Below are 55,941 nucleotides of genomic sequence, written 5' to 3' on the forward strand. Positions count from 1 at the left end.
CGCAGCTGGGAGGATCCGGGCGTCAGCAACACGATGCTGATCAGTGTGATCCTGCTGGTCTCGTTGGTGGTGATCGTGATGCGGTTCCTGTGGGTGGCCGCGATGCTGCGCATCACCAAGGACCAGCACACGGGCAAGCGCCGCCGGATGACGGCCGGCCGGTGGCGTTCCGCCGCGGTGATGACCTTCGGCGGGCCGAAGGGCACGATCACCCTGTCGCTGATGCTGACGATCCCGTTCTTCACCGCATCCGGCGCGTTGTTCCCGATGCGCGACGAGCTGATCTTCATCGCCTCCGGCGTCATCATCGTCACGCTGCTGCTGGCGAACTTCCTGCTGCCGTTGATCGCCCCGAACCATGGAACGGACGAGTCGCAGGAGATCACCGAGATCACGATCGACGTGCTGCGTCGCACGGTGGAGGAGCTGACGCAACGCATCACCACGGAGAACCGCCGTGCGGTGCTGATGGTCATCGACTCGTACACCAAGCGCATCACCAGGCTCAAGCAGCGCATCGGCGGCGTGGATCCGCACGGGTTCGAGCAGCTGCAGATCGACGCCCTGTACTGGGAGAAAGACTTCATCAAGGAGCGGCTGGCCTCGCTTCGCCAGTCGGACGCCGCCGACGCCCATGACCGGGATCTGAACATCGAGGCCTGCGAGCGCATGCTCGACCAGATCATGGACACCTTGCGCCATGCGGCGGACCATGATTCCTCGGGGCACGCCGTCTCCCAGATTCGCGGCCGGGTCCGCGCCATGCAGCGGCGTACAGAGGCGCTGACGCGGCGTGTGGTCAGCAAGATCCGGCGCACCACCCCGCTGCTGAACGAGGATGAGGTGTTGGAGCGGGTGCGGGCGCTGCAGGTCGAGGCCATCGAGCATGTCATCAACCGCCTGTATGACGAGATCCGCGGCACCCGGTACAGCACCGAGCACTGCTCGCTGCTGCTGCTCGACTACCGACGGGCCGAGGCCACGTTGCGCGCACGCCCCAGTGTGGGGGCCGGTACGGCCGCGTTCACGATGGCCGACGACGTCAAGCGCGAAAGCTACGGCATCGAGCTGGGCATCATCCAGGACATGTTCGAGTCCGGCGACATCACGCGTGCGCAGGCCCGCGCATTGCGACGCAACGTGTATGTGATGAGCGTGGACGCCGACGCAAGCATCTGAGCGACCGGCGCGCGCCGCTGGGCCGCGGCCCGCATCGGCGCCCGGCAAGCAGGCGCGATCCGGCCCGGCCTTACATCATGCCGGAGGCGATGTCGTGCGTGACGAGCCACTGGCGGATGTCGGCAAGCTCCTGCAGGTTGACCGCATGGTCCAGGTCCCAGTAACACTGGGACGTCAACCAGGTGTGTTCCTCCAGCCACGCCTCGGTGGCGTGCAGTTCACTGCGCGGGATGATGCCGTCACGGTCGCCGTACCCGTAGAACATCGGTGTCTCCCGCTCGGCGAGACGGTCATCCGCGGGCGCGGTACCGGGAACGGTTCCGGGCGCGAGGAATCCGGACAGGCTGATGGCGGCGCGGTATCGTTCGGGATGCACCCGCAGCAGATGGATGGCCAGCAAACCGCCCTGCGAGAAGCCGATCGGCACCACATCGCGGTCGTCGGCGATGTTTTCCGCCACCCACGCGTCGATCGCCCGCGCGGCGGCGTATGCGTCGTAATCGAGATCGTCGCCCGAGGGCACGCAGTCATGGAACCATGAGTACGCGCCGGCGCCGAATCCGAACTCCCCCATGGTGAATCCGGGAAGCTTCAGCGGCGCGCGCAGCGAGGCGAAGTCGTTGTATGGGGCGATGTGCCGCATCAGGTCGGCCAGGTCCTCCTCGTTGGAACCCCAGCCGTGCAGGCACAGGAACATCGGACGGCGTGGGGCCGCATTGCCTCCGCCTCGGGACCAGGCCACGTCGGTCACCGTCAGTGGCTCGCCGAACCTGCCCGGCACCACGGTGGATTCACGTCCGATCAACGACTGCTGCTCGAATTCGCTCATATCCACACTATATCCCGACCTCGTTTCGGGCACCCCTCCGGGCTCGGTTACGGATGGTCGGACAAGAAAGAACCCCGGTGGGGTTGACCACCGGGGCGAGAAAGGAGAGAGAAGAAGAAAGGGTTCAATTGTCGGGAACTGCTGCGGCTCCTGGCCAGCTGTTGTGCTGACAGTTATTATGAAACCACCCGATTCTGGGCACATGTCTGAGGTTTTCTGATAAGTTCCTGAAAAACCTGAACAATAGATGAATGCACCGGGCATGCCCGGAGTTTCGACGGCCATGCAACTCCGCCTGCGCGTGCGGCGCTAGACTGGTGAGCAGAGAGTGTGATATCCGACCGCGCGACCGGATGGGTGCGCGGCAACGCAAAGGAGACCCGATGCTGCTGTCCGACCGCGACATCCTCGCCGCCCAGGCCGACGGCCATATCTCGTTGGAGCCCTGGACCCCCGAGATGGTCCAGCCCGCTTCGATCGATGTGCGGCTCGACCGTTTCTTCCGGCTGTTCAACAACCACGCCTACACCTACGTGGACCCCGCCGAGAACCAGGGCGCGCTGACCGAGCAGTTCGAGGTGGCGTCGGACGAGCCGTGGATCCTGCATCCCGGCGAGTTCGCGCTGGGCTCCACATGGGAGTACGTCAAGCTGGACAACACGATCGCCGCACGGCTGGAAGGCAAGAGCTCGCTGGGCCGCCTCGGCATCCTGACCCATTCGACGGCCGGATTCATCGATCCGGGCTTCGAGGGGCACATCACGTTGGAGCTGTCGAACGTGAGCACGCTGCCGGTGAAGCTGTGGCCGGGCATGAAAATCGGCCAGATGTGCTTCTTCCAGCTGTCGTCGCCGGCCGAGCACCCGTACGGCTCCAAGGAGACCGGCTCGCACTACCAGGGCCAGCGCGGCCCGACCCCGAGCCGTTCCTACGTGAACTTCTACAAGGCCGCAATCACCGACTGAGTACAGCGGCGATCGCGGCCCTCATCGGGCTTGACGGCTGCTGCCGTATGGCGTGCCGAAGCACGCCGATAGGACCAAAAGTCGCAGCAGCCCCATGCCACTGCATCAAAAGGACCAGTTGCCCGGCGCCGAGTGACCCTTTTGGCGCAGTAGCACTGGTCAACTGCGTCAGAAGAGCCAGGGCAGTGTCGCCAACTGCACCTTTTGACGCATAAACGCCGTAAGGCTGCGGCGAAGGACCAGCCAGTCGTGCACGCATATAGCAAGGCGCCCGTCCTCAACGCGATGAGGACGGGCGCCTTGGTTTCTCGGCTCAGGCCAGAGCCATCAAGCCGTCAGACCGGTCAACGCCGGGCTCAGCGGCTCGACTCCTTGCCATGCGCCTTGTCGATGGCGCGCATGATGGCCTTGTAGATCTCGGACGCGATGAGCACGAACGCGGCCAGGCAGATGCACTCGACCCAGGCCAGCGGGCTCAGCGGCGTGGTGCCGAACGGGCCGTTGAGGAACGGCACGTAGATCACCAGCAGCTGCAGCACGATGGACAGGGCGATCGCGCCCCACAGCCACTTGTTCGAGAACAGGCCGACGAACGCGGACTGGCGCGACGAGCGCGAGGCGAGCGCATTGAACAGCTGGGCGAACACGAGGATCGTGAAGCCCATCGTGCGGGCCTCGGTCAGCTGGGCCTCATGGCCGAGTGCGTCCACGGAGCGGTCGGTGAACAGACCGCCGGCCAGGTGCATATCCATGCCGATCAGCGTGACGGCGGCCATGATGATGCCGATGAACGCAATGTCGATCCACATATCGCGGTCGATCACATGGTCGGTGAGCTTGCGCGGCTTGCGGTTCATGACGTCCTCGGTCTGCGGGTCGACGCCCATGGCCAGGGCCGGGGCGGCGTCGGTCAGCAGGTTGATCCACAGCAGCTGCGTGGCGAGCAGCGGCAGGGTCACGCCGGTGGACTCGGGCTGGGTGATGCCCAGCACGCCGGCCAGCATGACGCCGCCGAACACGGTGAACACCTCACCGACGTTGGAGCTCAGCAGGTAACGCAGGAACTTGCGGATGTTGTCGAAGATGCCGCGGCCTTCGCGCACGGCGGCCACGATGGTGGAGAAGTTGTCGTCCGCCAGGATCATCTTGGCGGATTCCTTCGTGACCTCGGTGCCGGTGATGCCCATGGCCACGCCGATGTCGGCGGTCTTGACGGCCGGGGCGTCGTTGACGCCGTCGCCGGTCATGGCGGCGATGTTGCCCTGACGCTGCAGCGAGGACACGATCTTGAGCTTGTGCTCCGGAGCCACACGCGCGTAGACGGAGACCTCGGAGGTGGCCTTGTCGAACTCCTCGTCGGTGGTCAGCGCGTCGAGCTGGTCGCCGGTCAGCGCCTTGCCGTCCTTGGCGATGATGCCGAGGTCGGAGGCGATGCGGGCGGCGGTCAGCGGGTGGTCGCCGGTGATCATGACGGTGCGGATGCCGGCGCGACGGGCCTCGGCCACGGAGTCGCGCACCTCGGTGCGCGGCGGGTCGATGATGCCGACCATGCCGGTCCAGATCAGGTCGTTCTCGATGACGTCGCTCTGCTCGGCGATGTCGGAGACCTCGCCGGCGGCGTTGGCGCGGATGCCCGGCACGGCGGCCAGCGACGCGGTCTCAAGCGGGCGGTAGGCCTCGCCGAGGGTACGGTAGGCCTCGCCGGACAGGCGCTCGACGTCGGCCAGGATGTCCTGGCGGTCGCCGTCGGTGAGCGGGCGGACCTGGTTGCCGACCGCGATGCGCGAGCAGAAGCTCAGCAGCACGTCCGGGGCGCCCTTGGCGAACACGGTCAGGTTGCCGCCCTCGGTGTTGTCCTTGGCGATGATCGACATGCGCTTGCGCTCGGAGGTGAACGGCACCTCCGCCACGCGGGTGAAGCGTTCGGTGGCCTTGTCGGCCTTGGTCTTGCGGGCCGCGACGATCAGCGACACCTCGGTCGGGTCGCCAACGATCTCCCACTTGCCGTTGTTCTCACGCAGGTCGCCGTCATTCGCGAGCGTGCCGGCGACGAGCGTCGACAGCACCTCGGCGCGCACAGCCTCGTTGACGTCAGAGCCGTCCACGCCGACCATCTGGCCGACCGGCGCGTAGCCGGTGCCGGTGATCGAGACCTCGCCGGACGGGGTGACGACGCGTTCGACGGTCATCTCGTTACGGGTCAGCGTACCGGTCTTGTCGGAGCAGATCACGGAGGCGGAGCCCAGCGTCTCCACGGAGCTGAGCTTCTTGACGATGGCGTGGTGCTTGGCCATGCGCTGCACGCCGAGCGCGAGCACGACGGTCATGATGGCGGCCAGGCCCTCGGGCACGGCGGCCACGGCCAGCGAGACGGCCAGCAGCAGCGAGTCGATGACGTCCTCGATGCCGGTGAAGCCTTCGGTGATGAACAGAGCCACGATCACCAGCGCGGCGATGATGCACACGGCGATACCGAGGATCTTCGAGACGTGCGCGAGCTCCTTCTGCAGCGGGGTGGCCTCGTCTTCGGTCTGGGAGAGCATGTCGGCGATCTTGCCGACCTGCGTGTTCATGCCGGTGCCGGTCACGACGGCACGGCCGGTGCCCTGGGTCACGGACGTGCCGTTGAACACCATGTTGGCGCGGTCGCCGAGGGCCTTGGCACTTTCCAGCGTCTCCGGCTTCTTGCCGACCGGCACGGATTCGCCGGTCAGGCTCGCCTCTGCGATGCGCAGCGAGGCGGCGGTCAGCAGTCGGCCGTCGGCGGAGACGGTGTCGCCCTCGCCGAGCACGACGATATCGCCGGGGACGACCTCGGAGGTGTTCACGCGCACGACCTGACCGTCACGCAGCACGGAGGTCTGCGGGGCGGTCATCTGGGCGAGCGCGGCCACGGCCTGTTCGGCGCGGGCCTCCTGAATATAGCCGAGCACGGCGTTGACGATCAGGATCAGCACGATCACGATCGAATCGAACGGCAGCGGTTCGCCGCCTTCGGATCCGGGGGCCGCGTTCATGCGCTCGACGAACCACGCGATCGTGGAGATCACGGTGGCGGCCAACAGCAGATAGACCAGCGGGTCCTCGAACTGGGCCAGGAACTTCTTCCACTTCGGCACCGGCGGCGCGCTGGCCAGCTCGTTCGGGCCGAACTTCTCAAGACGGCGCTTGGCTTCGTCGGAGCTCAGGCCGGTGGCCGGGTCGACGTTCAGCGCCTTGGCTACATCATTGGCATCGGTCAGCGACGGGTCAACGTCATGCAGCAGGGCCTCCTGCGCCTTCGTCGCCTCCGACACATCGGTTTGATCATTGCGATCAACCATGGTTGTTGTTCTCCTCAATAAGCCGCGGAGTATTCAGTCCTCCCGACGCGGGCGGCGTGCGCACACGGCCGAGTCACGACTGCGCGGATATGGGCGCCGGGGCTTTTGCCGCCGACGCATACCCAGCCATTATAAGCAAAACCCTCTACCCGGCGCGAGCCACGGAAACCGGTCATATCAGCGGTTTCTGCCCCGTTCCGGTCAGGGCCCACGCCACCCCGACGCCCGCCTCTGCGAGATAGCTCACACCCGTACGCAGGGCGGATGCGGCCGCGGCGTGCCACACTGGAATCATGAACGTACAACCCCCATCGCCCACCACACCCTCCACCCGGCCCGTGGACCCGCTGTTCCCCGGGCGCACCTTCGTGAGCACCGTGCTCGACGCGCTGGACAGCAAGAAGACGATGACCGGCGAGCTGACGAGCAAGTACCTGCAGCGGGCCATCATGGCCGGCCTGTTCGTGGGCATCTTCTTCACGACGTACTTCGCGATCGTCGCGGCGTTCTCGACGGCCGGAGCCCCGGCCTGGGCGCCGGCGGCGGGCCGCGTGCTCGGCGCGGTCACCTTCGGCTGGGCGCTGGTACTCATCTTCTACACGAACTCGGAACTGCTCACCTCGAACATGATGATCGTGTCGATCGGCGCCTACCATCACCGCATCGGGTGGGCGCGGTCCCTGCGGATTCTGGCGCTGTGCTTCGCGGGCAATCTGATTGGCAGGCTGGTCGTGGCGGCGCTACTGCGCTGCTCGACCGTGACCGACGGCATGGTGCTCGAACAGATGGTCGCCGCCGTGCAGCTGAAGACCGGATACCTCCAGGCCGGGGCGGCCGGCGTGGCCGATCTGTTCGTGCGGGCGATCCTGTGCAACTTCTGCATCAACGTCGGCATGCTGATGGTCTACAACGGCAAGCTCACCAACGACTTCACCAAATGCGTGATCATGGTGACGGTGGTCTTCGTATTCGCGTTCCTCGGATTCGAGCATTCGGTGGCCGACTCGGTGCTGTTCCTCATCGTGGGGTTGCACGGCGTGGGCGATCCGCTGCTTGAGGTCGCGGCGGTCGGCGTGATCCTGCTGGGCAACTTCGTGGGCGGCGGCGTGCTGATCGGCCTGAACTTCGCCGTCATGAACGCCGAACCGCACCGCGCAGGTTGAGGGGTGCTGGGAGAATGGTGCGCATGGCTATGAAGAAAGGACCGACCAAGGGGTCGGGCGGCAAGCACCGCAACAAGCTGAAGGGCAAGGGCCCCACGCCCAAGGCCGAGGATCGCGTCTATCACAAGGCATACCGGGCCAAGAAGGCGGCCGATCGCCGCAAGATGGCCGATCCACGGCTGGCGGCCCGACGCCGCGCGGCCAAGTTCACCTCCGATTCGGACGATCTGGTGATCGGCCGCAACGCCGTGCTGGAGGCGCTGCGCGTGGGCGTGCCCTCGTCCACGCTGTATGTGGCCACCCGCATCGAGCATGACGACCGCACGCGCGACATCGTGCGCCTGGCCGGCCAGCGGGGGCTCAACCTGCTGGAGGCGGACCGCCTGGAGATGGACCGCATCGCCCGTTCGAGCAACCACCAGGGTGTGGTGCTCAAGGTGCAGCCGTTCGAGTATTCCTCGCTGCACGATCTGGTGGAGCGCGCCGACAAGAAGGCCAAGGCGATGGAGGCCGCGAACTCCGCCTCCGCGCGCATGGCCGCGCGTCCGCTGTTCATCGCGCTCGACGGCGTGACCGACCCGCAGAACCTCGGTGCCGTGATCCGTTCGGCCGCCGCGTTTGGCGCGAACGGTGTGATCCTGCCCGAACGTCGTTCCGCTTCGGTGACGGCCGCGGCGTGGAAGGTGTCGGCCGGTGCCGCCGCGCATATGCCGGTGGCCCGCGTGGTGAACCTGACCAAGGCCATCGAGAGCATGAAGGAGCGCGGCTATTACGCCGTGGCGCTGGACGGCGGCGGCGACAAGCTCGTCGGCGAGACCGGGTTCGAGACCGATCCGCTGATCGTGGTGCTCGGTTCGGAAGGCAAGGGCGTCAGCCGTCTGGTCCGCGAGGCCTGTGACGCGGTCGCCGGCATCCCGATCTCCGACATGGTCGAGTCGCTCAACGCCTCGGTGGCCGCGGGCATCAGTCTGTACGCCGTGGCGCGGGCCCGCCGCGAGGCCGCCGCGAACTGACGGTCAAGACGAAAAAGGGGAGGGCTCGCGATGGCCGGCCCTCCCCGGAAGTCCCGCGCGCGATACCGCTAGCGCGCGGGATGACTCAGCACGCCGGAGCGTGAGACGTTGCCCAGCCACTCCAGCGAGGGGCGGGGGTGCCGTTCGAACGTGTCCTTGTCCCAGCCGATGAGGCCGAAGGTGGGCCGGAACGATCCCCACTCGTAGTTGTCCAACAGCGACCAGTGCAGGTAACCGAGCACGTCGATGCCGTCGGACATCGCGTCATGCAGGCCAGCGAGTGCATCGTAGGTGTAGTCGATGCGGCGTGCGTCGTTCGCGGTGGCGATGCCGTTCTCGGTCACGAAGATCGGCGTGTGCCCGCCGACCTCCCAGGTGTGCCGTACGGCGATGCCCAGCGCCGGCGGGAAGTACTCCCATCCGGTCAGCGTGCGTTCGGCGTTCGGGTCGGTCGGCACCGGGCCGTCCTTGCCGATGAAAGTGCGCAGGTAGGCCTGCACGCCGATGAAGTCGTCGCCGGCGGCCGCTTCGGTGAAGTAGTCCTCGCGCGGATACTGGTACGCCTCCATCTCGGCCTCGCATCCGGGTACGGCGTGGAAGGCCTGGCAGGCGATCGTCCAGCCGGATTTGATGGTCGGAATGGTCGAAAGCACCTCGCGGGCGCTACGGTGCGCGGCGACGAGATTCTCCGAGATCTCCGGATCCGGATAGGGCAGCGACGCGGCGATGAAGTCGGAGCCCTCCGTGCCGCCACGCGTCAATGCCACCATATTCGGTTCATTGAGCGTACACACCCAGGTCACGTCGTGCAGGATCGGCAGCACGTACTCGACGTACCGTCGGAACCGCTCCACCGCGTCCGCCCGGCGCCATCCGCCCTGCTCGGCGAACCACAGCGGCAGCGTCATGTGGTACAGCGTCACCATCGGCTCCACACCGTACTGGCGGCAGGTGTCGATCATGCGGCGGTAGTGCAGCAGCTGCGCCTTGGAGAAGCAGCCGCATTCCGGTTCGATGCGCGCCCATTCGATGCTGAACCGGTACATCCGCAGCCCGGAGGCCGCCAACAGGCGGATGTCCTCCTCGAAGCGGTTGTAGCTGTCGCAGGCGTCGTTGGACGCTTCGCTCAGGTCGGTGTTGGGCGAATGCTCGCGCGCCCACCAGTCGCTGGACACGTTGTTCCCCTCGATCTGGTGCGCCGCGGTGGCGGCACCCCAGATGAAATCGTTCGGGAACGTGTAGGAAGGTGCTGTCATGACAACCTTGCCTTTCTTGGTTACTTGATGCCCGTCATCGCCACGCCCTGGATGAAGTAGCGCTGCAGGAAGACGAACAGGAGCAGGATCGGGGTGATGATCAGCACCGCGCCGGCGAGCAGCACGCTGTAGTTCGTGGCGTTCTGGCCGGTGGAGTACAGCGAGAGCGCGACCGGCAGCGTGTACATGTCGTCGGTCTGCGCGGCGACCAATGGCCATAGGAAGTTGTTCCAGCTGGACAGGAACGTCAGGATCGCCAATGTGGCCATCGCCGGCCCGCACTGCGGCAGGATGATCTGGAAGAAGATGCGCAGTTCGCCCGCGCCGTCGATGCGCGCGGCCTCCATCAGGGCATCGGGGATGCCCGCGATGAACTGACGCATGAGGAACACGCCGATCGGCTGGGTCAGGAACGGGAAGATCCACACCACGCCGATCACCGCCAGCAGGCAGTAAACGGGGCCACGGGCCTTGAGGAACCTGTTCCACAGCGAGGGGCGGTTCTCCGGCACGTCGACGGGTTGCGTCATTGCGGTCATGTGCGTTCCCCTTTCACTCATCGGATCCGAGGATGCGGAACTGCAGCACGCTCACCACCGCGATGATGACGAACAGCACCCAGCTGGCGGCCGAGGCGATGCCGTAGCGTCCGAATCCGAACTGCTGGTAGACGTAGTAGGCGGCCGACAGCGTCGAGTCGAGCGGCCCGCCCTGGGTCATGACGAACGATTCCTCGAAGAACTGCAGGTAGGCCACCGAGATGAGCACGGCGCCCAGCAGGATCGTGGGCTTCATCAGCGGCAGGGTGATGCTGGTGAAGGTGCGCCACTTGCCGGCGCCGTCCACCGCCGCGGCCTCCTTGAGTTCGGTGGGGATGGCCTGCAGGCCGGCCAGGAAGATGATCATCAGGGTGCCCATGTTGCGCCAGATCGTCATGATCATCAGCGCCGGCAGGGCGAACCTGGTGTCGTGCAGCCAGTCGGGGCCGTCGATGCCGAAGACGGCCAGCAACGAGTTCAGCAGGCCGTCGTCCTGCAGGATGTACCGCCAAACCACCGAGACCGCGACGACGCTGGCGACGACCGGCGCATAGAACACGGCACGGAAGAAGGCGTTGAGGTGCTTGAGTCCCTTGTTCAGGGCCACGGCGAACGCCATGGCGATGGCGATGGTGATCGGCAGACCGACGATGACGAAGATCGCGGTGGTCAGCAGCGCCTTGTGGAACCGGGGATCGGTGAGCAGCGTGATGTAGTTGTCGAACCCGACGATGTTCACGTTGAACGGCGTGCGCAGGTCCCGCGAGGTGATGTCGGTGAACGACATGCCCATCGAGGAGAGCAGCGGCACCAGCATGAACACGCCGAAGACCAGCACGAAGGGAAGGCAGAACCCCCAGGCGATCAGCGCCTGGCGGCGGCTGAGGGCGCCGTTGCGGCCGCCCTCAGCCCCACGACGAGCACGCTTGCCCATCGTCACTCACCGGTTCCGATCGACTCGGCCTCGGCCTGCAGGTTCCTCAACCCCTCATCGACCGTGAGCTGGCCCTTGTAGATCTGCTCCATGATGCGGTCTCCCGCGGCGGACACCTGCGCCCAGGTCGGCACGGCCGGCGGGGCCTGCGTGCTCTTGAGCTGCTCGCCGTAGGCGGCCAGCTTCTCGTCGCCGGCGAGGACCTCGTCCTCCCAGGCCGACTGCGATGACGGCAGCACAGTGGCGGTCTTGTACCATTCGACCTGCGTCTCCGGCTGGGTCATCCACTGGATGAACTTCCAGCCGGCGTCCGGGTTGGCGGCCTCGTCCATCACCACGAAGTCGGCGCCGCCGACGAAGGAGGTGGAACTCACGCCCTTCGGGATGACTGCGGTGGCGTACGTATCGGGGTCGCCGCCCTGATCGGCGATCTGACTGATGGTGGTCGGGCCGCCGGTCATGATCGGGGTCTGGCCGTTGATGAACTGGGTGATGGATACACCCGGCGTGACGTCCAGGTTGGTGCCGATGATGCCGTTCTTGAAGAAGCCGTCGATGTACTCGGTGGCCTCGTGCATCTCCGGGGTGTCCAGGGTCCAGTTGCCTTCGTCGTCCATCAGCGAGACGCCGGACGAGAAGAACGCCCACAGGGTGCCCTGCCAGGAGTCGGCGCCGGACGGGGAGATGTACATGCCGTTCTCCACGCCGTCCACCTGCTTGACGTCCTCGGCCATCTGCCTGAGTTCGTCAAGTGTCTCCGGGGCGTGATCCCACCCGGCCCGCGCGGCGATGTCGGTGCGGTAGTACAGGACGTGGCTGTCCACGTACCACGGCACGCCCAGCTGCTCGCCGTCGACCTGGCCGGCCTCCAGCGGACCGGCCGAGAAGTCGCTCAGATCGAAGTTCTCAGGCACCGGCGCGAAGGCATCGGCGAAGTCGGCCATCCAGGTGGTGCCCATCTGGATGACGTCCGGCACGGTGCCGGCGGCGATGGCGGTCTGGATCTTGTCATGCGCGGAGGCCCACGGGATGGCGGTCACGGTGATGTTGACGTCGGGGTTTTCCTCCTTGAACCCGTCGACGAAGTCACCCAGCAGGTCGCCCTCGTTACCCATCGCCCAGACCGTCAGATCGCCGGTGGCGGGCTCGGAGTCGATGCTGGTGACGGCGCCGGCGGATGCGCCGGTTGACGCGCCCTCGCTACGCCCGCATGCGCCCAGTCCGAGCAGCAGCGACGTTCCGGCCACTACCGCCACAGCGGTTTTCCACGGTGTGTGTTTCATTGCTCCTCCTTGAACCATTCTCGTAATCTAACCGCGTAGATTACGCTTTAATTTAAGCGCGTAGATTGATATTTGTCAAACCGCATAGATTCTCGACACGCCGGATATCGGGACAGAGGAGAATCGGGGCATCACGCCCGCATCAAGCCGCACATCCCCCTGTACGGCGGACACCGGTCACGCGCAGCCGCAGCTGTTGCCCAGCACCATCTTCACCGGCATCCGGTGCACGCACGGCTCGTCCCAAGGCATGCCGTCGCACTCGGCCAGCAGCTTCGCCGCCAGACGCCCCATCGCGCCCAACGGCTGACGCACCGTCGTCAACGTCACGGGCGCAAGCGCCGACGCCAGGATGCCGTCGAAGCCTGTCACGATCACATCCTGCGGCACCCGCACCCCCGCGTCGTGCAGCAGGTCGATCACCGACAGGGCCGTCTGGTCATTGCCGCACACCAGGGCGCGCGGCAGCTGTTCGGCATCGATGGCCTCGCACAGGTTGACCAGCCATTCCCGGGAGAACGAGGTCGAATCATCCAACAGCGGACGCCCCATGGCGATGCCGCGCTCCGCGGCCCTCGACTGGAACGCCTCGAACCGTCGATGCATGTCGTAGGTCGCCAGCTCGCCGATGAACGACATCTCCGTGACGCCGTGCACGTCGACCAGGTGGTCGACCAACGCCGCGATGCCGCCTTCGTTGTCGCAGATCACATCGGCCGACGGCAGCTCGCCGTCGGTCTCGCCGATGCGCACCACCGGGATGCTGCGGCACAGCCGCGCCAACGGCAGGTCGTCCGTGCCGCGGTTCGGGAACAGCGCCAGACCGTCCACCCGGCCGGCGATATCGGTGATCGAGCCATTGTCCCGCTTCGAGACCGCCGTGCCCAGCAGCACGGTCTGGCCACGGTGCCAGCACTCCACCTCGAAGCCGCGTTGCACCTCGTCGGCGTACAACGGGTAGACCAGCACATCCGGACGCTCGAAGATGTCCTCGGTGGCGAAATCCTCCAGATCGCTGCCCTGAGGCCGTTCGATAAGCATGTCGAAGGAATACAGACCCAGCGCGCCGGTCTTGCCGCGGGCCAGGCCGCGGGCGTTGGCCGAAGGGACGTAGTCGAGCTCGCGCGCGGCCTTGAGCACCCGCTCGCGGGTGGCGGGCTTCACCTTGTCCGGACGGCGGAAGGTGAATGATACCGTGGCGGTGGACACCCCCGCGCGTTCCGCCACATCGTAGACCGTTGTCTTGCGCATACCCTCTACTTTAACCGCTTAACCAAGCATTCCTCGACACCATGTCACGCCGATTGCCCGATGTAATCAGCGGCGGTGGTCACAGCGAACCCGTTGGCTTGCAACCCCACGTCACCGCGGTACACAACCATACGGCCGCCAGCTGGAACGCCCAGCATATCGCCAACGTCCACAAGCGTTTTACCGTACCTGCCGTGATGGGTTTGCGAGGACTTGATCTCAATCGCGAGCCTATTGTTGGGGTCGGTAAAGTCCAAGAGATCAATCTCCCGCTTGCTGTCATCACGGTAGAAATACAGCTCCGGATTTTTCCCCCGATTCAGATACCGCTTTGCGGTCTCAGAAACAATCAGATTCTCAAACACCGCGCCCAGCATGGGGTGCGTCAGCAGTTGCGGTACCGTACGGATGCCAAGCAGATGGCACAGCAAACCCGTATCGTAGAAATACAACTTCGGCGTTTTCGTCAGTCTTTTCCCCAGATTGCTATGCCATGGCTCCAATGGGAAAACAATATAGCTGGATTCCAGAATCGACATCCACGACTTCACCGTCCGGAAACCGACGTCCGCATCCCGCGCAAGGTTGGAATAATTGATGAGATTCCCCGCATTGGATGCACATAGCCTCAACACCGTCCGGAATGCAGCTGCATCGCGCACATCAAGGTACCCGGCAACATCACGCTCCACATACGTGCTGATATAGGCCTCAAAAAAGATGTCAGCATCCATATCAACGTCATATAGACGTGGATAGCCACCACGAATCATGAACTCGTCCACGCCGGAGGAGATCCCACCGCCAAGCAGTTCCGTGTATGACAACGGCAATAGTTTCAGCAACCCCACACGGCCGGCCAATGACTGCGTGATGCTCTTCAACAGCAAGAAGTTCTGCGAGCCCGACAGGATATATTGCCCTGGAGTCCCGTTCTCATCAGACACCACCTGAATCATCGAGAACAAGTCGGGAACATACTGCGCCTCGTCAACGACCAGATGCGGCGACCGATTCCTGATGAATCCCACCGGGTCCTCGGCGGCAACAGCCCTCAGGTTGGGATCTTCCAGATTGACGTACTCATAGTCCGGAAACACCTCACGCACCAGTGTCGATTTGCCGCTCTGCCGGGGGCCTGTGACCGACACCACAGGGAACCAACCGGCCATTCGCGACGCTAACTGCGCCATCGCCCGAGGAATGATCATTCTTCCCCCAAGATGCAAACTCCATAATCCTGCTATAGCAGATTACCATAATTCTGCTGTAGAAAGTACCATAATTATGCAGTAGAGGTTACCATAATTATGCTGTAGGCAACGCCACGATTCTGCCATAGCGAGCGGGGCATGGCGTCGGAGTCATGGAGGGCACATACGGCGAGGGCCGCGACGCCATGCCATGCGTCGCGGCCCTCGCCGACCGGTTTCGGTCCGGGACGGGTCAGTGGCTCCAGACGGCGGCGTCGGGGTCGTCGTCCGGGTTGTAATCGTCGTCATCGTCGACCCGCAGGTGCGCGGGGCGACCATCCGCGTCGAAGACGCCGTTGCCGTACGTGTTGCTCCCGAACGTGCTCTCGTCGTCGATCACGCCGGAATCGGCGTCGGCGTTGATCGCATCCATCATCGAGGCGTCCAGCTTGTACTTCGGCAGCACGCTGGCGATGTAGCTCTCCACGGCCTCCGCCATCGGCACATCGTGCCCGGCCTGCTCGGCCAGGAACCAGCGGTGGGTGAGCACCTCGTGGAAGAACTGCGCGGGTTCGATCTGCGAGCGGTATTCGCCCGGGATCATGCGCACGGTCGGTTCGAAGACCTCGCGCATCCAGTCGGTGGCCACAATCTCCAGGTCCTCGCCCTGACGCCATGTGGAGGCGCGGTAGGCGTCCAGATCGTTGAGCAGGCGCTTGGCCTGGTTCTCCTGAACGTCCAGGCCGGTCAGGCGTAGCAGCTTGCGCGAGGCGTAGCCGGCGTCCACCACGCGCGGGCGCACCAGCACGCGGTTGCCGTCCGGGGTGGTGTTCATCTCCAGCTCGTCCACGTCGAAGCCCAGGTCGTTGAGCTTGTTGACGCGCTTCTCGATCTTCCACATCTCGTCGGGGCTGAAGCTGTCGACGTCGGTCAGCGCGCTCCACAGCGAATGGTAGCGCTCGACCAGACGGTTGCCGACCTCGACCTCATCGACCTCGCTCGGCAGCAGCGCGCCGGAGCTCAGATCCATCAGTTCGCCGATGATGTTCGTGCGGGCCAGATCGATGTCGTACTCGCGCTGGCCCTCGGTCAGGCGGACGTGCAGGTCGCCGGTCTCGGCATCGACCAGGAACGCGGAGAACGCGTCGGCGTCGCGCAGGAACAGGACGTTCGACAGAGAGACATCGCCCCAGTAGAAGCCGGCCAGATGCAGACGCACCATCAGCACGGCCAGCGCGTCGATCAGGCGCTCGGCGGTGTCCGGACGCAGGTTGCGCGCGAACAGCGCGCGGTACGGCAGCGAGAACTTCAGATGCCGCGTGACGAGGATGGCCTCCAGCGGCTCGCCGTCACGGGTATGGCGGCCGGTGACCACGGCGATCGGCTCGACGGTCGGCAGCTCGAGCTTCTCCAGGCGGCGCAGCAGCTCGTACTCGCGTTCGGCGACGTTGCGGGTGATCTCCTTCAAGGCGTACACGGAGTTGCCGACGTGCACGAAACGCACGACGTGGCGGGAGATGCCTCGCGGCAGATTGGCGAGCAGCTCGTCCGGCCAGGTCGACAGGGGCTTCTCCCACGGCAGGGTGAACATCTTGGGGTTCGAGCTCGCAGCCGTGATTTTCAACGCCTGCGGCTCCGCCGTCGGCGGCGCGGTCGGATCGGACTTCACGGACGTGGCCTTCAGCACACGCGGGTCCATCTGAGGCAGATCACTCAATTCCATGATTTCTAATGTAACCGGCACAGGTGCCAAACCCACCGGTGGGCCTTCCCCGAAAGGGCGCTTCTTACGTAAACCACACATTCACGGAAACAAGAAAAGCCCCGCAGCTATGCGGGGCTTTTCCCAACGAGGCAAAGAGAGGAAGAGAATGCCTCGTTTAATGGTTGACCAGGTCAGGCGACCCGATCAAGCATTAGTTCAGACGCAGCTCGGTCGACGGAGCGAACAGGTGCATCTTGGTCGGGTCGATCTTGATCTTGACGGTGTCGCCGATCTTCGGGAGCTTACGCGGGTTCACGCGAACCGTGGTGAGCTTGTTCTGATCGGACATCATCGTGGAGGCCTCGCCAGCGCCATCGGCGGTAACGATGTTGCCGTAGATGTAGCCGTCGGAGCCCAGATCCTCGACGTTGACAACCTTCAGCGAGAAGGCGTTGGGATCATCAGCAGCGGCGAGATCGGCGTCTTCCGGACGGAAGCCGACGATGATCTGACCATTGTCCTCGGCGGTCAGCTTGGCGACAGCCTCGCGCGGCAGATCGACGGTGTCCTCGCCGATCTTGGCCTGACCATTGATCACCGGGTGGGTGTTGATGTTCATCGACGGGGAGCCGATGAAGCCAGCCACGAAGACGTTCGCCGGGCGATCGTACAGCTCGGTCGGGGCGCCGACCTGCTGCAGGATACCGAGCTTGATGACGGCGATGCGATCGCCCATCGTCAGGGCCTCGGTCTGATCGTGGGTCACGTACAGGGTGGTGACACCCAGCTGACGCTGGAGGGCGGCGATCTGAGTACGGGTCTGCACACGGAGCTTGGCGTCGAGGTTCGACAGCGGCTCATCCATGAGGAAGACCTTCGGCTCACGCACGATGGCGCGGCCCATGGCGACACGCTGACGCTGACCACCGGACAGAGCCTTCGGCTTGCGGTCGAGGTACTCGGTCAGGTCGAGAATCTCGGCGGCCTTCTCGACGCGCTTGCGGATCTCGTCCTTCGGGGTGCCGGCGATCTTCAGGGCGAAGCCCATGTTGTCGGCGACGGTCATGTGCGGGTACAGAGCGTAGTTCTGGAACACCATGGCGATGTCGCGGTCCTTCGGCTGCATCGTGGTGACATCCTTGCCACCGATGAGGATGCGGCCCTTGTTGACCTCTTCCAGGCCGGCGAGCATACGCAGGGTGGTGGACTTGCCGCAGCCAGAGGGGCCGACCAGGACGAGGAACTCGCCGTCCTTGATATCCAGATTCAGATCATCCACCGAAGGCTTGTCGTTGCCCGGGTAGATACGAGTGACATGGTCAAATACGACTTCTGCCATGATATGTTCATCCTTTCAGAGGCAGGTACGTGCCTCACGATCCGTTGTGGAAGGTGGTTGGTGCGTCCGCCTACAGCGCCCGACAGCGGAAACCGTAGACTTCGGCGTTTACTTATCCGGTCCATTGAAGGTTCTCTTCATTGAGCCACGGTCCACTATACACCAGTCCCCGGCATTATCAAGCGGCGTGTTCCCGACGATGCCAACGTTTGCACAATCCTCACGTACCCCGTCCGGGGCATGCACGTCCACACCCGGCCCGCCGCTTTCGCGGGGTGACGCGTGGATGCCGGCGCGAGGCGGGGCATGCACGCCCACGATTGACCCGCCGCGCCGACCTAAATCCCGGAAACCCCGTCCGGACGGGCGCGACGACGCCCTCCCGCTTTAAGGCCTGGGACTCCCCCGTCCACCTCTGCTCGACACCTGCCCGGATGCGGAGACATCGGCCGACAAAATCCCGCAAAATCAATGATGTAACGTTTTAGCAACACGCCGAGCGAGGCGTTGTGATCATTGGCTTCCGCGCACACCCCTTCCGGCCCCATTTATCATGGAAATACGCGGACGACACGCCCGCCAGGCTGTATTGCTAACCGATCGAAGATGACACGGCGGCAGCCGCCGAGCGTCGGAGCCGACCTTATTGCTCCGGGCTCACTGGCCGTTTGGGAACGGCCGTTCAGAAGGAAGGAATCCATCATGACCAAGCTCATTCTCGATTTGGACACCGGCGTCGACGACGCCCTCGCCATCGCCTATGCACTGGGAAGCCCCGAAGTCGAGCTCATCGGCATCACCGGCACGTATGGCAACGTGCTGCTGGAGCAGGGTGTGCGCAACGCGCTGGCCATCACCGACCTGCTCGGACATCCCGAGGTCAAGGTATATAAGGGCATTCCCCATTCGAGCACCACGGACGGATTCGAGGTGCTGGAGATCTCCAAGTTCATCCACGGCCAGAACGGAATCGGTGACGTGGACATCCCCGATTCCGCGCGCGAAGCGGAGACTGAACCCGCGGTCGACTTCATCATCGACGCGGTCAAGACCTACGGCAAGGACCTGGTCTACGTGCCGACCGGCCCGATGACGAACATCGCCGCCGCCATCCGCAAGGCCCCGGAAATCAAGGATGAGATCGGCAAGATCGTGCTCATGGGCGGCGCGCTCACCGTCTGCGGCAACGTCAACGCCTGCGTCGAGGCGAACATCTCGCAGGACCCCGACGCGGCCGACTACCTGTTCCGTTCGGGCGCCCCGGCCACGATGATCGGCCTCGACGTGACCCTGCAGACGCTCCTGACCTATAAGGAGACGCAGCAGTGGCGCGACCTGGGCACCAAGGCCGGCGCATTCCTCGCCGACATGACCGACTTCTACATCAAGGCCTACGAGACCACCTCCCCGCATCTCGGCGGCTGCGGCCTGCACGACCCGCTCGCGGTCGGCGTGGCCGTCGACCCGACGCTCGTGACCACCCTGCCCATCAACATGCAGGTGGACGTGGAGGGCCCGACCCGCGGCCGCACCATCGGCGACAACACCCGCCTGAACGACCCAGTCAAGACCATGCAGGTGGCCGTCGGTGTGGACGTGCCGCGCTTCCTCGACGAATTCATGACCCGCATCACCGGGTTGGCCCGCACTGCCGCCTGACACAGGCACGACCAAGGAAAGGACCACTCCCATGACCGACAACACCACCGCCGTCGTGACCGCGGACGTCGACGACGCCACCAACAAGATGGCGATCCGCGCGCTGATCCCGCTGCTCATCACCTTCGTGCTCGGCACCCTGTGCCTGCAGGGCTTCAACCTGGTGTTCCAGCAGGTCGGCGCCGACGTCGGCGCACCCGAGCAGGCCTCGCTGATCACCGCGTTCCCGAGCCTCGTGCTCGGCATCGTCTGCTTCATCTATGGCTCGCTCGGCGACTTCATCTCCCTGCGCAAGCTCGTGACCGTGGGCCTGATCACGCTGCTGGTCGGTTCGCTGTTCGGCTTCTTCGCCAACTACTTCCTGCCCGCCAACCTGTGGACCGTCATCATCGCGCGCGTCCTGCAGACCGCGGGCGAGCAGGTGGCCGGTTCGGCGTTCCTGGTGGTGGCCACGAAGTATCTGAAGACCTCGCTCAAGGTCATCTTCTTCGGCCTGTACACCGCCGCCTACCAGCTGTCCGCCTCGATCGGCGTGTTCGCCGCAGGCCTGCTGAGCACCATCAGCTGGCAGTTCCTGTTCCTGATCCCGGCGGTGACGATTCTCTTCCTGCCGATCCTGCTCAAGAACCTGCCCGACAGCAACGGCAGCGGCGACAAGATCGACGCGATGGGCTTCGTGATCTTCGGCGTGGCCACCGCGTTCCTGACGTTGTTCTTCTCCTACATGAGCTGGTGGATGCTCGCCCTGGCCGCCGTGCTGTTCATCGGCTTCGGCGTGTACATCTCCAAGGCCGAGAACCCGTTCATCACCCCGTCGTTCTTCAAGAACAAGCGCTGGCTCATGGCCATCTCGCTGATCGCGTTGTTCTACTTCACCAACTACGTGGTCTCCCCGTTCTACAACGCCATCGGCGGCGCCCTCTACGGCATGAACGCCTCGCAGGTCTCCACCTACCTGGTGTGGGCCTTCGTCTGCGCGGCGATCGTGGGCACCTCCTCCGGCGTGATCGTCGGCAAGATCGGCCGCCAGACCGCCATCATCACCGCGGCCTGCCTGCTCATCTGCGGCTTCGCCGGAGCGGCGTTCTGCGTGGACAAGGGCTTCATCTGGCTGACCGTGTGCGCCTGCGTGCTGTACTGCGGCGTCGGCCTGCTGTACTCGCCGGTCGTCGACACCGTGCTGGGCACCCTCACCAAGGATGAGTCCGGCCGCGGCGTGGGCCTGAACGATCTGGTCATGAACGTCTCCCCGTCCATCGGCATCGCCATCTTCGGCAGCCTGCTGGCCACCGTCCCCGCCGAGGGCACCAGCATCGTCGGCACCGCCGGCGCGGCCGCCGGATACTCGAACCTGCTGCTCATCGCCGCAGGCGTCATCCTGCTCGGCCTCATCGTGTACCTGGTATTCCGCAAGTATATCTACGGCACGAAGTGACCATTCCTCGCCGGGGCGGCGCCCCTCCGCCCCGGCCGATTCCGCAAGAACCATCACCAAGGAGAAAGCATGCACGATATCCTCGCGAAGTTGGATGACATCCACGGCGCGGTGTCCGTCATCGGTTCCATGAACGCCGACTACACGGTCTCCACCGAACGACTCCCCGGACCGGGCGAGACCGTCAACGGAGGCCCCCTGCAGGTGCTCCCCGGCGGCAAGTCCGGCAACCAGGCCGCAGCCGCGGCCCGCATCGGCGCGAACGTCCGCATCTTCGGTGCGGTGGGCTCCGACTCCAACGCCGACTTCCTGCTGGGCAAGCTCGCCGAGGCCGGCGTCGACACCCAGTACGTGCGGCACGTCCTCGGTCCCAGCGGCACCACGGTCATCGCGGTGGACGCCAACGGCGAGAACACGATCATCTACTCCCCCGGCTCCAACGCGCAGGTCACGGTGGAGTACGTCGAGTCGATGAAGGACGCGATCACCGCCGCCCCGACCATCGGCCTGTGCCTGGAAAGCCCGATCGACACGGTCACCGCCGTGGCCCGCATGGGGCATGACGCCGGCGCGACCGTGCTGCTGAACAACTCCCCGTTCACCACCGAACTGCCGCGCGCACTGATCGAAGCCTCCGACATCCTGTTGGTCAACGAGCATGAGATGGCCCAGCTGCTCAACATCAGCGAGCCCGAGGACGACGACTGGGACGGCATGGACTGGCACGCCATCGCCGACAAGATGCACGAGTACGGCTTCCGGCAGGCCGTGGTCACGCTCGGTGGCGACGGTTCCGTGGTCATCGACGGCGACGACATCCACCGGATCTCCCCCGTGCGCGTGCAGGCCCGCGACACCACCGGCTGCGGCGACTCGTTCATGGGCACGATCCTGGCCGGCCTGTCCTCCGGCATGACGCTGATGGACAGCGCCCAGCTGGCCTCCTACGTCTCCGCCTACGCCGCCACCAACTACGGCGCGCAGGCCTCCTACGGCACCGCCGCGCAGATCCGTGCGGCCTTCGCCTGACAAAACCGGCAAACCGACCGTCAACGGCGGCGCCCCGCACGACGCGGGACGCCGCCGTTTTCGCATGGCGCACAGTCCTATCCGCCGCACCGCAACCGTGTATGCTGAATGATGGACCGAGAGTGGCGAAGGAGGCGAAGGATATGCGTCCCATCCGAATCGGCGTTGTCGAGGACGACCCAGCAGCCTGCCAGATCATCCTGGATTATCTCAACCGGTACCAGCGTGAGCAGGGCGAGGAGTTCGTGGTGTCCGCGTTCAACGACGGCGCGACGCTCGTCGACCACTACACGCCGATCTACGACATCCTGCTGCTGGATATCGAGATGAAGCAGATGGACGGCATGACGGCCGCCCGACGTATCCGCGAGCGCGACAACGACGTGGTCATCGTGTTCATCACCGCGGCACCGCAATACGCCATCAGCGGATACGAGGTGCAGGCGCTGTCGTACCTGCTCAAACCGGTGCCGTGGTTCGCGTTCAGCCAGGAACTCAAACGGTCGATCGACACCGTGCACCGCCGCTCCGACAACTCGATGCTGGTGGAGACCGGATCGAAGCAGATTCGCGTGAACCTGACCGACATCGTGTACATCGAGTCCATCCGGCACACCATCATCATCCACACGTTGGGCGGCAAACTCTCGATTACCGGCACCCTGAAGGAACTGGAATCGAGGCTTGCCGACCACGACTTCTTCCGGTCGAATTCCTGCTATCTGGTGAACCTGCGGTATGTCTCCGCCGTCGAGGACCAGGACTGCGTCATGTCCAACGGCGAGCGCCTGCGCATCAGCCGCCCGCGCAAGAAGGCGTTCCTGACGGCGCTGGCGGACTATATGGGCGGCGCGCAATGACCGGCGGCGGCATCGTCAACGCACTGCCCGACATCCCCCGTCTGTACACGGCCATCAGCGAATGGCTGGGTTGTCTGGTGTATATCTGCGCGTTGTACCGACGGGTGACGCTGACGCGGACGATCCTGACCGCCGCGCTGGGACTGCCGGTACTCATCGGACTGCAGTATCTAGCGGGCACGATGTCATTGCCGTTCTGGGTTCTTGGCATGTGTCTGGCGGCCATGGGCATGTTCGGCATCATCATGCTCGCCATCGGCACCGGCAAGCGCGAGGGCCTGTATATCACGGCAAGGGCGTTCATCCTGGGCGAGCTGATCGCCTCATTGCACTGGCAGTTGGCCACCTTCGCCGAACACGCGCTGGGCAGCACCCCCGATTGGTGGGAGAACGCCATCCTGCTGGCGGTGACCTACGGCCTGTGCTTCGCGATCGCCTGCACGGTGGAACGCGGCAACTTCAGCCGGACCCAGCCCACCGTGCCGACGCTGTCCGCCGCCGTCATGACTCTGGCCACCACGCTGATCACCTTCGCGATGAGCAACCTGAGCTTCGTCTCCACGAACACGCCGTTCTCCGGCACCGTGGGGCAGGAGGTGTTCTACATCCGCACCCTGGTGGACCTGTGCGGCTTCGTGATTCTGTACGCGCAGCAGGAGCAGGCGCGGCGGCTCGCCTCCAACATGGAACTGGCGTCCATCGATGCGCAGCTGAAAAGCCAGCACCAGGAGTACCTGCAGTCCAAGGAGAACATCGAATCCATCGGGCGGCTCGCGCACGATCTCAAACACCAGATCGCGGCCTTGCGCGCGGAGGTGGACCCCGAACATGCGGCGGCCGGCTTCGAGCAGCTCGAAGCGTCCGTGCAGGAATACGGCGCACAGCAGCATACCGGCAATCCGGTGCTCGACGTCATCCTGACGGCCAAGACGCGCACCTGCGCGGACAAGGGCATCACGTTCACCGCCGTGGCCGATGGCAAGCTGCTGGAGGGCATGTCGTCGATGGACATCGCCTCCCTGTTCGGCAACGCGTTGGACAACGCCATCGAGGCCACATCAAAGCTCTCGGACCCCGAGAAGCGCCTGATCCGGCTCGCGCTGTACCAGCAGGGACAGTTCACCGTGCTGCGTGTGGAAAACTACTACGACTCCGCGCTGAAAACCGACCCCGAGGGCAATCTGCGCACCACCAAGAGGGATGCGCGCTCGCATGGCTTCGGTGTCAAGTCAATCCGGCACATCGTGCAGCAATATGGCGGCGAGGTGACGATCCGGACCAAGGACCACTGGTTCACGCTCACCGCGCTGATCCCGCGCTGAGCGCCGCTGAGTGCCGCAACGGCGCATGCTCATGCGGCCAATGCACCCAATGGGCCTTACATGGCTCCCGAACTGGCACATATGCTGCAGGACCACGGTGGCGCTACATCAAAAGGGCTTTATGCAATGCCCAACATGAACCATGTGGTGCAGGGGCGTGATGCCAGTGCATCAAAAGGGCCAGATAAACCATCCGAAATAGCACATGTGATGCAGGAACACGGTGACACTACAGCAGATGGGCCAGATCAGCCGCCCCAAATAGCACATTTGTCACAGGCGTACGGTGTCACCGCCGCAAAAGGGCTTCGGCCCAAAACGCAACAGGGTCCCGCCGGTTGATTCCGGCGGGACCCTGCATCCCTCTAGCGTGTACGGGCGTCAGGCCCGGACATGGGTCACTTGGTTTCTTCCTTCTTCTCGCCTTCCGGGAAGATGATCTTGAAGACGAAGAAGAAGATGACCATCGAAACACCGCCCGTGATGAAGGTCACGAGGATGTTGTACACGGCCAGCGGCACATAGGCCTGGGCGATCGGCATCCACAGGTTGTTGAAGCCGTTGCAGATCAGCGAAATCAGCACCCACGCGATGAAGTACCACATGGCCTGGTAGACCGGGTTGCCGTGGCTCTTGAAGGTGATGTTGCGCTGCAGCGGGAAGTTGATGCATTGCGCGATGAACGAACCGACCTCATAGCTGATGAAGTAGCCCAGACCGCCGCCGATGGCGACCGCGCCGGCGGAGTCATAGACCACGTTGTAGCCCAGCAGGCTCCAGGTGAAGTCCACGCCGAACAGGTTCATCGGCACCTGCGGCCACATGAACTCGGTGCCGGCCAGGCCGATGCCGAGGATTGGTGGCAGGAACGTGAAGATCAGGTACTGGACGATCGTCACGCCCATGCTGAACACGAAGAAGTAGAAGATCTGATAGACCCACTTCGACAGCTTGGGGTACTTGGCGCAGAACTCATTCCACTTCGGCATCCACCATGCCATGAACGGGTTGGCGTACGCCTTCTTCTCTGCCTCACTCATTGTTGAGCTCCTTTTCTGTGCGCTTGTTGGCGGACTGGTTGCGGAAGAATCCCGCGATGAACGATCCGATGCCGCGGAAGGTGTGGCGGTTCGCGATCTTGACGATGGCCTGCACCATCGCGGAGTCGATCATGCCCTGCGTCATCTTGCTCATGGCGCGCGGCGGCATGTTGAGAATGAACAGCGTGTTGAGATCCGGCTGGCCGGTCTTCTCACGCACGGACTTCTCGCGGTTGGTCAGCACCTTGGCCACGGTGCGGGCCGCGAAGCCCTTCGAATCCACCCACGAGGAGATCGGGTCGTTGGCGCCGAACGTCTCGGGCTTGCCGGGGGCGGTGACCCAACGGCCGAACAGCGCGGTCATCTCGTCGTCGGTGACCTCCTTGACCTTGCCGGTCAGGTAGGAGCCGAGCGCCGGGTCGGCCGGCTTCGGGTCCACATCGCCCTTGACCTCATGCGTGGCGGTCAACAGAATGTCCTCCACGTTCGCACCGACCATCAGCGTCCATTCGCCGGACTCCACATGCCAGGCGTTGGATTCGACGTCGAAATGACGGAACGTGTAACGGTCGAACTCGATGCGAACGGTCTTGGACTCATGCGCATCCAGCTGGACCTTGGCGAAGCCCTTGAGCTCGCGGTCCGGACGCAGCACGCCGCCCTGGGGTCCGCGCACATACAGCTGGACCACGGTGGCGCCGGGCACGTCGGAGTCGTTGGTCACGGTGCATTCCACGCCGTTGTCGTCGACCTTCATGTCCGAGTACGAGAACGTCGCATAGCTCAGGCCGTAGCCGAACGGGAAGCGGACCGGCACGCCGGCGGTGCTGTAGTACCGGTAGCCGACGAACGGGCCTTCACGGTAGATGGCGTCGCGGCCGATGGCCGGGTACCAGCCGGAGCTCGGGCAGTCCGTGTACCGGAGCGGCCAGGTTTCGGCCAAGTGGCCGGAGGGGTTCACCTTGCCGGTCAGCGCGTTCGCGGTGGCGGAGGCGCCGGCCTGACCGGACAGACCGATGTACAGCATCGCGGCCACGCCGTCGTACCACGGCAGTTCCACCGGGGAGCCGGCGACCAGCACGATCACCACCGGCTTGCCGGTGGCCACCAGCGCGTCGACCATATCGTTCTGGACCTGCGGAATCGCCATCGTGGAGCGATCGAGTCCTTCGGACTCGCTGCGCTCGTCCAGGCCGACCACGGCCACCACCACGTCGGCCTTGCCGGCGAGCGCCACGGCCTCGTCGATCAGCCCCTGGTTCTTGGCGCCCTGACGGTCGTAGCCCTGCGCGTAGCCGGCCACGGTCACGCCTTCGGCCTTGCTCAGTTCGTCGAGCAGGTTCTCCTCGCGGGTGGCGTTGACCTTGGAGGAGCCGGAGCCCTGGAAGCGGGCCACCTTGGCCATGTCGCCGACCACGGCCACGGTCGCGCCGGGCTTGAGCGGCAGCGTGGCGTCGTCGTTCTTCAGCAGCACGCTGGAGTTCTCGGCCACGTGGCGAGCCACAGCATGGTGGGCGGCGGCGACGTCATCCGTGAGCAGGTCGTCGCGTCCGACACCTTCGGTCTTGGTCAGGCGTGCGATCTTGGCCACTTCGGCGGCACGGGCGTTGAGGTCGGCTTCGGACAGCGTGCCGGCCTGCACGGCGCCGACGAGTTCGCGCACGGAGGTGAAGCCGGGCGACGGCATCTCCAGGCTACCGCCGGCCTTGACGGCGTCGACGGCGGAGTTGGAGCCGCCCCAGTCGGAGACGACCATGCCGTCGAAGCCCCATTCGTCGCGCAGGATCTCCTGCAACAGGTGCTTGTTCTCGTGCGCGTAGACGCCGTTGATCTCGTTGTAGGAGGTCATGATGGTCCACGGGTGGGCCTCGCGCACGGTGATCTCGAACGCGGTCAGGTAGATCTCGCGCATCGTGCGCTCGTCGATCACACTGTTCGAGGCCTGGCGGCGCAGCTCCTGGCTGTTGACCGCGAAATGCTTCGGGCAAGCCGAGATGCCGTTGCTCTGGATGCCCTTGACGAGGCCCGCGGCCATGTGACCGGCGACCTGCGGATCCTCCGAATAGTATTCGAAGTTACGGCCGCAAAGCGGGTTGCGTTTGATGTTCAGGCCGGGGCCGAGCAGCACGTTGACGTCCAGGTCGTGGGCTTCCTTGCCCAGCGCCTCGCCCATTTCCTCGGCGAGCGCCGGATCCCACGAGTTCGCGACCGTGCCGGCGGTCGGGAAGCATGTGGCAGGCTTGGACTGGCCGAGGCCCAGGTGGTCGCCCGCGCCGAGCTGGCGACGCACGCCGTGCGGACCGTCGCTCATCACGAAGCTGGGGATGCCAGCCCGTTCGTTGCCGCGAGAATCCCATTCCGACGCGCCCGAGAGCATCGCCGCTTTCTCCAACACCGAAAGTTCTTCGAGTTCCATGGTTCTCCCTTGCACTGTATTCTCGAACGAATCGCAAACGCTGCACCGCGCGCGATTCGCCTTCCACTTTGATTGAATCAGGTTTTGCCGTGGGGTGTGCGCGGGGTTACACAACCTGTCGTTTTATTCGCACAATCGGTCCGCCCCGCTCCGTGACCGTGATACATCGTGCTCGTGCGGGGTTGCGGGAAAGATTGGTTTGGGGGTGATGCCCTTTGACGACTTATCTCACAGTCACGATGCCGCACGGCCGCGCGGAATGGCCACGCAGCCGTACGGACGGGCGGACGACCGGGACGGCGTCACATGCGGACCAGGTTTCATGATGTAGGCAGATTGTCGTCTAAGTAGGCAGGCGTATCGAGACATCTCTCAATACACGATGTCGGTATCAAGCCGTTTTCTGAAATGGATCACGCGAATGACCTGCCTACTTGAACGCCCATCTGCCAACTTCCGAACGAATCCTTCCGCGGCCCGACCCTCCACCGACTTCGCCCAGCGTCTACGCCCAGACAGGCGATACGCACTATCATCGGATTATGAGACTGAAGAAGTGGCAGCGATGGACCGACTGGCCGCTGATGATTCTGGCCATCGTGTTCCTGGTGGCGTTCTCCTGGCAGGTGCTGGTCGGCACGCACCTCAAGCTGTGCGAGGGGGTGATGAACGCGATCTGGATCGCGTTCATCGTGGATTACGTGGTTTCGCTAGCGCTGGCCGAGAACAAGTGGCAGTGGTTCAAACATGACCTGATCGGGCTGCTGTCGATTGTGCTGCCGATGTTCCGTCCGTTGCGACTGCTGCGGCTGGTCAAGGTGCTGCATGTGCTGGGGCGCACCAGCGGCATGGCGGTGCGAGGCAAGCTCACCGTGTACACAATCGGCTCGGTGTCGATGCTGATCTATGTGAGCGCGTTGGCCGTGTACGCGGTGGAACGCAACGCCGAGGGCTCGTCGATCACGGATTTTCCGACCGCGCTGTGGTGGGCGTTCGTGACGGCGACGACGGTTGGGTACGGCGACCATACGCCGGTGACGATCTACGGCAAGATGGTGGCCGTGGGGCTGATGTTCACCGGTATCGCGCTGATCGGCATGATCACGGCGATGCTGGCCTCATGGATTGTGGATCAGGTCAATGCCGAGGCCGAGGAACGCGAGGAGGAGGCGCAGTCCGAAAACGACCGTCTGCGCCAGGACATCCGCGAGCTGACCGGCACCGTGGCCGCCCTGCGCGACGAGGTCCGCGAGCTGCGCTCCCCGGATTCCTCCGCATCCCTCACCGCGCTCCCGGATTCCGGGCCATCCCCACGGCGACCCCGTCCTCCACGGTAATCCCCCTTTTCGGACTCTGATCCATCTCCGCCTAACCCCGTCTCCAACAACGCCGGAATTTCGGGGATTTCGGGAATATGTCACGGTCACAATGTGTCAGAGTCCGAGAGCAGGGACCGGAACGATTAAGGAGAGAAACGAAAAGGGGCGGCACCCCGGTATGGGGTGCCGCCCAGGATCGGTGCGGCCAGGTCGCCTAACCGATCAGGAGATCAGGCCTTGGCGGCCTTCTTGCGGTCGAGGAACCGCTTGATGGCCAGCGCCTCGAGGCCAAGGAACGCCACAGCGGCGACGCCCCAGACCACGTAGGTGATGGTCTTCCAGATCGGGACCTCAACCTTCGGCTCGCCATCCTCGTACATCCAGCTGTTGGCGGCCGTGTACAGGATGTTGTGGGTGGCCGTGCGCATCGCCTGCATCGAGGTGGCGGACTTGTCGGTGATGTGGTTGGTGATCTCGGTGGTGGCCAGCATCACGTCGGTGCCGCCGCGGATCGCGCGATCGGCCTGCATGTAGCCGTAGCCGCCGAAGTAGTCGGTCAGCACCATGCCGCGGAAGCCCCACTCGTCACGCAGCACCGTGTTGAGCAGGCCCGAGTGCGAGCCGGCCCATTCGATGCCGATGTAGTTGAAGGAGCTCATCACCGCGCCGGCGCCGCCGTCCTTGACAGAGGCCTCGAACGGCTTCAAGTAGATCTCGCGGATCGCCTGCTCGGTGGACCAGGTGCACAGCATGCTCAGACGGTTGGTCTCCTGGTCGTTCAGAGCGAAGTGCTTCATGAACGCGTATACGCCCTTGGACTCGGCGCCGCCCACCTGCTCGGCGGCCATGGCGGCCGAGAGCACGCCGTCCTCGGAGAAGTACTCGAAGGTACGACCCGCGAAGGCGTTGCGGTGGATGTTCATGGCCGGCGCGTACCAGCCGGAGACGTGCATGTCATGGGCCATGTCGCCGATGCCCTCGCCGAAGCGGCGGGCCAGATCCTTGTTCCAGGTGCAGGCCACGGAGGTGGAGGACGGGAAGCCGATCGAACCGACCTGGGTGAAGTTGTTGTTCAGCGAGGCCGGGCCGTCGACGTCGGTCAGCTGGATCTTGCCGATCGACTCGATCGCCTGGGTGCCAAAGCCGCCGTTGGCGATCAGGTTGTCCATCTCGTCGAAGGTCAGCTGGTCGAGCAGCTCGTCCCACAGCGGATCGTCGTACTCCTTGCCGGTCAGATCGGCCAGGCGCACGTCGCCCTTGGCGCCGGTGGTCGGCATCTCGTCGGCGTCGTCATTGGTCTCGGCCGGGTCGTAGTTCGACTGGTTGCGGAACTGCGCCTTGTACTCGTCGGACAGGGTGTAGTTCGTCGGGGCGGCCAGGGCCTCCTCGCGGTTGGCGAAGTGGTCGGCGCGGCTCAGGTAGGTCACGTCGCCGCGGTCGGCGTCGAAGGCGTTGGTCGCCGGAACGGCGTCGCCGTCGTGGGTGTTGCCCTCGGAGTCGTACACGATGTCCTCGTCCACGGTCACGGTCTTCTCGTCGATCACGGTGTGCGAGTCGGCGTTGATCGAGACCTGGTAGTCACCGGCCTCCAGCACCCACGCCTTGGCGTCCTGATCGTCGTAGGAGGCCATGTCGTCGTCCTCGAAGGAGATGGATACGGTCTCGGAGGCGCCCGGCTCCAGCAGCTCGGTCTTCTCGAAGGCCACCAGGTTCGCGCTGGCCTTCTCGATGCCGCCGTTCTCGTACGGCGGGTTGTAGAAGACCTCGACCACGTCCTTGCCCGCCACATCGCCGGTGTTGGTCACGGTCACGTCGAACGACACGGTGCCGTCGGCGTAGGTCACGTCGCCCATCTCCTGCTCGAACGTGGTGTAGGACAGGCCGTAGCCGAACGGGTACTGGACCACGTCGTCATACTCGATCACGCCCTCGTCGGCCGCGGTCTCGTAGTACTTGTAGCCCACGTAGATGCTCTCGACGTAGTTCACGAACGCCGGGGAGGTCTCGCCCTCCTCGAAGTTCTCGGTCGGGAACTCGGTCATGTTCTCGTACTTGTAGTCGCCCGCGTTGTTGTAGGACGGCTGCTGGGTCAGGTCATAGACGAAGGTGTCCGAGGTCTTGCCCGACGGGTTGGTGGTGCCGGCGAGGATGTCGCCCAGCGCGGAGAAGCCGGTCTGGCCGGCCGGCGGGCACCACAGCACGGACTTGATCTGCGGATAGTCCTCCACGAAGCCCAGTTCGAAGATGTTCGCACCGTTGTAGATGAGCGTGACCTTGTCGAAGTTCGAGGTGACCAGCTTGATCATGTCCTCTTCGGTCTTGCTCAGCTCGAGGAAGGACTCGCCGTCCTCGAAGTCCTCGTACTCGGTGGAGTTGTTGGTGTAGGTGATGCCCTCACCCTTCATGTTCTTCGGCAGGTCGGCGCCCTCGCCGCCGACGCGGCCGATGACGATGACGGCCTCATCGGAGAATTCCTTGGCCGAATCGATGAGATCCTGCGAGTAGTCGGCGGCCGGCACCTCCGGCAGGGTCCAATCCTGCTGGGCCATGGCCACCACCGGGCGATCCGCACGGTAGTCGGTGTACAGCTTCGAGAGCTCCTCGTTGGTGGTCAGACCGGCCTCGGCCATGCCCTGCAGGATCGAGGTGGTCTCGTAGTTGGCGTTCATCGAGCCCGAACCGGTGCCGCCGTAGACCGGGTTGGTCGACGCCCAGCCGAAGACGTTGACGTTCTTGTCCGCCAGCGGCAGGTTGTCGTCGGTGTTCTGCAGCAGCGTGACGACCTCGGACTGGATCTCCTTGGCCAGGTCGCTGGCGTTCTTGACGGTCTGATCGCTCAGCGTGTACTTGGTGGCGGTCGCGCTGTTGAGCAGCGTGGCCAGCGGGCCGAACAGCATCATCGACACCGCCACGACGGCCGCGACCAGGAACACCAGCCACGACTCGGAATGAATGAGCTTGCGCGTTGCCGTATCCGCCACCGTCTTCTTGTTGACGGCCACGGTCACGATGATCGCCAGCACCAGCACGACGCCGATGACGATCAGCTGCGGCAGCACGGACATGATGACGTTCATCACGTCACTCCAATTAATGCCCAGCATGAGCTTTCCTCCTCCTTGTTCTCAATGGGGAACAACCGGCGTGAATGCGCTCCGCCACATGCCGCAGCGCGACGTTCCGGTGTGAGACTGCCCTGCCCCGCAACCATCAGTCAGGTCTGGATCGTTCGCTTCACCGTTGAGGATCGCAACGTCAGCACCTCTTCATGCCGATGCATCCATCATCATCGAGTGTACCTACTTTCCGGCGCCCCCGGCCCCATCCTGTCATTTCGACTGCATAATCTGCACCTCATACGGCTAGGATGGTGAGCATGAGCGAACTGAATCTGGAATCCGGGCAGCTGGTGGGGGGCTATACGCTGCTCTCCCGGTTGGGTGCCGGCGCGATGGGTTCCGTCTGGCACGTACGCGACGACGGCGGCCACGAATACGCGATGAAGATCCTGCGCGATTCATTGGCCGAGGACGATACACCGCCGGAATCCCCCGAGGCCCGCGAACACCTGACCGCCCGCGAACGGCTCCGGCGCGAGGCGATGGCGCTGCGCCGTGTGCACCATCCGGGGGTGTGCGGCATCGTGGATATGGAGCTGGACGATTCGCTCGCGTTCATCGTCACCGAGCTGATCGAAGGCAAGAACCTCCGCGACGACGTCGCCGCGAACGGCCGGTATGTGGGCGACGATCTGGAACGGCTGGCCCGCAAGCTCATCGACGCCGTCAAGGCCGTGCACGCCGCAGGCATCATCCACCGCGACATCAAGCCGACGAACGTGATGGTGTCCGTCACCGGGCCGGTGCTCGTGGATTTCGGCATCGCGATGGGCGAGGGCGAAAGCCACGTGACCCGCACGGGTCTGGTCATGGGCACGCCGGGGTTCATCGCCCCGGAGATCATCGACGGCGCCGAATCCGACGAGACCACGGACTGGTGGTCGGTGGCCTCGGTGCTGGCGTTCGCCGCCACCGGATCGCCCGTGTTCGGCACCAAGCCGATGATGACCGTGTTGGAACGGGCCGCCGCCGGCCGCGCGAACCTCGCCGGATTGCCGCCCGTCACGATGGAGGCGTTCCGCTCGGCGCTCGACCCCGACCGGTCCAAACGATGCACTCCCGACGAACTGCTGCAGGCCATCGAACGTGACGCCCTCGATCCGACCGCATGGGAGATGGTGCGCCCTTTTGACGCAACCTCCCCGGTGGCGGGGACACGATTCGCCGCGGACCAGGCGGCGAAGGGGCCGGACACGGACAATCCGCGCACCCTATGGGCTGATGCCGACGACCCCGAACGCACGACGGCGCTTCCACAGGCCACGGCCGCAACGGTGCCGCAGGCCACGACCTCCCATACAACGGCCATGGCCGCAGCGGCAAGCCGAACCACGACCATGACCGTCCCCCTGGATGCGAACGCGACCCGCGCGATGGGCGTCGAAGGCGCCACCCTGCCGATCCGCACCGCACAGCCCGCCGGGGCGCGCACCCCCGCGCCCGCCGCTCCCCCTGCCATGCCACCGATGCATCCCCGGACCGCGGTAAGCGTCATCCACCCCGTCTTCGCCCGACATGAGGCCCTGAGACGTCGCGGACTGGCACCGGTCCTGCTCGCCGTCATACCTGTGGCGCTGCTGGCGGGGGCGGTTCCGTTCGCCGCCCTGGCATTGGCGCTGGCGCTGCTGTGGGCGGCGCTGACCGCCGGATTGAACGCCGATTCGCAGTTCCGGCGGGAGTTGCGCAACGACGGAGAACGCAAACCGGGCGACGGGTTGCGGCGCGCGGCCGCCCTGCCCTGGCATCTGGTCAAGGGGCTGGCGCTGGCAATCGCACGTGTCGCGCCGATGGCGCTGGCGCTGGGATGCGTGTGGCTGGTGGCGATGTTCACGACCGGTTCGCCCGACGACATGGCGCCGACATCCGCGGCGGGACTGGCGTTGTCCGCAACGATGGCCGTATGTTGGACGGTCAGCGTGCTGGCCCTCTCGCCGGACACCATCCGCACCGGCGCGGCCACGCTCTGCCGCGGCGGGCGGCCCGACGCCGGCATTCCCGACGATGTCGCCCGCCGGCCGCGCCTACGCACCGTGATCGCCGCCATCATCTGGATCCTGGCCACGGTGTCTGCCACCATGACATTCTCCACCGCGTCCGTCATCGACTGGTTTCCGCTGATGCCGTGACGGCCGTCATCCCGGCCTGCTCGGAACCCCGTCCACTACTATGGTCGGAGTGGAACCAGGAAAGGAACACCGATGGCCCAGAACGACAAGAAGATAGAGAAGCGGCAGTCCCGCGCCGAACGCCGTGCGGCGCAGGAGGCCGCGGAAAAGGCCGCGGCCGAGCAGGCGGCCAAAGAGCGCAAGCAGCAGACCATCATCGGCGGCATCGTCATCGCCATCATCGTCGTACTCGTCGCCATCGCCGGCTTCGCCATCTGGAGGGCCACGCACCCCGTCAGCGCCACCCCCAAGATCTCGGCCGAAGAGGCCTACAGCCAGCTGCAGGAGGTGGAGACCAAACCGCGCTATGCCGACGATCAGGGCGGCATCGCGATCTCCAAGGACGGCTATGGCACCGCCGTGGACGGCGCGCCGACCGTGTCCATCTATATGGACTTCCTGTGCCCGGGATGCGGCAGCCTCAACCGTCAGCTCGACCCCACGCTGGTGTCGATGATGGAGGCCGGCCAGCTTAACCTGGACCTGCATTTCATGGCGTTCATGGACAGGTATTCCACCGACGACTATTCCTCGAGGGCGGCGAACGCCGCGCTGACCATCGTGGACAACGACGACGACCCCTCGCATCTGCTGACGTTCCTGAGCAACATGTACGCGGATGATTTCCAGCCGGAGGAGGGCAGCGCCTACGAGTCGGTTAGCGATGAGCAGATCCGCGAGCAGGCCCTGGCCGCCGGCGTCTCCGAGGACGTGGCCGACATGCTGGTCACCGACGCCTATTCCCCGTGGCTGGACGCGGTCGACACCTACACGCCCAAGCGCGAGGAGCTGTTCAACGTCACCGGTTCGCTCAAGGGCTCGATGAGCACGCCGACCGTGACCATCAACGGTCATTTCTGGGATATCAACCAGCTCGCCTTCGCCGACATGACCATGGTGGATGGGTTCCTGACCTCGGTGGGTCTCGACGCGGACGAGGTCGGCCAGGAGGGCGCCATGCCGTCGATCGGCGCGGACGGCGACCCGATCTCGCTGACCACCGGCGAATAACCCTGCCAAACCCGTTTCCAACGGCCGACACGCCCGGTTTTTCATAACAAATCCGAGTATGTTCGGCCGTTTCAGTATATGGGGCTATACTATTCATTCGTCCCTAAAGCCCTACTGCAGGGATGCGCCTCCTTAGCTCAGATGGCCAGAGCGGCCGCCTTGTAAGCGGCAGGTCGTCGGTTCGATCCCGACAGGAGGCTCGACGTTCTCGAAGACCGTCGTATAATCGAATACAGCAGTATCCATAACTGTGCCGATCTTACCCCTGAGTAAGTGATCCAGAGGCCTTCCCCCCCCAACTATAGGCTTCTGGGACCGGACAGAGCGTCCCCCAACCAGCTCTCTCCGGTATAAGGGGGCGGGAACATCCCCTTCTCTCCCGCCCCCTTTTTCTTTTCCCTCCCTCCATTTGTGGTGAAATGGACCATGTACCGCCATTCTCCGACGCGCGGGTGCGTCGGACGATACAATGCACCGAGAGTGGTCGACAGGAGGAGCACCATGGCAAGACGATGGACGCCGCAACGGTTCGTGACCTTGCGCCGCATCCGTGTGGCGGCCTGCGCCGCGGCGGTGGTCATCGCCTCCACAGCCACCTTCGCGCTGACCTCCCGCAAATCGATCGCCTTGGATGTCAACGGGGAGACCACCACGGTGGTCACCTACGCCATGACCGTGGACCGGCTGCTCAAGGACCAGGGCATCGACGTCAAGACGCATGACCAGGTCATCGCCTCATCCGGGGCGCAGCTGCGCGACCGCGACGTGATCACCGTCCGCAGCGCCTACCAGACCACCATCACCATCGACGGTCAGGAGGTGCCCTTCTGGACCGTGGCCACCAGCGCCGAACAGCTGCTGGAGTTCTTCGAGGCCAACGAGCATGAGGCGGCGCGGATCACCGTCGATATCGGCAATGTGTACAACCGGCTGACCGGCGGACTGGTCATCAATGCCGATGGCCCGGTGACCGTCATCGCCGACGGCGCCAGCTCCGTGGCTCCCGACGGCAATCTTCCCGCGGCCTCGATCCTGGACGCCAAAGGCATCGTGCTGAACAAGGAGGACCGCGTCAGCGTCGAGAAGAACGGCGACGAAACGATTCTGCGCGTCCGGCGGGTCACGCACGGGGAGCAGACCCGGACCGAATCGGTGCCGTTCTCCACCCAGACCGTCATCGACCCCGCCCTGGACCCCGGCCAGACCGTCATCCGGCAGGAGGGCGTGAACGGGGAGATCCGACGCGTGTACGACGTCACCTACGTCGACGGGGAGCCGGAGAGCGAAACGCTGCTGTCCGAGACGACCGTCACCATCGCGATCGACCGCATCGTCGCCGTCGGTCCCGAGACCATGCAATCCCCCGACGACACCTCCAACGGACAGGCCGATTCCGGCAGCAACCCGCAAGCGCAGCCGGACAATGAGCAGGCCACGGCACCGGACGACGACGCGACGGACGACGACGCCGAAACAGACGACGGGAACGGCGACGGCGCAGGAGATGCGTCCCAGCCCTCCGACAACGGTACGGCCGAATCCCCGGAATCGGACGGCGACACCCAGGCCACACCGCCCGATTCCGGCACGGACAACAGCGGGAACACCGGCAACACGGGCACCGGCAACACCGACAACGGCAGTACCGGAGGCAACACCGGAAACAGCAACACCGGCGGCGCCACGGGCGACGGCGGCGCCACGCAGGGACGCCTCTGGCACCCGACCGTGGCCCAGGCCCAGACCTATGCGGCCGGCGCCGCCGCGCAGTACGGGTGGACCGGCGCCGAGTGGGACGCGCTGATCTGGCTGTGGAACCATGAATCCGGCTGGCTCTGGTACGCCGACAACCCCTGGTCGGACGCCTACGGCATCCCGCAGGCCCTGCCCGGCTCCAAGATGGGGCCCGGCTGGCAGGACGACGGCGCCGTGCAGATCGACTGGGGCCTGAGCTACATCGCCCAGTGCTACGGCAGCCCGACGCAGGCCGTCGCATTCTGGCAGCAACACAACTGGTACTGACCATCACGAACACGGTAACGAGGATCATGACAACACACACTCCGACACCATCCGACGGCAAACTGCTCGGCGCGGCCGACATCCGCCGCATCGCCGACGAGGCCGGCGTCAGCCCGACGAAGAAGTTCGGACAGAACTTCGTCATCGACCCGGGAACGGTGCGTCGCATCGTCAGGGAGGCCGGCGTCAAAGCCGGCGATCGGGTCCTGGAGGTCGGCCCCGGACTGGGATCGCTGACGCTGGCGATCCTGGAGACGGGCGCGACGGTGACCGCGGTGGAGATCGACCCACCGCTGGCCGAACGACTGCCCCGCACCGTGGCGGAGTTCATGCCGGCGGCCGCGGAACGGCTCACCGTCATCACCAGCGACGCCTTGGCACTCACCCCCGATATGCTCGCCACCGGTGATGACCGGCTGACACTGGTGGCCAATCTGCCGTACAACGTGGCCACGCCGATCATCCTCACCCTGCTGGAGCGGTTCGAACGACTCGACTCGTTCCTGGTCATGGTGCAGAAGGAGGTCGCCGACCGTCTGGCGGCCGGCCCCGGCAGCAAGATCTACGGCACGCCCAGCGTCAAGCTGGCCTGGTACGGCACGTCCGAACGCGCCGGGGTCATCGGGCGGAACGTGTTCTGGCCGGCGCCGAACGTCGATTCCGCACTGGTGCGTTTCTCCCGGTACGCCGAGCCGCGGTTCCCCGGGGTGGACCGGACGCGCGTGTTCGCCCTGATCGACGCCGCGTTCGGGCAACGCCGCAAGACGCTGCACGCCGCGCTCAAGCGATTGGTCCCCGCCGAGGCGTTCGCCGCCGCGGGCATCGACCCCACGCGCCGCGGCGAGACGCTGACCATCGACGAATTCGCCCGACTCGCCCAAGCCACCCAGGAGGTACAGGCATGACCACACAGGAACCGCCGCAGTCCGTCAGCGTGGACTGCCCCGCCAAGACCAACCTCACGTTGCGGGTCGGCGCGCCGCGCGCCGAATGGGGCAACCGTCACGCCCTGGACACCATCTACTGCGCGGTAGGGGTCTACGACACCATCACCGCCACGCGCAAGGCCCCGGGAACCGGCTTCTCCCTGGACCTGACCGGCACGCATCTGGGCGACCTGGCCTCGTCCGGCACCGATATGCGTCGCAACCACGCGGTACTGGCGCTGTTCGCGCTGGCCGAGGCCAGCGGCCATGAGCCCGACGTGGCGTTGAGCATCGACAAGCGCATCCCCGTGGGCGCCGGGCTGGGCGGCGGCTCCGCCGACGCGGCGGCCACGCTACTGGCGTTGAACGCGCTGTGGGAGTTGGACTGGCCGATCGAGCGGCTGCGCACCGTGGCGGCCGGATTGGGCGCGGACATGCCGTTCTGCCTGAGCGGCGGCTATGCGCGGGGCACGGGGTTCGGCGAACTCATCGAGCCGTTGGATGATGCCGCGGCGGCGCGGCTGCGCGCACAGGGCTATGCGGGGACGCTGCTGATCGGCGCCTACCAGGCGGAACTGCGCACGCCGGAGGTCTACGCGACCTTCGACGAACTGGGCGGCGACCCCGGGCACGCCAATGACCTGCAGCGGGCCGCGATCTCCCTGCACCCGCGCAGCGGCGCCGCCGTCGACGCGGCCGAACGCGCCGGGGCGACGCACGCGTTCGTCTCCGGTTCCGGCCCCTCCGTGGTGGCGTTCGTCCCCGACCAGGAGCGGATGCACGCCGTGGTCCAGGCATGGCGCGATGCCGGCGCGGTCGACCGCATCATCGCGGCCGAGGCGCCGGCTGCCCCAAAGGTGCACATCCACACGGCCTAGACCGGCCCTGCGTCAGACGCTGACGATATGGTGGTAGCAATCATTCGTGGAGGATCTTGAGTTATGACACAGCCTTATGACGAGCGGGAGGCCCGCAAGCAGTACATTCGTCATCGCCAGCGCACGGTGTTCACCGCCGTCGGCGCGGCCATGGCCGTCATACTGGTCGTCGCGATGCTGTTCTTCTTCCACGTCTTCGGTCTGGGGCGCGTCGGGGTGCCGGCGCAGGAGCCGAACTACGGCGTCACCGCCCCTTGCGCGCAGGCCGGCGAGGATGGCACCGCCGTCACGGTGAGCGCGCCGTCGGTGACCATCCGCGTGCTCAACGGCACCGAATTCTCCGGATTCGCCCAGGCCGTGGGCAAGGGGCTGGAGAACCGCGGGTTCACGCTGCAGAGCTACTCCACCTATCAGGACGCCAACGGCAACGGCATCAACAACGTCGAACGCACGACGATCTATTTCGGCCGCAACAGCATCAACCAGGCCTATACGCTCAACGACAACTTCACCGACGCGATCATGGTGATGGACGACCGCGAGGATGAACTCATCGACGTGGTGCTGGGCGCCACGTTCAAGAACCTCAAGGATCTGCACGAGGTCTCCGCCCCCGGCTCCCCGATCCAGGACTTCGCCACCTGCCAGCCGGCCGATCAGATGACCGACCTGCCGGCGGCGATCGCGCACTGATTCCGGCCCGTTACAGGGCCGCGTACCAGCGGCGCAGCTCCTCGACGGCCGTGTCGTGGTCCACGGGCCCGTTATCCAGACGGTATTCCAGCATGTGCTTGTAGGCGCGTCCCACCATCGGACCCGGCTGCAGATCCAGCAACGCCATGATCTCGTTGCCGTCGAGATCCGGACGGATCGCGTCGAAATCCTCCTTCTGCTTGAGGTCGCGCACCCGCTGTTCCATCTCGTCCATCGCCGAGGCGAACACCATGGCCTTGCGCCGGTTCTGCGTCGTGGCGTCGGCACGCGTCAGTCGGTTGAGACGCTCATACAGGTGCCCCGCATCCTTGACGTACCGGCGCACCGCGGAATCGGTCCACGGCTCGTCCACATAGCCGTGGAACCGCAGATGCAGGTTCACCAGCTCCGCCACGTCATCCACCACATGGTGGTCGAAGTGCAGGGCCTTCAGCCGCTTGCGCGTCATCTTGGCGCCCACAGCATCATGGTGGTGGAAGCTGACCTTGCCGCCGGCCTCGAACCTGCGGGTCTTCGGCTTGCCGATATCATGCATGAGCGCCGCCAGACGCAGCGTCAGGTCCGGCGCGGGCACCGGCCCGTCCGCTCCGGTCTCCAACGCCACGGCGCGGTCGATGACGATCATCGTGTGCTCGAACACGTCCTTGTGCCGGTGGTGCTCGTCGATTTCCAGCTGCAACGCCGGGATCTCGGGGAACACGATGTCGGCCAGCCCCGATTCCACCAACGCCTCGATGCCCGCACGGGGACGGTCGGACAGCAGCGTCTTGACCAGTTCGTCGCGCACCCGCTCGGCCGACACGATCGAGATGCGCTCGACCATCGCCGTGATCGCCTCGGCGGTCTCCGGCTCGATGCGGAACCCCAGCTGCGCCACGAATCGGATCGCCCGCATCATCCGCAACGGATCGTCATCGAACGACTGCCGCGGGTCGACGGGCGTGCGCAGCACCCCCTTGGCCAAGTCGTTGGCGCCGCCGAACGGGTCCACGAACTCCAGATCGGGCACACGCAGCGCCATCGCGTTCACGGTGAAATCCCGCCGCGACAGATCCCCCTCCAACGTGTCGCCGTAGCTCACCTCCGGCTTGCGCGAATCCGGATCGTACGCGTCGGAACGGTAGGTGGTGACCTCCACCTGCACCTCGGTGCCGTCGTCACGCCGACGCATCGCGCCCAGGGTGCCGAACTTGCGGCCCATATCCCAGAACCCGTCACGGCCCCATCGCCGCAGAATCGGTTCGAACTGCTCCGGGCGGGCCGACGTGCAGAAATCCAGGTCATGCGAACGCCTATGCAGCAGCATGTCGCGCACCGGCCCGCCGACCAACGCCAGCTCATACCCCTCATCGGCGAACATCCGGCCCAAGGCAATGGCTTCCGGCCACACTTCGAAATTCACGCGCACCCTTTCACAGACGACTCTTGCGCATTCCAGCATACCGTCACCCGGCCACGCCGCAGGCCCACGGCGGAGACAACCATCGCGCAACCGACACCATTACCCCACCTGCACATAGATTTGAGTAAGGTGGAAACCATGATTACGCCCGCAGACCTTGCACGCATGCTCGCGCATGCTGCGGGCAAGCATACCCAAAACCCGCTGGAACCGGACACGCTGCTGTACACTTCGCAGTCTCCGCGGCAGCCCGAACCCGAGCCGAGCGCACCGCCCGCGCCCACGCCGGCCATGATGCCGCCGCGCCGTAGCGGGGATGGTCCCACCACGTTCGCATCGCTGGACGCCCAGGAGCTGCCCGTGGTCCGCGAGTATTCCGCAGGTGGCCTGGTGTTCGACGAACGTGGCCGGGTGGCCATCATCGCCCGGCATTCGCGCAGCGGGCATCTGGAATGGTGCCTGCCGAAGGGCCATATCGAGAAAGGCGAGACCCCGCAGCAGACCGCCGTGCGCGAGGTGCACGAGGAGACGGGCATCCTGGGTGAGGTCGTCGAATCGATCGCGACCATCGATTACTGGTTCACCGGCACCAACCAGCGTGTCCATAAGCTGGTCCATCATTTCGCGTTGCGCCGGATCAGCGGCGAGCTCACCGTCGAAGGCGATCCCGACCATGAGGCCGAGGATGCGATCTGGGTGGACTTCGACGATCTCGACGATGTGCTGAGCTATCCGAACGAACGCAAGATCGCATGGCTGTACGCCAAAAAACGCAATAGGCAGGAATAACCGTGATCCCTTCCCCCGCCCGCTCCGGAATACGATTACGAGGCCGTATCGCCGCATGGCTGTCGGCCGTCGTGATGGCGTGCGCCATCTGGTTCGCCTGTCCCACGGCGGCGGCTGCGGAAGGCGACGTGACGCTCGACGTCACCGATGTCACCGCCGTGGTGACCGCCGATTCCGGATACCGGCTGGCGCTGTCCATCGTGAACAACACCGATCAAACGTTGCAGTCCGGTACGGTGACGCTTTTCACCGACACGCGCTACACGTTCGTCTCACGCAACGACATCCAGCAATGGGCGCAGGGCGAGGTCGGCATCCCCACGCCGCAGGAGCTGGCGCACACACAGACGCCGGCGGTGGCCCCCGGTGACACGGCCGCCGTCACCATCGACGTGGCGGCGGATAGCGAAACCCTGTCATCCATCACCGATTGGGGCCCCAAACCGGTATATGTCCGGCTCCAGGCCGGGCATACGACGGCCGACCTGCGCACCTTCCTGACCCGGTCGTCGGACGGACTGTCCGGTACGCGGACGCCGGCGATGGACGTGACCGTGGTCATGCCGCTGACCAGCGACGACTGGCAGGTGGACGAGGACGCCCTGGACCGCCTGCTGCACGACGGCAGCGGCACCGACGACATCCCGCTTGAGCTGACGGAGGAAGGCGAGGCGGATGCCAAGCAATGGGTCCAGCTGTCCAACCTTCATCCCCAACTGCAGCTCATCTCCGACCCGACCTACCTCGAAGCCATGGCGATGCCCGCCCGCAGCGCCGCCATCATGCAGCCCGCCGCGTTCGACATCACGGCTTACGCCGCGCAGGATCCGGAACGGATCGCCGCGGCCGGCATCGAGGATGACCTGTGGAGCGCGGACGCCGGACTCGCCCATTACCGGCGGGCGCTGGGCGACGACCAGGCGACCGGGACCGCCATCGCCTGGCAGGGCGCGGGCGAGTGGACCATGTCCGCCTTGGAGACGGCCAAACGTCAAGGGTATGACACGGTCGTCGCCACTAGCGGCTTCACCGAGACCTTCTCGGGAACGGTGCATACGGACACCCATGTCGTCACCACGGACGCCGGCGATGTCACGGTGCTGTCCGCCCAACCCGTATTGAGCGCCCTGGCCAGCGGCGAGGCCACCAACGATGCGGCGACGGCGGAACGTACCTCGGCCGGCAGACTGGCCCGGTTCGTCGCCCAAAGCGCCTTCTACCAGATGGAGCAGCCATACGCCACGCGCAACCTGCTCGTCGTCATCGATCCGACCGCCGACGCCGCGGCCGCCGACGCATTGCTGTCTGCCATCGAACAATCGCCGTGGCTGAACATGACCGATCTGGACACGCTGCTCCAGGCCGATCCGTACGCCACCGGGCAGGAGGCGTCCTGGGCGGTCCCCGAACGCGACGGCCTCAGCCAGGAGCAGCAGGACGGCATCACCCAGACGCTCGATGCCGCCGCCCAAACCGAAGCCCTCATCACCCGGTTCCAGGAAGCGGTCCTGGACGACGCATCGTCCACAGCCACGTCCGCCGAAGAGGATACGCAGGCGCTGGCGCGGCAGGACGCGGACGACGTCATGAAACGGCCGGCGGATTCCTCGGACTGGGCCGATGCACTGCGCGACACCAGCCGACGTCTCACCCTGCACGCGCTCTCCGGCAACGCCGCGGTCCGCGACCGCATGACCGCCGGCGTGCGGACGATAGCCGACGGGCTCAACACCGCGGTGTCCATCACCCCCATGGAGACCTTGAACGTGGTCAGCGAGACCGCCAACATGCCGGTCACCGTCAGCAACACGCTCCCCTACCCGGTGCGTGTCCGCATCTCAGCCACCACCGATTCGATGACCATCGTCACCTCGCGGTTCGCCGACCTCACCGTGCCGCCCACCGGCGAGGAGCAGACCACACTCGCCGTGCGCGTCTCCACCTCCGGGTCGACGACGGCGCACCTGACCTTATTGGACCGTGACGGCACCGTCTTCGGCGCATCGCAGTCCACCACCATCACCAGCGCGCTGCAGCTGAGCGACATGAGCGGGTTCCTCATCATCGTATTCGCCGTCCTGCTCGGCATCGTCGGCCTGTGGCGCCAATTCCACCGTGTAAAGGATCCTGACGAATGAGTTCTTCTGTCGGACGCAATTCACTGATCATGGCCTCCGGCACCGCGGCCTCGCGCGTGACCGGGCAGGTCCGCACCATCCTGTTGGCCGCGGCGATGGGCACCACGGGCATGGCCGCCAACGCCTACCAGGCCGGTTCGATGATCCCCCAGGTCATGTTCACCCTGGTTTCCGGCGGCATCTTCAACGCGGTTCTGGTGCCGCAGATCGTCCGCACGCTGAACAACAAGAACGCCGAGGAGCAGCTGAACAAGCTCATCACGGTCGCCATCACCCTGCTGCTGGCCGTCACCCTGCTCATGGCGTCGGCCACGCCGCTGCTCACCGCCCTGTATGTGGACGGCGGCACGGACATGATGGCGTTGACCAACGCCTTCACGCTGTGGTGCATGCCGCAGATCTTCTTCTACGGTCTGTACACCGTCATCGGGCAGGTGCTGGCCGCCACGGACCACTTCGGCACCTACGCGTGGAGCTCTGTGGGCGCCAACATCATCAGCTGCCTGGGATTCACCGCGTTCATCCTGCTGTTCGGACGCGCGGACCAGCAGCCCGTCGACTTCTGGACGACCGGCAAGATCGCACTGACCGCGGGCGCGTGGACCGCCGGCGTGGCATTCCAGGCGCTGATCCTCTTCGTGCCGCTGGCCCGTACGGGCATCCGGTACCGTCCGCGGTGGGGGCTGCGCGGCATCGGTCTGCGCTCGATGGGGCCCGTCGCCGCCTGGAGCATCGGCGTGGTGGTCATCAATCAGCTGGCGAACATCATCAACACCCGCATCACCACCAGCGCGCCGGAGATCGCCGAGACGCAGTGGGGCATCAGCCAGTTCGACGTGGCGGGCAACGCCTCGTACCAGAACGCCTACACCCTGTTCATGCTGCCGTACTCCCTGATCGCGGTGTCCGTGTCCACGGCCATGTTCCCGCAGATCTCCAAGGCCCTGGCGGAGCAGGACATCGACGACGCGCGCCACCAGCTGAGCGCCACGCTGCGCAACGTAGGCGTGCTCATGTTCTTCTTCTCCGCCGCGTTCCTGGTGTTCCCCACCCCCATCACGCTGGCGCTGCTGCCCTCCGTCAGCGTCAAGGAGGCGCTGCTGATCGCCGGACCGCTGATGGGTCTGGGCGTCGGACTGCCGCTGACCTCCGCCTACCTGATCATTCAGCGCACATTCTACGCGTTCGAGGATGGTCTGCATCCGTTCCTGTTCGCCCTTGCGGCCTCCGGCGTCCAGGTGCTCACGGTCTTCGGCGCCACGTTCCTGCTGGCGCCGCAACGGTGGGCGGCCGTGCTGGGTGCGTCGATCTCGATCGGCAATATCGTATGCTTCCCGCTGCTGCTGTGGATGCTGCGCCGCAGGTTCCAGGGACGTCTCGACGGCCGCAGGCTGGCGCGTTCCTACGGCAAGGACCTGATCGCCGCCGCGGCGGCCGTCGCTGTGGGATTATGCCTGTGCCGCCCGGCCTGCGATCTGGTCGGGGCTCGGATCGATGCCGAGCAGGGGGTGATGAACTGGCCACAGGCCCTGGCCGTCTGCGTGATGATGACCGTGGTCGTCGCATTCGTCTACGTCGGTGCCCTCCGACTGATGCGCTCCGAGGAACTGCAGGCGGCGATCGGCATGGTCACGTCCCGTCTGGGCGGGCGGCGGAGTGCCGGCCCGGCATCCCCGAACGCCTCCAATGACGCCGGTGACGTGGCTTCCTCCGCGATACATACCGAAAAGGGGCATAGCGGCCAACCGACCCCTCCGGACTCGACCAGCCCCACCGATACAATGGCAACAGCGTCGCAGGTAGCGTCGCGTCAGTGTGCCCGGGAGTCGAAGAAAGCATGAAACCTCAGTTGGGAGATACCATTATTCACCGTTATGTCTTGGTGTCGCCGTTACGTGAGGCACCGGGCATCCAGGTATGGAAGGCCAACGACCAGGTCCTGGATCGGTACTGCCAACTGTTCATCGTCACCGACGCCTCCGCCGTGGAGGAGGTCAACGGCGCCGCGTCGCTGCTGGTGACGGCGCCGGAGCACCGGTGCACGCCGATTCTGCACATCCATCATCCCGAAGACGGCGCTGTGATCGTGGTCACCGAATTCGACCCTGGCGTGTGCCTGACCGATTATCTCGACGATCCCGACCACGGCACCGTGGGATATGACGCGATCCGTTCCATCGTGGGCGATACGGCGTACACCGCACAGCATCTGTTGGAAAACGGCGTCGAGCACCACGCCTTGGGCACCGATACCATCCGCGTGTCCGCTGACGGTATCCAATTCGCGGACACCCCGGTCAGCGTCATGTATCAGGACATGGATGCCGATATCGCCGATCGATCCGTCGAGGAGCGTCTGGTCTACCAGGTGGCGTCCGTGCTGTACCGTCTGCTGACGCATACCCCGTACACCGGTGCCACCGACGCGCTCGACGCGCTGCCCGAGGATACGCCGTACGAATTCCGCCTGATCTGCGCCCGCGGCCTGCGCATCGGCGATCAGGAGCCGCTGGTCTCCCTGCGTGAGCTGATGGCGTTGTTGGGATCGTGGGTCACGGTGCCTGAACTTGGCGACCGTTTCTCGTTCCCCACGCAGCAGGGCAGGGCGTCCATAGAGTTGGCCGAATTCCGAACAGTCGCCGACGATCAGCTGATTGACGACTCGGATATTGTGTCCGATCGCGCCGCGCATGATGACACTCCCGCCGCCGAAACGCTCCCCGATAATGACGCGTCGGCGACGGACGAATCCGATGAGAGCGAACCGGCTGAGACCTCTTCCCCGCGTGCCATCTCACGTATGGCGGGAATCGCTGCCGCCGGTGCGGCCGCCGGCAGCACGTTGAAGAACCTGTGGGACAAGGGCAAGGAACTGCTCGACGAAGGCATCGATTCCGGACATCACGACGAGACCGCGGCCGACCCCTTCACCTCCTATCCCGCGGTCCCCGCCGTCGATCCCGACAGCAAACTCACCGTGCCTATCGATGTTTCCGCCGTGCGTGATCGGGAGCCGGTCAATCCGTTCGAGGAGACCAGCCGCATCCCGATTATCAACGCGGACGGCACCGTGGCATCGAACGCTTCGGATCAGGCCCTGGAACAGGAGCAGTCGGTTCCGGACGGCTCCGTGCCGCCCAGTTTCACACCCAAGCAGGTCGTGCGCGCCGAGGATCTCGACAATGACGATGTCGCCGATGCCACGCTGTTCGGCCGCTTCACCACCAAGACCGTGGCCATCGTAGCTGCGGCCGTGCTGCTGGTTGTGGCGTTGCTCGCCACCATGCATGCGCTTTCCAGCAATTCCGATCCGCTGCTGCAGCAGGAAAGCGGCCAGGCATGGCCTGAGTTCGATCCCAACGTCGTGCCGTTCGGCGACGAAGGCGACGATGACCAGTCCGAGGACGGCGACCAGCAAGGTGACGATTCCAACCCCGCCGAAGATCAGCAGGGCGACCAGTCCGATGAATCGAAGGACGACCAGTCTGACGAAGGCGACAAGTCCGACGACGAGTCCAAGCCCGCCGAAGACGGCCAGCAGAACAAGGATGACGCCAAGCAAGAGGAAGAGGAGCGCAAGGTCGTCACCGACGATAAGCAGGTCTCCGCGATGCCCGAGCCCCGTCACGAGAACAATACCGCGTTCAATATCGAATCGCGGTACTTCATCGACGCGCCCGGTCAGAACGGCTATGGATACGCCATCCACCTGTCCGAGCCGCAGGATGTCTATCGCATGACGATCACCATCCGCACCTCCGGCGGCAAGGGCTATATCCGGGCCAACACCGCCGACCCGACCAACGGCGAGCAGATCGCCGAGTTCTCCTTCGCGGAAGGCGGCACCACTGAGGTCAAGTTCGACAAGCTGATCAACACCCAGGATCTGCTGCTGTGGGTGCCGATCGAGGATCTGCCTCAGGGGCAGCTGTACATCGACAACATCGAGGTGTTCTGATCACCGATCTCTGATCGCTGATTTCGCCGTGGGCGCGTGTTCCGTGCCCACGGCGAAATCATTCCCGTCCACGTCATCGGCCATCAGGTAAGGTGGTCGCATGAGTGAAATACTGGATGCAATCATCATCGGTTCCGGTCCTGCCGGATACACGGCGGCCATCTATCTGGGACGCGCCGGATTCAACCCCACCATCATCGCGGGCGCGCTGACCCCGGGAGGTCAGCTGGTCAACACCTCGGAGGTTGAGAACTTCCCGGGATTCCCCGACGGCATTCTCGGCCCCGACCTTATGGACGCGATGCAGCGGCAAGCCGAGCGCTTCGGTGCCACGATCATCTGGGATGATGTCGTTTCGGTCGATCTTCAGGGCCCGGTCAAAACCGTCGTGTGCGACCAGGGCCAACGGCTCCAGGCACGTACGGTGATTCTCGCCACTGGTTCCCAGGTCAGGAAACTCGGGGTGCCCGGCGAGCAGGAATACTCCGGCCGCGGTGTCTCCTACTGCGCGACCTGCGATGGCTTCTTCTTCCGCGGCAAGCCCATCGTCGTCATCGGAGGAGGCGATAGCGCCTTCGAGGAGGCGCTGTTCCTGACGCGGTTCGGTTCCTCGGTCACCCTGATCCATCGACGCTCCGAATTCCGGGCCTCGGCCATCATGGTGGAGCGAGCGAAAGCGAACAGCGCCATCTCCTTCGTACTGGATGCCGAGGTCGAACGCATCAATGGTTCCGCCAATTCCGGCGCCGAATCGGTGACGGTCCGGCATAAGGACAGCGGGGAGCTCACCGAGGTTCCCGCCAACGGTGTGTTCGTGGCCATCGGACACTCCCCCGCCACCGCATTCCTGAACCACGCCGTCGATATGGACGGCGATGGCTATATCCTGGTCGATGGCGCATCAACCCGCACATCGGTTCCCGGCGTGTTCGCCGCAGGGGATGCCGTCGATCGCGTCTACCGTCAGGCCATCTCCGCCGCCGGCATGGGATGCCGCGCGGCCCTTGACGCCCAGGCGTATCTCAACGACAACCAGTGACCGTTCCGTATGCGACAACAGGCTCTGTCGCCGCCGTTTGAGCCGCACCCGATTGTTGCGCTGAAGCGATCAGCGAACAATTCCAGAAGTGGCGCAACGGCGGTGGCAGAGCCTGTTGCGTCATGAGTGCGTAATAGGTCAGACCCATCCCTCGTCATGCTTGTCATCGGCCTTCGCCTGTTCCGGAATCAGCAGCTTCATGATCCGGTCCATATCCTCAGGCGAGGAGAACACGATCTCGATGCGCCCGTGCTGCGGGGTGCCCTTGATGGACACTTTGGTCTCGAACCGATCCTCCAACGACTGCTGCGCCGGTGAACCTGCCCACGGGTTCGCCGTATTCGCACGACGACGCTTCTGCTGCGGTGCCGCAGCCAGTTGCATCGACACGATCTCTTCCGTGCTGCGCACGGACAGCCCTTCCGCGATAATGCGCGTCGCCAATTGATCCATCGCCTGTTCGTCGGGCAGCGCCAGCAGCGCACGCGCATGGCCTGCCGACAACACGCCGGAGGCCACCTTCTTCTGCACCGTCGCCGGAAGATTGAGCAGACGCAGCGTATTGGCGATCTGAGGACGCGATTTTGAGACAGCTTTCGACAATGACTGCTGGGTCAACCCGAATTCGTCGATCATCTGCTGGTACGCCGCCGCCTCTTCAAGTGGATTGAGCGCCACGCGGTGCAGGTTCTCCAGCAATGCGTCTCGCAACATATCGTCGTCGGCGGTCGTCTTGACGATGGCGGGAATCTCCTTCAACCCGGCCATCTTGGTGGCTCGCCAACGACGTTCGCCCATGACCAGTTCATAGTGGCCCTCGGCGCTCTTCCTCACCACAATGGGTTGCAGCACACCGACTTCACGAATTGAATCGGAAAGTTCACGCAGCTCGTCTTCATCGAAGATGGTCCTCGGCTGGTGGGCATTCGGCTTGATCTTGTCCACGCCGAGTTCCGCCAGATATCCACCGTTCACCGGGCGCAGGGTCTCCCCTTCGTCGTTCTCTTCATGCCCTGTTTCACGTGAAACGGACTGTCGCTCTGCTTTGCTGGTTTCACGTGAAACACCATCGGCCGAAGGGCTCTCGGTTTCACGTGAAACACCGGCGTGTGCGTCCGAGGCATCAACGGATGTACCACGTCCCTTCGGCGCAGATACGGTGGTGCCGAAGAACAAATCACTGGGATGCGCCATCGAATCCAACGCCGGGATCGACGCCCGCTTCGTGGGGGATTTTCGCCCGGAACGGTGTTCCTGTGCGGACGGTTGACGACCTGAGCTCTCAGACGTCTGCTGCTGCTCACGAAGTGAATCGGTGACGGCGGAGACTTTGGCCGCCAGGGAATCGACGTTCGGCGACGTCGTTGGATTGGTGGAGACGTCCGCGACGGACTGGTCGGACTGCTCCCCCGGCAGCGCGGGGAACAACGCCCCCAGTCCCTTACCCAAACGAGACTTGCTGGCCATATCAGTGCTCCCCTCTTCTGGATTCGATGGCCTTCAGTACCATCGGTGAACGTCGAGCGATCTCCAACGCAGCTTCGCCGTAGGAAATGGCACCCATACCATGGGCATCATAGCTGACCACGCTTTGGTTGAAACTCGGAGCCTCGGAAATCTTGACCGTACGGGGAATGGTGGTGCCCAGCACGATATTCGGATAGTGATTCCGCACCTCCTCGAAAACCTCGCGGCTCAGCAGCGTTCGCCGGTCGAACATCGTCACCAACATGGTGGAAACGATCAACGAGGGGTTATAGTGCTCCTGGACGAGACCGATGGTGTGAATCAACTGTCCGAGACCTTCCAACGCATAATACTCGGCCTGAATGGGAATCAGCATCTCGGTCACGGCGCACATCGCGTTGATGACCAGCAATCCCAGACTGGGAGGGCAATCGATCAGAACATAGTCCGCATCATGCTCATCCAGATACGCGTCCAATGCACGGCGCAGCAAATCGGTCCGATTCGGCATATCGGCGACTTCAAGTTCGGCGCCGCTCAGATCGATGGAGGCCGGCACCACCTTCAAACCATCGAAATCAGGGCATGGCCTCATCACCTCGGCTATGGTCATACGACCTTCCAAAACGTCGTACACCGAGGGAGCACCTGAGGCATGCGGCACCCCCAACGCGGTCGAGGCATTGCCCTGAGGGTCCATGTCGATGACCAACACCTGAGCGCCATGCTGGGCCAATGCCGCCGCGATATTCACCGTGGTGGTCGTCTTGCCCACACCGCCCTTCTGATTCGCGACCGCGATACGACGGGTACGCTCAGGTTTCGGGAACGTGGCATCGTGCAGGGCACGGTACCGGCTGCCTGCATCCGCGATTTCAGCGCCCAACGGTGAAGCACTATCAGCGAAAATGCGTTTGATGGTGTCAGCGGCTGACTCTATTCCTTGTTGCCCGGCCATGCCTTGCCCTCCTCTGTAGTTACGCACATACCAGTCTCATCGTTCACATGGACAAGCGTAACGATTTTCCATCGATGTGAATAACGGTGGATGCGGTGTGGATAACATGTGGATAACTCAGCGCCAGATACCCCGCAATACACCGACAAAACCTTGATATATCAACGTTTCAAGCTATCCACACAGTTATCCACATGCTTGTGGATAACTGTGGATAACCTGACTCATTCACGCTTCACCGTCGTTCGACGACGGCCACATGCGTAGGCTCCAGACCGGGGCCGACTTCAGCCTCGAATACCTGCGTCCGGAATCCTCCATAGGTGCGGATCGCTGCGCCGGCCTTATCCAGTTCGGCCTGCACGGACCGTCCCTTCAAGGCCACCAGATGACCGTGCGGACGGAGCAACGGCAACGTCCAACCGGCAAGTTTCGTCATCGGCGCCACGGCACGACAGGTCACCACATCGAATGGTTTGATGCCGGATTTCCGCGATTTGACCTGTGCAATCAATTCCTCGGCACGGGCGCGAATGATATCAACGTTGTCCAATTCCATTTCTTTCACGCATTCCCGCAGCCACTCCACACGCCGCTCCATCGGTTCCACCAACGAGAACCGGTACTCGGGCAGACATGCCGCCGCCACCAGTCCGGGGAATCCACCACCGCTACCGATATCGGCCACCCTCGAGCGTTCCGCCGGAGCGAAACGTCGGATGTACGGCACAATCGCCGCGGAGTTCAGGATATGCCGTTCCCACAGGATGGAGACATCCCGTGGACCGATAAGACCACGAGGCTCACCCTCGCGGAGAAGTTTCACGTGAAACTTCTCCAGTGCCGGCAATGCATCGCCAAGCACCTCGGCAAGCATCGGGGATCCATCCAATACGTCATTTGCGACATGTTCCTCAGCCATGGCTCCATCCTATCCTGAAACGCAATGATGGAGGGCCTTATCGGCACCTCCATCATTCAATCAAATGTTGAGACAAAACAAATTCACATAGTGGCTACTGTTCGTCGTCGGCGTTGGCCTTGAGATACACCGTCACGTAGCGGTGCGGCTCTTCACCGTGCGAGCGGGACTTCAGACCCTCCTCACGCACGACATCGTGAATGACCTTCCGCTCGAACGAGTTCATCGGCTTAAGGCTCAGCGGTTCACCGGTCTCGCGCACCTCGTCGACGGCATCCAGCGCGATGTCACGCAGATGCTGACGCTTACGCTTCAGATAGCCATCGACATCGACGATGAGATGGGAACGCTCACCGGTCTTCTGCTGCACGGCAAGACGGGTCAGCTGCTGCAGGGCGTCCACGACCTCGCCGTGGCGGCCGATCATATGCTTGATGTCGGTATCGTCGTCGGCGACGATCTGCACCATCGGGCGATTATTGCGTACACCGAGTTCGATGTCGCCTTCATAATCGACGATGTCGAGCAGCCCTTCAAGGTAGTCGGCGGCGATATCCGCCTCCTCGTTGAGCTGATCGATGGTCTTCTCATCGTCATCATGCGCCATGGTCTGTACTCCTTATGTGAGGGGTTATTACTTCAAGTCTAGGTTCCGGGCCGCCGTCGCCCGGGAAAAAGACGCGTCCCCGCCATGATTCGGGCAGGGACGCATCCACGTCATTTCTTCTTGCGCTTCTTGCGCTGGGGCTGCTGACGCTGGTAGCCCTCGGTCTCGCGCCGTTCGGCCTGTTCCTTGGCCTTGACCAGCTCCTCCTCCTCGAGGGACATCTGACCGGCCTTGGCGCGGCGGGCGTTCTCATGGTCGTGGTCGCGGATCTTCTTGCGTTCCGCCGCGGGCGATCCGGGCGTCGGGAAGTTGTAGATCTGCCACATCGAACGCAGGAGGTTGCAGATGTTGTTCGTCAGCCAGTAGACCAGCACGGCGAACGGCATCGCGATGCCGGAGAAGATGTACATGATCGGGAACACCCACAGCATCATCTTCTGCATCATGGCGGCCTGGCCGACCATGGCCTCCTGGTTCATGTTGCGCTTCATGCTGTTGAACTGCATGAACCACATGCACGCGCACATCAACGCCACGAAGACGCCGATGACGATCTTGCCGGCGGAATCCGCGGTCGTGAAGTTGTCGGTCACGCTCACGCCGAACACCGTGGTCTGGGAGAACTCCGCGGCCGTCGCCTGGTCGAAGGCGCCCAGCGCCGCACGCTTGCCGTCCGCAATGTACGGGATGGCCGACAGCACATAGAACATGCACATGAACACAGGGCCCTGGATGAGCATCGGCAGGCAGGACCCGGCGGGATTGGCGTCGTTGTCCTGGTACAGCTTCATCATCTCGCGGCTCAGCGCTTCCTTGCTGGCCTGGTCGGTTTTGCCCTTGTACTTGTTCTGGATGTGCTGCATCTTGGGCTGAAGCGCCTGCATCTTGCGCATCGACTTCATCTGGCGGTAGTACAGCGGGAAGATGCACGCATGCACCACCAGCACCAGGAAGACGATGGACAGCACCCACGAAAAACCGACAGGCGACATGCCGATGAGCTTGAGGAACTCGTGGAACAGGTTCATCACCTGCGTCATGAGCCACTCGACCGGCGTCAGGATCTTATACAGCCACCCGAAGAAACTGGTGTCGAGCAGAAATTCGTTCGAAGTATTCATGATTGGGCCTTCTCCTTATCGTCCCAGGCCAACGGCGTCAACCGCGGCTCCTCGTGAGCCTTGGACCAAGCACATCGGTAGAACAGGGAATAACGTTGCGGCACGTCGTCGATTCCGCCTCGGCTCCACGGACGGCACCTGAGCAGGCGCAGCGCCGCCAGAATCCCCCCGCGCAACGCACCGAACCGTTCGATCGCCTCGATGGCGTACCGCGAGCACGTCGGATAGTACTTGCAACACGGCGGTGTATTGGCGGAGATATGGCGTTGGTACCAGCGGATGCAACGGATCATCGCCCCGCCGACGGCGCCGGTCATGGACGTCCCGCCTTGCGGGCCACCGCATGGAACAGCTTCCGGGTCTGTTCGTCAAGCGAGGCGAATGAGGCATGAGCGGCGCTGGGCTTGGCGCGCAACACCACGTCACAGGAGGTCGGCAATGTGTCCTGATACCGTTCGGCGAGCACACGGAACCGACGTTTGACGGTGTTCCGCACCACGGCGTTGCCCACGGCCTTCGACACGGCCAGACCCAGACGACGGGATCCCGTCGCGGTTGCGTTATCCGAAACATCGTCGCGTACCCGATAGTGCGCGACGATGTCGGAATCCGAAACCCTGCGGCGGCATTTCAGCACCGCGACGAATTCGCGATGGCTTCTCAGCCGCTCCACGATGCCCTGTGCCGTTGGAATCAGGCGGAGAGGGACTTGCGGCCCTTGGCGCGGCGACGGTTGATGACGGCGCGGCCGGAACGGGTACGCATGCGCAGGCGGAAGCCGTGCTTCATGTGACGACGGCGGTTGTTCGGTTGGAATGTCCTCTTCATATAATGCTCCCGGTGTTTTCAGCCACGCCAAGGCGCGGCTCCTCATGAGTCAAGCTCTACTAACGTACTCTGACCCCTACCCCAAGTCAACACGAGCGGGACACGCGGCGATGTCCCCCGTTGCGCACATCAGGGTGAACCATTGGAATCTGGCGGCAGATGGCGGTCGAGTTATCCACAAATTACATCAATGTTATTCACATTCCAGTTATTTCAACACGCAAGGATGTGGATAACTTCGAGCAGTCGGAGTAAAAATTGACTGTATTTGTTTGCACACAGCGTATCGCCGCGATCGGAAAGGGGTCACATTGGCAGATATGGCGCTCTCCCCCGCGGCGGCCCAAGCGGCCGACATCTGGTCGGACGCGCTGGTCATCCTCCGGCATAGCAGCTCCCTCAGCGCCCGCGAGAAGGGATGGCTGGAGGACGTCGTCCCCGAAGCGGTCTACGGCACCACCATCGTCCTGTGCGTCAGCAACAGCGAAGCGCAGCAGACGCTGCAGACCGCGATGAACGAGCCGATCACCAACGCGCTGCGCATCGCCTCCGGACAGGATATGTTCCCCGCGTTCAAGATCGTCCAGACGACGAACGAGACGCCGGAGGAGCCACGTCCCGAACCTCGTGAGCGTCAGACCGCCAAACAGCCCGCGAATCACGCCTCCCATGGACATGACATGGCCGCCGATCCCTATGCCGGCATGACCTCGGTGCAGGGACAGCTGCCGATTCCGACCATGATCCCGTCGCAGTCGTTCCAAAACGGCGAACGCACCCCGGCGCTGGATCCCGAGACGCATCTGAACAAGAACGCGACGTTCG

General features: G+C 64.3%; 43 protein-coding genes, 1 tRNA gene and 2 pseudogenes (1 of these 46 cut by a window edge). 24 read left to right on the top strand and 22 right to left on the bottom strand.

Annotated features, from left to right (window positions below; genetic code table 11):
* Window positions 1-1,179, top strand: the 3' portion of a protein-coding gene (locus OU11_RS06705; protein WP_033515494.1) for a Na+/H+ antiporter. The gene continues 897 nt to the left of window position 1, outside the view; the window shows 1,179 of its 2,076 coding nt (coding positions 898-2,076); the start codon falls outside the window, past its left edge; it ends in the stop codon at window positions 1,177-1,179.
* A gap of 70 nt (window positions 1,180-1,249) precedes the next feature.
* On the opposite strand, the gene OU11_RS06710 is transcribed toward OU11_RS06705, so the two are convergent.
* Entirely contained in the window at window positions 1,250-2,008 is a 759-nt protein-coding gene (locus OU11_RS06710; protein WP_033515496.1) for an alpha/beta hydrolase, read from the bottom strand.
* Window positions 2,009-2,391: 383 nt separating this feature from the next.
* Between OU11_RS06710 and dcd the strand changes: the two genes are divergently transcribed.
* The gene (dcd, locus tag OU11_RS06715) at window positions 2,392-2,973 is read left to right on the top strand and encodes a dCTP deaminase (protein WP_033515498.1); all 582 of its coding nucleotides are present in this window, start codon (window positions 2,392-2,394) and stop codon (window positions 2,971-2,973) included.
* Window positions 2,974-3,329: 356 nt separating this feature from the next.
* Here dcd and OU11_RS06720 read toward each other — a convergent pair whose 3' ends face one another.
* Window positions 3,330-6,296, bottom strand: a complete 2,967-nt coding sequence (locus OU11_RS06720; protein WP_033515501.1) for a cation-translocating P-type ATPase — start codon at window positions 6,294-6,296, stop codon at window positions 3,330-3,332.
* Window positions 6,297-6,589: 293 nt separating this feature from the next.
* Here OU11_RS06720 and OU11_RS06725 point away from each other — a divergent pair, with 293 nt between their 5' ends.
* Window positions 6,590-7,459 carry a formate/nitrite transporter family protein gene (locus OU11_RS06725; RefSeq protein WP_052122755.1) on the top strand — a complete coding sequence of 290 codons (870 nt, stop codon included), beginning with the start codon at window positions 6,590-6,592 and terminating at the stop codon, window positions 7,457-7,459.
* A 23-nt stretch (window positions 7,460-7,482) separates the two neighbouring features.
* Window positions 7,483-8,472 (top strand): 23S rRNA (guanosine(2251)-2'-O)-methyltransferase RlmB, encoded by a 990-nt coding sequence (gene rlmB / locus OU11_RS06730; RefSeq protein WP_033515592.1) that lies wholly within the window; start codon window positions 7,483-7,485, stop codon window positions 8,470-8,472.
* A gap of 68 nt (window positions 8,473-8,540) precedes the next feature.
* Here the strand turns inward: rlmB and OU11_RS06735 are convergent, their stop codons facing one another.
* The 8 genes from OU11_RS06735 to OU11_RS06770 form a co-directional block, all read right to left on the bottom strand.
* A complete protein-coding gene (locus OU11_RS06735; RefSeq protein ID WP_033515503.1) occupies window positions 8,541-9,728 on the bottom strand; it encodes a glycoside hydrolase family 1 protein in 1,188 nt (395 codons plus the stop codon).
* A gap of 20 nt (window positions 9,729-9,748) precedes the next feature.
* A complete protein-coding gene (locus OU11_RS06740; protein ID WP_420885324.1) occupies window positions 9,749-10,288 on the bottom strand; it encodes a carbohydrate ABC transporter permease in 540 nt (179 codons plus the stop codon).
* Window positions 10,281-11,201 (bottom strand): carbohydrate ABC transporter permease, encoded by a 921-nt coding sequence (locus OU11_RS06745; protein WP_033515507.1) that lies wholly within the window; start codon window positions 11,199-11,201, stop codon window positions 10,281-10,283. The genes OU11_RS06740 and OU11_RS06745 overlap by 8 nt, the downstream gene beginning before the upstream one ends.
* A gap of 2 nt (window positions 11,202-11,203) precedes the next feature.
* Window positions 11,204-12,484 carry an extracellular solute-binding protein gene (locus OU11_RS06750; protein ID WP_033515509.1) on the bottom strand — a complete coding sequence of 427 codons (1,281 nt, stop codon included), beginning with the start codon at window positions 12,482-12,484 and terminating at the stop codon, window positions 11,204-11,206.
* 177 nt (window positions 12,485-12,661) lie between these two features.
* The gene (locus OU11_RS06755) at window positions 12,662-13,735 is read right to left on the bottom strand and encodes a LacI family DNA-binding transcriptional regulator (RefSeq protein WP_033515511.1); all 1,074 of its coding nucleotides are present in this window, start codon (window positions 13,733-13,735) and stop codon (window positions 12,662-12,664) included.
* A gap of 44 nt (window positions 13,736-13,779) precedes the next feature.
* Window positions 13,780-14,928, bottom strand: a complete 1,149-nt coding sequence (locus OU11_RS06760; RefSeq protein ID WP_223224099.1) for an ATP-binding protein — start codon at window positions 14,926-14,928, stop codon at window positions 13,780-13,782.
* A gap of 253 nt (window positions 14,929-15,181) precedes the next feature.
* Complete coding sequence (locus OU11_RS06765) at window positions 15,182-16,651, bottom strand: DUF4032 domain-containing protein (protein ID WP_033515515.1); 1,470 nt, start codon at window positions 16,649-16,651, stop codon at window positions 15,182-15,184.
* Between the two features lie 193 nt (window positions 16,652-16,844).
* Window positions 16,845-17,972, bottom strand: coding sequence for an ABC transporter ATP-binding protein (locus OU11_RS06770; protein WP_033515516.1), 1,128 nt, complete (start codon window positions 17,970-17,972; stop codon window positions 16,845-16,847).
* Between the two features lie 702 nt (window positions 17,973-18,674).
* On the opposite strand from OU11_RS06770, the gene OU11_RS06775 reads away from it, so the two are divergent.
* From OU11_RS06775 to OU11_RS09250, 6 genes are all read left to right on the top strand, one after another.
* The gene (locus OU11_RS06775) at window positions 18,675-19,631 is read left to right on the top strand and encodes a nucleoside hydrolase (RefSeq protein ID WP_033515518.1); all 957 of its coding nucleotides are present in this window, start codon (window positions 18,675-18,677) and stop codon (window positions 19,629-19,631) included.
* Between the two features lie 31 nt (window positions 19,632-19,662).
* Window positions 19,663-21,066, top strand: coding sequence for an MFS transporter (locus OU11_RS06780; RefSeq protein WP_033515520.1), 1,404 nt, complete (start codon window positions 19,663-19,665; stop codon window positions 21,064-21,066).
* 69 nt (window positions 21,067-21,135) lie between these two features.
* Window positions 21,136-22,095, top strand: coding sequence for a ribokinase (locus OU11_RS06785; protein ID WP_033515521.1), 960 nt, complete (start codon window positions 21,136-21,138; stop codon window positions 22,093-22,095).
* Window positions 22,096-22,238: 143 nt separating this feature from the next.
* Window positions 22,239-22,955: a LytR/AlgR family response regulator transcription factor gene (locus OU11_RS06790; RefSeq protein ID WP_033515523.1), complete on the top strand. Its 717-nt coding sequence runs from the start codon at window positions 22,239-22,241 to the stop codon at window positions 22,953-22,955.
* Window positions 22,952-24,277, top strand: a complete 1,326-nt coding sequence (locus tag OU11_RS06795) for an ATP-binding protein (RefSeq protein ID WP_033515525.1) — start codon at window positions 22,952-22,954, stop codon at window positions 24,275-24,277. The genes OU11_RS06790 and OU11_RS06795 overlap by 4 nt, the downstream gene beginning before the upstream one ends.
* Before the next feature lie 60 nt (window positions 24,278-24,337).
* Window positions 24,338-24,619 (top strand): hypothetical protein, encoded by a 282-nt coding sequence (locus tag OU11_RS09250; RefSeq protein ID WP_152597109.1) that lies wholly within the window; start codon window positions 24,338-24,340, stop codon window positions 24,617-24,619.
* Window positions 24,620-24,675: 56 nt separating this feature from the next.
* Here the strand turns inward: OU11_RS09250 and OU11_RS06800 are convergent, their stop codons facing one another.
* Window positions 24,676-25,317 (bottom strand): hypothetical protein, encoded by a 642-nt coding sequence (locus OU11_RS06800; RefSeq protein WP_223224098.1) that lies wholly within the window; start codon window positions 25,315-25,317, stop codon window positions 24,676-24,678.
* Window positions 25,310-27,733, bottom strand: a complete 2,424-nt coding sequence (gene gluB, locus OU11_RS06805) for a beta-glucosidase GluB (RefSeq protein WP_033515527.1) — start codon at window positions 27,731-27,733, stop codon at window positions 25,310-25,312. Before gluB ends, OU11_RS06800 begins: the two co-directional genes overlap by 8 nt.
* Before the next feature lie 542 nt (window positions 27,734-28,275).
* Between gluB and OU11_RS06810 the strand changes: the two genes are divergently transcribed.
* Window positions 28,276-29,070 (top strand): potassium channel family protein, encoded by a 795-nt coding sequence (locus OU11_RS06810; protein WP_081963504.1) that lies wholly within the window; start codon window positions 28,276-28,278, stop codon window positions 29,068-29,070.
* A 212-nt stretch (window positions 29,071-29,282) separates the two neighbouring features.
* Here OU11_RS06810 and OU11_RS06815 read toward each other — a convergent pair whose 3' ends face one another.
* Window positions 29,283-32,156: a glycoside hydrolase family 3 N-terminal domain-containing protein gene (locus tag OU11_RS06815; RefSeq protein WP_033515529.1), complete on the bottom strand. Its 2,874-nt coding sequence runs from the start codon at window positions 32,154-32,156 to the stop codon at window positions 29,283-29,285.
* 263 nt (window positions 32,157-32,419) lie between these two features.
* Here OU11_RS06815 and OU11_RS09630 point away from each other — a divergent pair.
* The 7 genes and pseudogenes from OU11_RS09630 to OU11_RS06850 form a co-directional block, all read left to right on the top strand.
* A pseudogene (locus OU11_RS09630) lies at window positions 32,420-33,325 on the top strand (serine/threonine-protein kinase); the annotation flags it as partial.
* A gap of 1,044 nt (window positions 33,326-34,369) precedes the next feature.
* Window positions 34,370-35,347, top strand: a complete 978-nt coding sequence (locus OU11_RS06825; protein ID WP_033515531.1) for a DsbA family protein — start codon at window positions 34,370-34,372, stop codon at window positions 35,345-35,347.
* 126 nt (window positions 35,348-35,473) lie between these two features.
* Window positions 35,474-35,547: transfer RNA gene (locus OU11_RS06830), tRNA-Thr, on the top strand.
* 301 nt (window positions 35,548-35,848) lie between these two features.
* Window positions 35,849-37,369, top strand: coding sequence for an aggregation-promoting factor C-terminal-like domain-containing protein (locus OU11_RS06835; RefSeq protein WP_033515533.1), 1,521 nt, complete (start codon window positions 35,849-35,851; stop codon window positions 37,367-37,369).
* Window positions 37,370-37,395: 26 nt separating this feature from the next.
* On the top strand, window positions 37,396-38,274 hold the full coding sequence (gene rsmA, locus OU11_RS06840; protein ID WP_033515535.1) for a 16S rRNA (adenine(1518)-N(6)/adenine(1519)-N(6))-dimethyltransferase RsmA: 879 nt from the start codon (window positions 37,396-37,398) through the stop codon (window positions 38,272-38,274).
* Window positions 38,271-39,173, top strand: a complete 903-nt coding sequence (locus OU11_RS06845) for a 4-(cytidine 5'-diphospho)-2-C-methyl-D-erythritol kinase (protein ID WP_033515537.1) — start codon at window positions 38,271-38,273, stop codon at window positions 39,171-39,173. The genes rsmA and OU11_RS06845 overlap by 4 nt, the downstream gene beginning before the upstream one ends.
* 63 nt (window positions 39,174-39,236) lie before the next feature.
* Window positions 39,237-39,866: a LytR C-terminal domain-containing protein gene (locus tag OU11_RS06850; protein WP_033515539.1), complete on the top strand. Its 630-nt coding sequence runs from the start codon at window positions 39,237-39,239 to the stop codon at window positions 39,864-39,866.
* A 10-nt stretch (window positions 39,867-39,876) separates the two neighbouring features.
* On the opposite strand, the gene OU11_RS06855 is transcribed toward OU11_RS06850, so the two are convergent.
* On the bottom strand, window positions 39,877-41,289 hold the full coding sequence (locus OU11_RS06855; protein WP_033515540.1) for a CCA tRNA nucleotidyltransferase: 1,413 nt from the start codon (window positions 41,287-41,289) through the stop codon (window positions 39,877-39,879).
* Window positions 41,290-41,427: 138 nt separating this feature from the next.
* Between OU11_RS06855 and OU11_RS06860 the strand changes: the two genes are divergently transcribed.
* The 5 genes from OU11_RS06860 to trxB all read left to right on the top strand — a co-directional run bounded on the left by OU11_RS06860 (window position 41,428) and on the right by trxB (window position 49,213).
* Entirely contained in the window at window positions 41,428-42,078 is a 651-nt protein-coding gene (locus OU11_RS06860) for an NUDIX hydrolase (protein ID WP_033515541.1), read from the top strand.
* Window positions 42,079-42,080: 2 nt separating this feature from the next.
* Complete coding sequence (locus OU11_RS06865; protein WP_152597110.1) at window positions 42,081-44,216, top strand: DUF6049 family protein; 2,136 nt, start codon at window positions 42,081-42,083, stop codon at window positions 44,214-44,216.
* The gene (gene murJ, locus OU11_RS06870) at window positions 44,213-46,057 is read left to right on the top strand and encodes a murein biosynthesis integral membrane protein MurJ (protein ID WP_081963506.1); all 1,845 of its coding nucleotides are present in this window, start codon (window positions 44,213-44,215) and stop codon (window positions 46,055-46,057) included. The genes OU11_RS06865 and murJ overlap by 4 nt, the downstream gene beginning before the upstream one ends.
* A 38-nt stretch (window positions 46,058-46,095) precedes the next feature.
* Window positions 46,096-48,174 (top strand): protein kinase family protein, encoded by a 2,079-nt coding sequence (locus tag OU11_RS06875; RefSeq protein WP_033515543.1) that lies wholly within the window; start codon window positions 46,096-46,098, stop codon window positions 48,172-48,174.
* A 100-nt stretch (window positions 48,175-48,274) separates the two neighbouring features.
* The gene (trxB, locus tag OU11_RS06880) at window positions 48,275-49,213 is read left to right on the top strand and encodes a thioredoxin-disulfide reductase (RefSeq protein ID WP_033515545.1); all 939 of its coding nucleotides are present in this window, start codon (window positions 48,275-48,277) and stop codon (window positions 49,211-49,213) included.
* Between the two features lie 138 nt (window positions 49,214-49,351).
* Here trxB and OU11_RS06885 read toward each other — a convergent pair whose 3' ends face one another.
* The 8 genes from OU11_RS06885 to rpmH all read right to left on the bottom strand — a co-directional run bounded on the left by OU11_RS06885 (window position 49,352) and on the right by rpmH (window position 55,116).
* On the bottom strand, window positions 49,352-50,680 hold the full coding sequence (locus tag OU11_RS06885) for a ParB/RepB/Spo0J family partition protein (protein WP_033515547.1): 1,329 nt from the start codon (window positions 50,678-50,680) through the stop codon (window positions 49,352-49,354).
* A 1-nt stretch (window position 50,681) separates the two neighbouring features.
* Window positions 50,682-51,638, bottom strand: coding sequence for a ParA family protein (locus OU11_RS06890; RefSeq protein WP_033515549.1), 957 nt, complete (start codon window positions 51,636-51,638; stop codon window positions 50,682-50,684).
* Window positions 51,639-51,873: 235 nt separating this feature from the next.
* A complete protein-coding gene (gene rsmG / locus OU11_RS06895) occupies window positions 51,874-52,560 on the bottom strand; it encodes a 16S rRNA (guanine(527)-N(7))-methyltransferase RsmG (RefSeq protein WP_033515550.1) in 687 nt (228 codons plus the stop codon).
* Window positions 52,561-52,654: 94 nt separating this feature from the next.
* Window positions 52,655-53,167, bottom strand: a complete 513-nt coding sequence (locus OU11_RS06900) for a Jag family protein (RefSeq protein ID WP_033515551.1) — start codon at window positions 53,165-53,167, stop codon at window positions 52,655-52,657.
* Window positions 53,168-53,277: 110 nt separating this feature from the next.
* Entirely contained in the window at window positions 53,278-54,288 is a 1,011-nt protein-coding gene (gene yidC / locus OU11_RS06905) for a membrane protein insertase YidC (protein ID WP_033515552.1), read from the bottom strand.
* Window positions 54,285-54,581 (bottom strand): membrane protein insertion efficiency factor YidD, encoded by a 297-nt coding sequence (gene yidD, locus OU11_RS06910; protein ID WP_081963510.1) that lies wholly within the window; start codon window positions 54,579-54,581, stop codon window positions 54,285-54,287. The genes yidC and yidD overlap by 4 nt, the downstream gene beginning before the upstream one ends.
* Before the next feature lie 20 nt (window positions 54,582-54,601).
* A complete protein-coding gene (gene rnpA, locus OU11_RS06915; protein WP_033515556.1) occupies window positions 54,602-54,961 on the bottom strand; it encodes a ribonuclease P protein component in 360 nt (119 codons plus the stop codon).
* Between the two features lie 20 nt (window positions 54,962-54,981).
* Window positions 54,982-55,116, bottom strand: coding sequence for a 50S ribosomal protein L34 (gene rpmH / locus OU11_RS06920; RefSeq protein WP_007054596.1), 135 nt, complete (start codon window positions 55,114-55,116; stop codon window positions 54,982-54,984).
* Between the two features lie 320 nt (window positions 55,117-55,436).
* Between rpmH and OU11_RS08865 the strand changes: the two are divergent.
* Window positions 55,437-55,941 (top strand): annotated as a pseudogene (locus OU11_RS08865) (chromosomal replication initiator protein DnaA); the annotation flags it as partial.

It is taken from the genome of Bifidobacterium pullorum DSM 20433, assembly GCF_000771405.1.
Taxonomy (GTDB): domain Bacteria; phylum Actinomycetota; class Actinomycetes; order Actinomycetales; family Bifidobacteriaceae; genus Bifidobacterium; species Bifidobacterium pullorum.

What these genes read in the sequence shown, in the direction of transcription:
- OU11_RS06825 (WP_033515531.1), top strand. Translation starts at nt 34,370, where the DNA reads ATGGCCCAGAACGACAAGAAGATAGAGAAGCGGCAGTCCCGCGCCGAA.
- murJ (WP_081963506.1), top strand. Translation starts at nt 44,213, where the DNA reads ATGAGTTCTTCTGTCGGACGCAATTCACTGATCATGGCCTCCGGCACC.
- dcd (WP_033515498.1), top strand. Translation starts at nt 2,392, where the DNA reads ATGCTGCTGTCCGACCGCGACATCCTCGCCGCCCAGGCCGACGGCCAT.
- OU11_RS06740 (WP_420885324.1), bottom strand. Translation starts at nt 10,288, where the DNA reads ATGAGTGAAAGGGGAACGCACATGACCGCAATGACGCAACCCGTCGAC.
- rpmH (WP_007054596.1), bottom strand. Translation starts at nt 55,116, where the DNA reads ATGAAGAGGACATTCCAACCGAACAACCGCCGTCGTCACATGAAGCAC.
- OU11_RS06890 (WP_033515549.1), bottom strand. Translation starts at nt 51,638, where the DNA reads ATGGCCGGGCAACAAGGAATAGAGTCAGCCGCTGACACCATCAAACGC.
- OU11_RS06750 (WP_033515509.1), bottom strand. Translation starts at nt 12,484, where the DNA reads ATGAAACACACACCGTGGAAAACCGCTGTGGCGGTAGTGGCCGGAACG.
- OU11_RS06735 (WP_033515503.1), bottom strand. Translation starts at nt 9,728, where the DNA reads ATGACAGCACCTTCCTACACGTTCCCGAACGATTTCATCTGGGGTGCC.
- yidD (WP_081963510.1), bottom strand. Translation starts at nt 54,581, where the DNA reads ATGATCCGTTGCATCCGCTGGTACCAACGCCATATCTCCGCCAATACA.
- OU11_RS06770 (WP_033515516.1), bottom strand. Translation starts at nt 17,972, where the DNA reads ATGGCAGAAGTCGTATTTGACCATGTCACTCGTATCTACCCGGGCAAC.
- OU11_RS06795 (WP_033515525.1), top strand. Translation starts at nt 22,952, where the DNA reads ATGACCGGCGGCGGCATCGTCAACGCACTGCCCGACATCCCCCGTCTG.
- rsmG (WP_033515550.1), bottom strand. Translation starts at nt 52,560, where the DNA reads ATGGCTGAGGAACATGTCGCAAATGACGTATTGGATGGATCCCCGATG.
- OU11_RS06835 (WP_033515533.1), top strand. Translation starts at nt 35,849, where the DNA reads ATGGCAAGACGATGGACGCCGCAACGGTTCGTGACCTTGCGCCGCATC.
- OU11_RS06710 (WP_033515496.1), bottom strand. Translation starts at nt 2,008, where the DNA reads ATGAGCGAATTCGAGCAGCAGTCGTTGATCGGACGTGAATCCACCGTG.
- rsmA (WP_033515535.1), top strand. Translation starts at nt 37,396, where the DNA reads ATGACAACACACACTCCGACACCATCCGACGGCAAACTGCTCGGCGCG.
- OU11_RS06785 (WP_033515521.1), top strand. Translation starts at nt 21,136, where the DNA reads ATGCACGATATCCTCGCGAAGTTGGATGACATCCACGGCGCGGTGTCC.
- OU11_RS06810 (WP_081963504.1), top strand. Translation starts at nt 28,276, where the DNA reads ATGAGACTGAAGAAGTGGCAGCGATGGACCGACTGGCCGCTGATGATT.
- yidC (WP_033515552.1), bottom strand. Translation starts at nt 54,288, where the DNA reads ATGAATACTTCGAACGAATTTCTGCTCGACACCAGTTTCTTCGGGTGG.
- OU11_RS09250 (WP_152597109.1), top strand. Translation starts at nt 24,338, where the DNA reads ATGGCTCCCGAACTGGCACATATGCTGCAGGACCACGGTGGCGCTACA.
- OU11_RS06815 (WP_033515529.1), bottom strand. Translation starts at nt 32,156, where the DNA reads ATGCTGGGCATTAATTGGAGTGACGTGATGAACGTCATCATGTCCGTG.
- OU11_RS06850 (WP_033515539.1), top strand. Translation starts at nt 39,237, where the DNA reads ATGACACAGCCTTATGACGAGCGGGAGGCCCGCAAGCAGTACATTCGT.
- OU11_RS06745 (WP_033515507.1), bottom strand. Translation starts at nt 11,201, where the DNA reads ATGGGCAAGCGTGCTCGTCGTGGGGCTGAGGGCGGCCGCAACGGCGCC.
- rlmB (WP_033515592.1), top strand. Translation starts at nt 7,483, where the DNA reads ATGGCTATGAAGAAAGGACCGACCAAGGGGTCGGGCGGCAAGCACCGC.
- OU11_RS06845 (WP_033515537.1), top strand. Translation starts at nt 38,271, where the DNA reads ATGACCACACAGGAACCGCCGCAGTCCGTCAGCGTGGACTGCCCCGCC.
- gluB (WP_033515527.1), bottom strand. Translation starts at nt 27,733, where the DNA reads ATGGAACTCGAAGAACTTTCGGTGTTGGAGAAAGCGGCGATGCTCTCG.
- OU11_RS06760 (WP_223224099.1), bottom strand. Translation starts at nt 14,928, where the DNA reads ATGGCGCAGTTAGCGTCGCGAATGGCCGGTTGGTTCCCTGTGGTGTCG.
- OU11_RS06755 (WP_033515511.1), bottom strand. Translation starts at nt 13,735, where the DNA reads ATGCGCAAGACAACGGTCTACGATGTGGCGGAACGCGCGGGGGTGTCC.
- OU11_RS06800 (WP_223224098.1), bottom strand. Translation starts at nt 25,317, where the DNA reads ATGAGTGAGGCAGAGAAGAAGGCGTACGCCAACCCGTTCATGGCATGG.
- OU11_RS06775 (WP_033515518.1), top strand. Translation starts at nt 18,675, where the DNA reads ATGACCAAGCTCATTCTCGATTTGGACACCGGCGTCGACGACGCCCTC.
- trxB (WP_033515545.1), top strand. Translation starts at nt 48,275, where the DNA reads ATGAGTGAAATACTGGATGCAATCATCATCGGTTCCGGTCCTGCCGGA.
- OU11_RS06860 (WP_033515541.1), top strand. Translation starts at nt 41,428, where the DNA reads ATGATTACGCCCGCAGACCTTGCACGCATGCTCGCGCATGCTGCGGGC.
- OU11_RS06900 (WP_033515551.1), bottom strand. Translation starts at nt 53,167, where the DNA reads ATGGCGCATGATGACGATGAGAAGACCATCGATCAGCTCAACGAGGAG.
- OU11_RS06885 (WP_033515547.1), bottom strand. Translation starts at nt 50,680, where the DNA reads ATGGCCAGCAAGTCTCGTTTGGGTAAGGGACTGGGGGCGTTGTTCCCC.
- OU11_RS06720 (WP_033515501.1), bottom strand. Translation starts at nt 6,296, where the DNA reads ATGGTTGATCGCAATGATCAAACCGATGTGTCGGAGGCGACGAAGGCG.
- OU11_RS06790 (WP_033515523.1), top strand. Translation starts at nt 22,239, where the DNA reads ATGCGTCCCATCCGAATCGGCGTTGTCGAGGACGACCCAGCAGCCTGC.
- OU11_RS06725 (WP_052122755.1), top strand. Translation starts at nt 6,590, where the DNA reads ATGAACGTACAACCCCCATCGCCCACCACACCCTCCACCCGGCCCGTG.
- OU11_RS06780 (WP_033515520.1), top strand. Translation starts at nt 19,663, where the DNA reads ATGACCGACAACACCACCGCCGTCGTGACCGCGGACGTCGACGACGCC.
- OU11_RS06765 (WP_033515515.1), bottom strand. Translation starts at nt 16,651, where the DNA reads ATGGAATTGAGTGATCTGCCTCAGATGGACCCGCGTGTGCTGAAGGCC.